Annotated in this window: 45 protein-coding genes and 1 pseudogene (1 of these 46 running past the window's edge); 18 read left to right on the top strand and 28 right to left on the bottom strand. The window is 50.1% G+C overall.

What is annotated here, in order from left to right:
• Positions 1-80: 80 nt before the first annotated feature.
• Positions 81-224, bottom strand: coding sequence for a hypothetical protein (locus LQ777_RS25035; protein ID WP_232562959.1), 144 nt, complete (start codon positions 222-224; stop codon positions 81-83).
• Between the two features lie 1140 nt (positions 225-1364).
• On the opposite strand from LQ777_RS25035, the gene LQ777_RS25030 reads away from it, so the two are divergent.
• Entirely contained in the window at positions 1365-1727 is a 363-nt protein-coding gene (locus LQ777_RS25030) for a LytTR family DNA-binding domain-containing protein (RefSeq protein ID WP_232562958.1), read from the top strand.
• Between the two features lie 22 nt (positions 1728-1749).
• Positions 1750-2007 carry a hypothetical protein gene (locus LQ777_RS25025; RefSeq protein ID WP_232562957.1) on the top strand — a complete coding sequence of 86 codons (258 nt, stop codon included), beginning with the start codon at positions 1750-1752 and terminating at the stop codon, positions 2005-2007.
• Positions 2008-3047: 1040 nt separating this feature from the next.
• Here LQ777_RS25025 and LQ777_RS25020 read toward each other — a convergent pair.
• Genes LQ777_RS25020 through LQ777_RS25010 form a run of 3 tightly spaced genes read right to left on the bottom strand, consistent with a single transcriptional unit; the run spans position 3048 to position 6078 of the window.
• Complete coding sequence (locus tag LQ777_RS25020) at positions 3048-4490, bottom strand: hypothetical protein (RefSeq protein WP_232562956.1); 1443 nt, start codon at positions 4488-4490, stop codon at positions 3048-3050.
• A complete protein-coding gene (locus LQ777_RS25015; protein WP_232562955.1) occupies positions 4474-5058 on the bottom strand; it encodes an RNA polymerase sigma factor in 585 nt (194 codons plus the stop codon). The genes LQ777_RS25020 and LQ777_RS25015 overlap by 17 nt, the downstream gene beginning before the upstream one ends.
• Before the next feature lie 51 nt (positions 5059-5109).
• Entirely contained in the window at positions 5110-6078 is a 969-nt protein-coding gene (locus LQ777_RS25010; protein ID WP_232562954.1) for a hypothetical protein, read from the bottom strand.
• A 279-nt stretch (positions 6079-6357) separates the two neighbouring features.
• Between LQ777_RS25010 and LQ777_RS25005 the strand changes: the two genes are divergently transcribed.
• Entirely contained in the window at positions 6358-7587 is a 1230-nt protein-coding gene (locus LQ777_RS25005; protein WP_232562953.1) for a hypothetical protein, read from the top strand.
• Positions 7588-7829: 242 nt separating this feature from the next.
• On the opposite strand, the gene LQ777_RS25000 is transcribed toward LQ777_RS25005, so the two are convergent.
• The 19 genes from LQ777_RS25000 to LQ777_RS24915 form a co-directional block, all read right to left on the bottom strand.
• On the bottom strand, positions 7830-8684 hold the full coding sequence (locus LQ777_RS25000; protein WP_232562952.1) for a DUF2306 domain-containing protein: 855 nt from the start codon (positions 8682-8684) through the stop codon (positions 7830-7832).
• 231 nt (positions 8685-8915) lie between these two features.
• Positions 8916-9065 (bottom strand): DUF1398 family protein, encoded by a 150-nt coding sequence (locus tag LQ777_RS30700; protein WP_425276962.1) that lies wholly within the window; start codon positions 9063-9065, stop codon positions 8916-8918.
• 214 nt (positions 9066-9279) lie between these two features.
• Positions 9280-10458: a tyrosine-type recombinase/integrase gene (locus LQ777_RS24995; protein WP_232562951.1), complete on the bottom strand. Its 1179-nt coding sequence runs from the start codon at positions 10456-10458 to the stop codon at positions 9280-9282.
• A 623-nt stretch (positions 10459-11081) separates the two neighbouring features.
• Positions 11082-15545, bottom strand: coding sequence for a beta strand repeat-containing protein (locus tag LQ777_RS24990; RefSeq protein WP_232562950.1), 4464 nt, complete (start codon positions 15543-15545; stop codon positions 11082-11084).
• A 154-nt stretch (positions 15546-15699) separates the two neighbouring features.
• Positions 15700-16653 (bottom strand): methionyl-tRNA formyltransferase, encoded by a 954-nt coding sequence (locus LQ777_RS24985; RefSeq protein WP_232562949.1) that lies wholly within the window; start codon positions 16651-16653, stop codon positions 15700-15702.
• Between the two features lie 19 nt (positions 16654-16672).
• A complete protein-coding gene (locus LQ777_RS24980) occupies positions 16673-17200 on the bottom strand; it encodes a phage tail protein (RefSeq protein ID WP_232562948.1) in 528 nt (175 codons plus the stop codon).
• Between the two features lie 46 nt (positions 17201-17246).
• Positions 17247-17783 (bottom strand): phage tail protein, encoded by a 537-nt coding sequence (locus LQ777_RS24975; RefSeq protein WP_232562947.1) that lies wholly within the window; start codon positions 17781-17783, stop codon positions 17247-17249.
• Between the two features lie 25 nt (positions 17784-17808).
• Positions 17809-18345 (bottom strand): phage tail protein, encoded by a 537-nt coding sequence (locus LQ777_RS24970; RefSeq protein ID WP_232562946.1) that lies wholly within the window; start codon positions 18343-18345, stop codon positions 17809-17811.
• A gap of 598 nt (positions 18346-18943) precedes the next feature.
• The gene (locus LQ777_RS24965; protein ID WP_232562945.1) at positions 18944-19618 is read right to left on the bottom strand and encodes a response regulator transcription factor; all 675 of its coding nucleotides are present in this window, start codon (positions 19616-19618) and stop codon (positions 18944-18946) included.
• Positions 19615-20274, bottom strand: a complete 660-nt coding sequence (locus LQ777_RS24960) for a sensor histidine kinase (protein ID WP_232562944.1) — start codon at positions 20272-20274, stop codon at positions 19615-19617. Before LQ777_RS24960 ends, LQ777_RS24965 begins: the two co-directional genes overlap by 4 nt.
• A 110-nt stretch (positions 20275-20384) precedes the next feature.
• Positions 20385-21038, bottom strand: a complete 654-nt coding sequence (locus LQ777_RS24955; protein WP_232562943.1) for a hypothetical protein — start codon at positions 21036-21038, stop codon at positions 20385-20387.
• Between the two features lie 30 nt (positions 21039-21068).
• Entirely contained in the window at positions 21069-21554 is a 486-nt protein-coding gene (locus tag LQ777_RS24950) for a hypothetical protein (protein ID WP_232562942.1), read from the bottom strand.
• Positions 21555-22490: 936 nt separating this feature from the next.
• On the bottom strand, positions 22491-23105 hold the full coding sequence (gene wrbA, locus LQ777_RS24945; protein WP_232562941.1) for an NAD(P)H:quinone oxidoreductase: 615 nt from the start codon (positions 23103-23105) through the stop codon (positions 22491-22493).
• A 288-nt stretch (positions 23106-23393) separates the two neighbouring features.
• On the bottom strand, positions 23394-24527 hold the full coding sequence (locus LQ777_RS24940) for an efflux RND transporter periplasmic adaptor subunit (protein WP_232562940.1): 1134 nt from the start codon (positions 24525-24527) through the stop codon (positions 23394-23396).
• 13 nt (positions 24528-24540) lie between these two features.
• Complete coding sequence (locus LQ777_RS24935) at positions 24541-27798, bottom strand: efflux RND transporter permease subunit (RefSeq protein ID WP_232562939.1); 3258 nt, start codon at positions 27796-27798, stop codon at positions 24541-24543.
• A gap of 5 nt (positions 27799-27803) precedes the next feature.
• Positions 27804-29243, bottom strand: coding sequence for a TolC family protein (locus LQ777_RS24930; RefSeq protein WP_232562938.1), 1440 nt, complete (start codon positions 29241-29243; stop codon positions 27804-27806).
• An 85-nt stretch (positions 29244-29328) separates the two neighbouring features.
• The gene (locus LQ777_RS24925; protein ID WP_232562937.1) at positions 29329-30717 is read right to left on the bottom strand and encodes a HAMP domain-containing sensor histidine kinase; all 1389 of its coding nucleotides are present in this window, start codon (positions 30715-30717) and stop codon (positions 29329-29331) included.
• Between the two features lie 2 nt (positions 30718-30719).
• Positions 30720-31394: a response regulator transcription factor gene (locus LQ777_RS24920; RefSeq protein WP_232562936.1), complete on the bottom strand. Its 675-nt coding sequence runs from the start codon at positions 31392-31394 to the stop codon at positions 30720-30722.
• 270 nt (positions 31395-31664) lie between these two features.
• Positions 31665-33377 carry a tetratricopeptide repeat protein gene (locus LQ777_RS24915; RefSeq protein ID WP_232562935.1) on the bottom strand — a complete coding sequence of 571 codons (1713 nt, stop codon included), beginning with the start codon at positions 33375-33377 and terminating at the stop codon, positions 31665-31667.
• A 936-nt stretch (positions 33378-34313) separates the two neighbouring features.
• On the opposite strand from LQ777_RS24915, the gene LQ777_RS24910 reads away from it, so the two are divergent.
• Entirely contained in the window at positions 34314-38459 is a 4146-nt protein-coding gene (locus LQ777_RS24910) for a hybrid sensor histidine kinase/response regulator transcription factor (RefSeq protein WP_232562934.1), read from the top strand.
• Positions 38460-38624: 165 nt separating this feature from the next.
• On the opposite strand, the gene LQ777_RS24905 is transcribed toward LQ777_RS24910, so the two are convergent.
• Positions 38625-39164 carry a hypothetical protein gene (locus LQ777_RS24905; RefSeq protein ID WP_232562933.1) on the bottom strand — a complete coding sequence of 180 codons (540 nt, stop codon included), beginning with the start codon at positions 39162-39164 and terminating at the stop codon, positions 38625-38627.
• 131 nt (positions 39165-39295) lie between these two features.
• Positions 39296-39733, bottom strand: coding sequence for a hypothetical protein (locus tag LQ777_RS24900; RefSeq protein WP_232562932.1), 438 nt, complete (start codon positions 39731-39733; stop codon positions 39296-39298).
• A gap of 383 nt (positions 39734-40116) precedes the next feature.
• On the opposite strand from LQ777_RS24900, the gene LQ777_RS24895 reads away from it, so the two are divergent.
• Both LQ777_RS24895 and LQ777_RS24890 read left to right on the top strand, forming a co-directional pair.
• Positions 40117-40875, top strand: coding sequence for an acetylxylan esterase (locus LQ777_RS24895; protein ID WP_232562931.1), 759 nt, complete (start codon positions 40117-40119; stop codon positions 40873-40875).
• Between the two features lie 40 nt (positions 40876-40915).
• Positions 40916-42358, top strand: coding sequence for a family 43 glycosylhydrolase (locus LQ777_RS24890; RefSeq protein WP_232562930.1), 1443 nt, complete (start codon positions 40916-40918; stop codon positions 42356-42358).
• A 184-nt stretch (positions 42359-42542) separates the two neighbouring features.
• Here the strand turns inward: LQ777_RS24890 and LQ777_RS24885 are convergent, their stop codons facing one another.
• Complete coding sequence (locus tag LQ777_RS24885; protein ID WP_232562929.1) at positions 42543-43286, bottom strand: SDR family oxidoreductase; 744 nt, start codon at positions 43284-43286, stop codon at positions 42543-42545.
• Between the two features lie 102 nt (positions 43287-43388).
• Between LQ777_RS24885 and LQ777_RS24880 the strand changes: the two genes are divergently transcribed.
• From LQ777_RS24880 to LQ777_RS24850, 7 genes are all read left to right on the top strand, one after another.
• Entirely contained in the window at positions 43389-43745 is a 357-nt protein-coding gene (locus LQ777_RS24880) for a winged helix-turn-helix transcriptional regulator (protein WP_232562928.1), read from the top strand.
• Positions 43746-44185: 440 nt separating this feature from the next.
• Positions 44186-44710, top strand: coding sequence for an RNA polymerase sigma-70 factor (locus tag LQ777_RS24875; RefSeq protein WP_232562927.1), 525 nt, complete (start codon positions 44186-44188; stop codon positions 44708-44710).
• A 100-nt stretch (positions 44711-44810) separates the two neighbouring features.
• On the top strand, positions 44811-45506 hold the full coding sequence (locus tag LQ777_RS24870; RefSeq protein WP_232562926.1) for a hypothetical protein: 696 nt from the start codon (positions 44811-44813) through the stop codon (positions 45504-45506).
• Positions 45507-45597: 91 nt separating this feature from the next.
• Positions 45598-48024 (top strand): TonB-dependent receptor, encoded by a 2427-nt coding sequence (locus LQ777_RS24865; RefSeq protein WP_232562925.1) that lies wholly within the window; start codon positions 45598-45600, stop codon positions 48022-48024.
• 19 nt (positions 48025-48043) lie between these two features.
• Positions 48044-49267, top strand: coding sequence for a DUF4374 domain-containing protein (locus tag LQ777_RS24860; RefSeq protein ID WP_232562924.1), 1224 nt, complete (start codon positions 48044-48046; stop codon positions 49265-49267).
• A 177-nt stretch (positions 49268-49444) separates the two neighbouring features.
• On the top strand, positions 49445-50647 hold the full coding sequence (locus LQ777_RS24855; protein WP_232562923.1) for a PepSY-associated TM helix domain-containing protein: 1203 nt from the start codon (positions 49445-49447) through the stop codon (positions 50645-50647).
• A gap of 201 nt (positions 50648-50848) precedes the next feature.
• On the top strand, positions 50849-51625 hold the full coding sequence (locus LQ777_RS24850) for an IS5 family transposase (RefSeq protein ID WP_232562922.1): 777 nt from the start codon (positions 50849-50851) through the stop codon (positions 51623-51625).
• A gap of 200 nt (positions 51626-51825) precedes the next feature.
• Here LQ777_RS24850 and LQ777_RS30695 read toward each other — a convergent pair whose 3' ends face one another.
• Together LQ777_RS30695 and LQ777_RS24845 are read right to left on the bottom strand one after the other, a co-directional pair.
• Positions 51826-52125: a DoxX family membrane protein gene (locus LQ777_RS30695; protein ID WP_425276960.1), complete on the bottom strand. Its 300-nt coding sequence runs from the start codon at positions 52123-52125 to the stop codon at positions 51826-51828.
• Positions 52126-52288: 163 nt separating this feature from the next.
• Positions 52289-54412, bottom strand: a pseudogene (locus tag LQ777_RS24845) (TonB-dependent receptor domain-containing protein); the annotation flags it as partial.
• A 309-nt stretch (positions 54413-54721) separates the two neighbouring features.
• On the opposite strand from LQ777_RS24845, the gene LQ777_RS24840 reads away from it, so the two are divergent.
• The 5 genes from LQ777_RS24840 to LQ777_RS24820 form a co-directional block, all read left to right on the top strand.
• On the top strand, positions 54722-55783 hold the full coding sequence (locus LQ777_RS24840; RefSeq protein WP_232562920.1) for a sensor histidine kinase: 1062 nt from the start codon (positions 54722-54724) through the stop codon (positions 55781-55783).
• The gene (locus LQ777_RS24835; RefSeq protein ID WP_232562919.1) at positions 55752-56453 is read left to right on the top strand and encodes a LytR/AlgR family response regulator transcription factor; all 702 of its coding nucleotides are present in this window, start codon (positions 55752-55754) and stop codon (positions 56451-56453) included. Before LQ777_RS24840 ends, LQ777_RS24835 begins: the two co-directional genes overlap by 32 nt.
• Positions 56454-56528: 75 nt before the next feature.
• Positions 56529-57125 (top strand): ATP-binding protein, encoded by a 597-nt coding sequence (locus LQ777_RS24830; protein ID WP_232562918.1) that lies wholly within the window; start codon positions 56529-56531, stop codon positions 57123-57125.
• 27 nt (positions 57126-57152) lie between these two features.
• Positions 57153-57323, top strand: coding sequence for a hypothetical protein (locus LQ777_RS24825; protein WP_232562917.1), 171 nt, complete (start codon positions 57153-57155; stop codon positions 57321-57323).
• Positions 57324-57492: 169 nt separating this feature from the next.
• Positions 57493-57671, top strand: partial view of a sensor histidine kinase gene (locus LQ777_RS24820; RefSeq protein WP_232562916.1) — the 5' portion only. It continues 124 nt past the right edge of the window; the window shows 179 of its 303 coding nt (coding positions 1-179); its start codon is at positions 57493-57495; its stop codon lies off the right edge, out of view.

Below are 57671 nucleotides of genomic sequence, written 5' to 3'. Positions count from 1 at the left end.
TTCTAAAGTACCCCTATTTTTAAATAAATCGTGGGAGACAAAATAGCCTTTAGTTTCTTTACCATTTACTTGGATAGTGGTCAAGGTTTGGCCCCGGCGGGGCTTCTTGATTGTGAGTAATTTCCCGTATAGGTTCCCTCGGTTACCTTATCGAGCAGGGGAGCCATAACAGTGTATTCGGCATCGGTAGCCGAGAAAGGATACAAACTAAGCGCACAAAGCATATACTAGGAAGACAGTTCATCAGCATCAACCATACTACACAGAGCCAGCTCCTCAGCAGAGATCCGATTTTTTATAGACGATATATTCATCAACAGCCCAGGTCTTTGTAACTATATATTTTTACACGTATATACATGATCGTTAAATAGTCTGATTATAAATAGATAAATAAATAGAGTGATTATAAATTGCCCCAAGTATGTAGATTTTATACCCCACTGTTAACTTTACTGCTTGACGCATATTTAACTCAGGGTGCATTAAAGACATATCTGAAGCTTCTTGCCTATTCGATTCTTACTTGTAAATCAGTGCTTTTATAAGTAAGTATATATTGTTGCTGGTAGTAGATACGGGCAAGTAAAAATACTGGCAGCGCTTTTGCCAACTTGTTCATTAAATCACTTAGTCTTCCCGACAACACAAAGCCTGTCCGCTTAAAGCAGCCAGTTTGTTTTACGCCTACGCTTCTTCACCTATGTTGAGCACGTCAATCGCTTCCACCACCAATAGGTCGACTCTACAGTCTGTAACGCTATGGCGGAAGTATTGTCTGACGGGTTGGAGCCGTCAAATACTCGTTCAATTGACGGTGCTCCTGGTAGGTTTGTTTTACTCCTGTGCTGCGTTAGAGGTCGATCTAGGCGAGACCGGTGACAGTTTTGGCGATGTGTATGACGCCTATGTAGCCAGCGCGCCGGTTCAAACGCCTAAACCATCAACGAGTGTTTACCGAAAGGTTTCAACTACCAAGTCGGTTATTTCCCCCTGCAAGCATCCGATACCTTTATCGATAAACGGCTCGTTTACTGGTATTTTATTTACAGTTACTTTGTATAAATATAGCCTCCTTAAACGTAGGCGGCTGCAAGCGATATATGCCATCTGGCGGCTATAAGCCGATCTTCTTTTCTTGTTCCTGCTGCTCTCTACTCCTGGGTCCAGTTAATTAATCGTACTATCCTGTCGGCCTAACGGAACGGAACCGCTCTGATCTAGAAGCTATTGGTTGTGGCGTTAAAATCGATTGGATCGGACTAGGACATCTCTTCTCATGACGCTGTTCCACTGAAAACTGTTGGACCCAGCGGTACTATCCGCTTATTTCTCACTAGCTATTACCGTAAACCTCTTTTCTTATGGCTACTACTGCTCATCCAATCGATGCTTCTATTAAAATTCCTGGCTTCAACAAGCCAGTCCAGTTAAACACTATTGTTCGTTTACAAGGGTTTGGCAACTACACTTGGCTTTACCGAGACGCGCTGAAACCGTTGCTGGTCGCTAAAAGCCTGAACTGGTTCGAGCAGCTTTTACCTGACTTTGTGCGGGTTCACAAATCTGATTTGATTAATCCCAGTTTTGTTCAGACAATTGATTCCCTCAATGCCCGGACCTTAGAGCTGAGTCTATACAACCGGCAAATTATTAAAGTGTCTCGTCGCCGGATTGAGCCGGTTACGACCAAACTGAAGCAGCATCGACATTTTTCGCCTAACTAAACTACCCTTATTGGATTCGATTATGAAAAATTACAGCCTAACTTTAAGTGTCATCCTGGCCAGTTTACTGATGACAGTTGGCTTCGGCTGGATCGTGTTTGACTATTTTCAGGATATGAAGGCAGGCCGCTATAAACAGGAGCCTTTGGTCTGGGTAGTTGAGCTAGGGGTTATGTTGGGTTATTGTTATCTCGTCTATCGTCTATTTCAGCATCGGTTCATTCAGGTCAAACAAGCCAAGATACAACCCGCTGTCAACACCAGGAGGTCAGTAAGATAGCAAGACTCGCTCTTAGAAGCATTCATATAGCCTTACTTGTCAACCAATATCCGCACTTTTAGTAGAAGTAGCAGTCTTTAGTCAACTAGATCGTTTATTTTTTATCTGTTGCGCGTGCAAACCACCATTCACGATAAGCTTGGCGCTAAGGAGGCATCCGGCGCCAAGCTAAACCTATAGTTTTTGCTTTGATGATCAAGGCTATAATGATAGTAAATACGTAAGCATTAGGACCATTTTTACTTAATTAAAACAACCAATGCAAACGAGCTCATCGCTAGACTTTCGCTACTACCGATACTGATTGTAGCGCAACCCAGTTTTGACCAGGCGGCTCAGGCATCCAAGGCAAAGAAAAAAGAATAGAAATCCCCGAATAAAAATCTGGTCGACCAGCCCGGTTGAAATCAACAGCCTCACACCCTTATATAGCTATTCATTGATTAATTACTAAATTGACTAAGTCACTTTCCAGAAATCGGTTCGTAAAATCCACTCCGGTTTGGGTAGGGGAGTGGCTCTGCGACTGGTTGCGGTTCGTCATAAGACAGAAAATCCTTATTTGGATTAGCTAGATCAATAGCGTACCGCAATAGGTTCTTACTTGCAACTATTACTCTTTCAAGCAATTGATTCATAGAAAATTGTATTTTTAAAACGAATCAAATTTTTGGCAGTAGGATCTAAAATGCAGCATAGATCGGTCCGATATCGGTACTTAACGGCTGATCGTATCCGCTCCGACTCTGCTTCTGGTTCGATACGTAGATTGTTGTATCGAGTAACGCCTTTTGTGAACAGAATGGGCAAAAACGTTGGAACAGAAAACAAACAGCAAGTATACAGGACTTGCTTATTCTTCCTCATGAAAGTAGAGCTTGGTCAATTCATCAAGTAAGCGCTGAGCGAGTCCAGAAAATTCTTGACCAGGTATTCGCTAGTTCTGGTTAGGTTAGTTTTAGTTGGCAAACCAGAGGATATGAATAAAGATCTGAGGAAATTAGCGGTCTGCTGACGTCAGAGTCTCCCTCAACGGATCTTTACTGCTCCTTAGAATACAGACGAGGTTGAATTCGTACACTGACGCCCACCACAATTGGGTGAATAACTAACTGTTGCTGTTCGTTCGTCAATCGGGTCAGGCCGTACTCAGTCGTCAAGCCAGCCTGTAGCTCATGCCGTCGGCTCACAGGTAGTCGTCGGCTGGCTCCTCCCCGCAGACTAGCCAAGGTCTGTCCGCCCATTGGTGAATACGCAACCTGGCTACCCAGTTCAACTACGTAACGGCCCTGTCCCAGTAAGCGGTACTGGCTTAGACCAACGCCAACCATCGGCAGCGCGACATTTTCGGCTACTACGTGCTTTTCCCGAACCAGTTGATACGAATTTGTTGGGCCGGATTCCATGCGGTACCGGTTTTCGTTGACTGTATAATAGGCCCAGCGCCGAAGCTGTCCTATGGATAGATAAGCCTGCCAGCGCTGCCAGCGTAATCCCCCGTTAATCTGGTAACCCCAGGTAGCTGGCGAAAAAGCCGCCGGGGCGTTGACTTGTGTGAGATAAGCGGTTGACGAAGATGAACTAGTCATCCATTGAAAACTACTCAGCGGTACCGCTTCGACAAACCACTGTTTGTGCCGGTTAACGCGGTTTTCGGCAGCATCAGCCGGGTGACCCACGAATTCATAGGCAGGAATTTGGCCGGGTAGCGCACGCAGCGAGGAGGGTAACGCAGAGAGTTTCGGGATTTCAAGCTGCGCAAACACGACGGGCCAAGCAGTGGTTGCTGACAGACTATTCAATACGTGATCCTCAGCAATGGGATCGCTAGCGCCCTTTCCTATCTTATCCAAATCTTCCGCAGAAACCTCTACCCACTCGCGTTTATTGACTTTGACCGAAGGGGACGACGTAATGGGAAAGCGGGTGTTTAAGAAATGGGGCGATTTGTCCAAGGGGCGACCGGGGTGATAAGATTCTACCAGCGGCATGTTCGATTCCTTGCGTAGACGAAGTCGAGTAGTTAGCTGCATGGAGCGTCTGGATGAACCTTCCACAATGCCAATCTTTGTATTGGATATAATTGCTTCACGATCTGTTTGCTGCGGTCTGGTTATGGACCCGTTAACCCGTAAACCGATTTCGGATTGCTCTGCTAATGTAGTAGGCTTGACCGGAATCGCAGGCTGACGAACGGTAACCCGTCCAGACTGTGTAGAAGGAGCAAGCTGAACATTGGTAATACGGCTCTGAGGTGACGCGGGGCGGTTACTTCGGTGAATCGTGTAAACCAGGATGGTGCTGATCAGCAACAAGAGTGCCCCCCCCGCCAGCAAAACCGGCAGTTTGAGGTGGTTACGAGCCGTTACCTGGCCGAGTACGCGCCGACGCAATGAAGTCCGGGACTGAACCTCAAAATCAGCGAACGTCTGCTGCCAGCGCTGGCGCAGCAGCTCGTCGGGATCTTCATCCCAAGAATTCATGTTGGAGGCCATGTTGATTAATGAGTGTCAAGAGTAGTTGGCGAGCCCGGCTGAAACGGGAACGGGCTGTAGCTTCGGGAACGTTGGTGAGCTGCGCAATTTCAGCGTGCGTATAGCCTTCGATCAGGTATAGATTGACGACTAGCCGGTACGCATCGGGCAGGCGGGCCAGCAACCCCAAGATGGCTTCCTGATCGTAACCGGCCAGAAGCCGCAGGTGATCATCACTGGAAGGCGACTCGCTGAGAGCCTCGTAGCTCGTTAAATTTTCCTGGGGGCGGGTGACGCGGTGGTAATAATTGATCGCCGTGCGTACCACGACCGCCTTTACCCAACTGTCAGCTGATTCGGGTTTGACTAGTTCGTCGATGTGGGCAAACACTTTAACGAACGCTTCCTGAAAGATGTCTTCGGCTTCTGCCACCGTACGGGCGTACCGCACGCAGACCCCCAGCATCCGCGCCTGGTAGCGTTCGTAAAACGCCCGCTGCGCCCGCGGTTGCCCTTGCTGACAGCCCACGACCAGTTCGGTAAGGGTTCGGTAAGACTTGTGGCCGAATAGCGGCATGTACGGAGACGGGTCAGAGGTGAGGGCTTCTGTCTATTGATGTGTTGATTGTCAGTAGCTGATTGTCATAAAGGATCGGCTGATAAGTTGACCATTTTCTGAAAATAATAATAGCCAGCCCTGTTTCTCTTTTACCAGACTCACTCGATACGTATTCAGCGAGCCGTAGGTATGACGGGTGGTATAACCGTACAATGCCCCAGCCCGACTCAGATCAAATCCGGCCAGTTCGGGTCGTCGCAGATAAGCCTGAATAGCCGATGGTAATTGATCGATCTGCTGAATAGGCGGCTCTGCCTGAGGGCTGATGGCGGCCATCAATTGCCCTGCGTCATTGTACGTGAGTTCCCAAATCTGGTTCTGCTGGTTGACCCACACCGTATACTGCTGTTTATTAAAGCCCTCAACGGAGATCGTTGCATACGTGAACGTTAGCTTCTGGTCGCGTAAGGATGATTGTATTGATTCCGGTAGGTCAGTCAGAGCATCCGTTTCGTAGCTGGCCTGCTGAAACGGTAGTAGTTCAGCATAATAGAATGGCACGCCGGAGTTTGACCGGACAATATACCAGCGTGCTGTGTAAGGCTGTTGCTGCCAGGTGTAATCAGCGTATACGTACGAGGGCGGTCCGCTCACGAAAGGAGTTGTGTACCACCCGGTATACTGGCGAAAACGCGGATTGCTGAACGTGCCTCCCCAGACCGCCGTTGACCTTAGAATACGCGTGAGTGAATCAGGAAGTGAGCCCTCAACCAACTGATCAACAGTCCTCAGTCGTGTGGGGCTGACCAGCGCCTGGTAGCGCTGTCGCTGCTGGGTAAAGGTAGCCTGCCAGAGCTGATTAGCAACGAGGGTTGTAAATAGGGTATTCTGAGCCTGAGGGTACTGCTGAATAAGCGCCTGGGCAGTGCCTGCCGTAGGGCCAGTGTCGGGGGTTGGCTGCTGATCAGTATAGCGATTACAGCTACTGATCCAACCGAGCAGCAAGCCAATCCAGACGTATCGTTTGACATGATCCATAGGTGAAAATCGTACCAGCGCATTCGGGTTTGACGGATACTGACCCTTGCACGGCTACAGACACAAAAAGTACACCCGACTGTTGCAGTACTCGTCGTTTTTTTTGCGGATAAAATTGCGTCCATTGACCGCGTAAAAATAAATCGGTGGCGTGCAACACTTTATCAAACCCGGCGTGTCTATGGCCTCGACAAACAGCCGACAGTGCCTACCGGTGGGCGTGGCTTTTAGTCGATATTTCTTTAGTTTCTCGGTTCAACATTTAACACGCTAAACGTTATGCGCCTAATCACTATTCCTGCCTGTCTAAGCACCGTGCTCGCTTTTACGCTCCTGGCTTGTCAATCGCCTGAGCAAGTTGATGAGCTGATTGAAACGGCCAAGATAGCTACTGTCAACCAGACGAGTTCCTATCTGTTTACCGGTGCACCGGGTGTCCGCAACACCACGCTCGATGACATCACCGGCACGATGGTTGGTTCAATTGATGGGCAACCCATTGCGTTCGGACCCGACAAAGCGTACCCGTTGGAGGCTTTTACCGCCTTTAGTCCGTATGGGAATAAAGCGTCTGTCATCAACCTCCAAGCCCGTAGTACGCAGTACAGCGTCAGTATGTACTTCAACGGCCCATTCGAGGCCGGTCGCGACTACAAGGTGTATGACCCTTCGGTCGATAATGGTGAACTCAGGTTCGACCCCTACATTGTTACGCCTTTTATCCGTGTTCCGGAAGGTCTGACTGGCCGGGACATTCTCAACGTAGGCGACCCCAATAACCGGGTTCGGATCACTGCTATTACGCCTGAGTATGTGGATATCGAATTCTTTTTTACACTTAAAAACGGTGGGTCGACTCAGGAACGACTGAACATACGGATAAAAAATTTGCTCAATGAAAACATGAACTTACGGACGCAATCGGCAGGAGAGCCGTTCTGGGACTATACCAATGCCGCCCGGAAGATTGAAGCCTGGGGCTTTACTCCCCGGCCGGCGGGCAGCCAGAGTAGCTATCCATCACCCCCAACGGTGACGCGGGTACAGATCAATCAATCCTCTCTTGCTACGCCCGGCAGCGACTTCACGTACGAGGGTAAAACCAAGTCTGTTGACTGGCAGGCAATTTCGCTGTACCGGACCCGGCCACCCCAGGAGCAGACCTACGTTGAATACGGCGCTGGCACTAACTATTCGGATGCGGGGTGGAATCAGACAACCATAGTCTGGCCGAACTTTACAGGGGTAGGCGTCTACACAGGCGATCAGGTCAAAATTACGTTTGCCAATGCGCTCAACAACCAGCCAAATGGCGATTACTGGAGCATTAAGCCTTACTTACTAGCCAGCACAACGACGAAATGGCAGGTTAATGTACAGCGCGTCACTCCCGACTTGATCGAAGGAACTTACACCATCGTTGACGCACCGTTGTATGAGAAAAGAGGGACGACCCTGCCGGCATCGGCGAGTGCGAGCGGCCGTTTCAAAGTGATTTATCCACGTTGATTACGAAGCCAGAACCGTTCAAGAGTAGCCTCGCGTGACGTGACGTTTGCTACCTATGTCGAGTGTTCGCTAAGCCTATGACTAGTGGAAGTTGATTGTACTTCTGCTTTTAGCGTTCTTCTGAAATGGCGACAGTTCTTTCAGTTGGCGATTGATGTTGAGGTATTTCACAAGCTACTAAGGGAGTGTTCAGAGTAGTCATCCTGCTCAAAAACTCGTTGATTGGCTCATTTTCTGAATGCCTAAGCAGCACCTAGCCAGGTAAGGATGGCTGGTCCCCAGTAGTAGCGGGTAAAATAATAAGTACCTACCCCCAGGAAAACTGTTGCCAATAATAGTAGACTGGAGGTCAATAATTTTAGGGTGGTCGAGGCCCGGTAGGCCCCAGCCCGGCTAACAGCCTCGACTACCAGCAGATTAGGAATGTAAAAGAAAAAGGCCATTACCTGGTCAAAAGGGCCACTAAAGGTGCGGGTATGCCCTAACCCGTCGGTTAGTAATAGCCAAAAACCGTAATCCATGCGATAAAGCCAAGAGCCGATAGCCAGCGCATACAGTCTGAGAGCCCAAATGCGGTGCTGCTCAAGTTGTCGTCGAATGGCATGTCGATAGGTTTCCAAAGCTGACCAGCCCATTAACAGACCGTACAGCCCAAACCCGATGCTCATTACCGGCCCGCCAATGGTGCCTTTAAGAGCAATAAACACCAATCCCCCCACAGCAGCCAGCAGGCAAGCTCCGATGTATAACCGACCAACCCATCGGTGTAGCGCCGGGAAACGAATTCGAACCGAGTCAAGTAGTTGGATGCTGCCCAAAATAAGGATAATGCCCCCGGCGGCAAAATGAAGACCAATGCCCGTAGTAGCCGTTGCTGTTTTCGATTCATACAAACGAGGTAACACGCCGTTCCAGCGCTGCATGTCTCCTTGGTATAGGGCTGCGGCATAGAAAGCCAGTATGTAGAAGCCGAATAGGAAAGCACTGACCCAAACGGTAATGACTAGAATGCGGCTTGACCAACGCAGCAGAGTTCTACTCAGTTTGGAAAGGTCTAACCCGCGGGTAGGCTGAGGAAGATCATTACTGCTGATCATATTCGTAGTCAAGTTGATTTGTTCGTAGTCAAAAGAAAGCAAAGGCGACTTTTTTACCTGAAAAAGAAAGCAATCAAAAATAAGTTGGACGGTAATTACTAAGTCTTATTATTAATCAAACGGCACGACCTTATCTGTTTGACATTCAGCGTAAGCGAATCACTATAGTTTCTACCAATACCTCAGTACTCGATGCCTCGAAATACGTGCACAGCCACAGATCCAGCTGAACTACCAATTTCGAACACCTGATCGATCGCAGTTAGTACAAAACGTTCGATAATCGGACTTACCTTTCTGATGCGCTTTCAGCTCAGCTTTGAACGGGTAAGTATTGAAGACGCTAGCCCCGTATAGTAGCGGATACTGAGGAGCCCTCAACCGATTCAGAATGGCGTTAAAGCGGAGAATAGAAGCAAACTTTTTGGGTGTAGTGCCGACCTGTTTCCGAAATCGTTTTTCCGGCGAACGCGCCAATCGTTAGTTAAGATCTTTGATCCGAATTATGTCCTTAGACTGGTGGATCAGTTTGCAAGCATTGCACCGAAAACAGTAGTTTCCTCCAAGGCTTGCACAACCGTGCAGAAAGAACGGACTACAAGATGCTGTTAAAATAGTCTTCGTCGGTTTTTTTGCGCACGTAAATTAACGTCGTTTCAAAGTTTTTGTGCCGCAGATGCCGCTGAACATGGACTGCGTCTACCCCTTCATCCAACAAACGCTGGGCCGCTGTATGCCGCAAACTATGCGCCGACAGACGAGCGCGTTTTAAACCGCTCACTTGCATATACTTCTGTACGCGGTACCGAATCGAGCGCGTCGTCAATTGATCGAACAGCGAGTCTGACGAGTTTTGTTTGCCGACCCCAAACTGCTTTAGGTAGTCCTGGAGCAAAGAAAAGCAGATCGCCGGTAACTGAACGTCCCGTTTTGTATGCATCCCCTTACCCAACACCCAGATCCGACGGCGTTCCACATCAATATCGTTGAACTGAAGCCGGACCACTTCAATAGTACGTAGTCCACCCCAGGCCATCAGCGCCACCATCAAGCGTTCATCCGGTTTTTCAATACTCATCAGCAACTGTTCCCGTTCGGTTCCCGTCAGGCTGTCTTTATGATAGTCCCGCTCGATCCGGTTCCCTTTCAAGCGGGTAATCGATTGCAGGTCTTTCAATTGGTTTGTAGTTAACTGATGACGCTCCTGTGTCTTGATGACCCACTCGGCCAGTTGTTTCAAGCACGATAGATATAAATTATACGTAAAAGCCGACAGGCGCTTGGTGTTCAAGTACTTATCGACAGTTTGTGCACTGAAGCTAGCCAGTTCGCCCATGGCCCGTTGAGAGACAATGTAATCGAAGAAGCCGTTCAAAACCCGCAGGTAGGTTACCCGCGAGCTTGGGGAAATGCGGACTTCGGGATCAGCCATAAATCCCAGTAATAAGCCATCGGCAGCGGGAATACTTTTTGGCTGTTTGGGTAGATCGGCAATGATGGATGGTTGCCCCTGCATCTGATACCAGAGGATAAATTTGCGAATAGGGGAGATGCGGTTGGATGCTTTTCCTCCTGCATACAGGCTAAGGCTAAACTTATCGAAGGTATAGTTGTGGGCGATGCAGTAGGTAAGGTAGGCTTTAACGATCCGGGGGTAGTTGCCGGGTTTGTCCAGACTAGCCGCAAAGTATTGAGTAGCCTGGGTGACGGTTAGAGTAGTCAATGATTGACCAAGGCTATTACTTTGATGAGTTGAGCGAGCTAGTGCTTTCATTAGGAACAGATTTTACAAAGGTTTGCCTATACCGGGCAGCCGTAAAGATAGAAGAACACTATAGAATTATTATCAAGTTGCAAAAGTTTACGGCGTTCGTTAAATTAAAGATAAATCATTGATATTCAATGATATGAAGGTGAATTTTTATGGGAATTATTACTATTTGTAAACACCGAATGTAGTTTTGACTCAATTAAAAATAAAGAAGGTTGAGCAAGAGAAGGAAGTTTTTGTAATCTCGAATTAGGTACTATTTTAACTGTAGGCCAAAATTAGAATACTTAAGCTATATTCATTAGGCCATTCTTTGAATCGCTCAATCGAGATCTTAACTCAACTCTAGTAACAGCGTATTGAGTTATTACTTGTGAACGGCAGGACAAAAGAGAGCCGATGAATAGCTAAAAGATTATGAATATATTATTACGCTCATCTATTAAATTGAAAAATTCAACATTGAGTGCCTTTGAGGTGATGAAAAAACTCTCTCTCTAAATAGCAAACTGATCTGCTTTCTGATGAGTGTTTTAATTAGTAGCTCCTTAACTATTCAATTAAAATAAACGCCCGAATCTATGATGATCCGGGCGTTTTCGGTTGGAGGGTGTGTATAGAAATAGTTAAGGACGTAGTAGTTTGATTTGCTGACGCTGGTTGGCGGTGCTCACATTCAGTAAAAGGATACCTTGGGCTGTACCTAGCGGCAGGATTACACGCTCCGTTGAGCTAACCTCTTTGATGCTATGCTCGAAAACTGACTTACCTTGTAAGTCGACTAGCCGGATTTGTACCGACTGACCAGACACTCCGCTAATCTCCACCTCAGCGGAATGGCCGATAACAGGGTTGCCTAGGACGTTGACCTGAAGTATAGACTCTGCCTCCTTGGCAGCTACCCGCGTGTTGCCGCTACCAGCAGGTTCTGTACCGTAGAAGATCACCCCGTTCTGGTAAGCGGTGATACGAGGATTTAGCGTGAATGTACTATTGTTGATATACGAGTAATCATCCAACTGGTTGAGCACCGCATAATTCTGCTGGTAAGCCTGTACTTCTAGTGGACCCGAATCACCCATCGGTGCCAGGCTACCTGCTGCCGAGTTGAAGCTGTATTCGATGTAGCCCGTTGCTCCCTGACGAGGACTCGCCAGCGGAACATAGCGCAAGTTGAGGTTGTTTTGGCCAATGGCTACATAGTTTTTCTGAAAGATCAGATTCATATTAGGTTCAGTCGTCAGCCAATAGCGCACGGTGATTGAGCCATACGAAATAGGCGTTGTACCTACGTTTTGCAAAAGCAGATAAGGCTTGATCGTATTGCTGTTCTGTTGACCGTTGTCAGGATCGCGAGACAAGACTCTAAGCGTTGGTAAAACCACGGTTACTGTTGCTGTAGCAGCAGGACTCGTACAACCATTTTGGGTACAGGTAGCGGTAAAGTTCTGTGTACCTGTGTTCGCTGTCGAGACGGCCAATGTAGCTGCATTCCCACCATTCCAGTTAATCGTACCATTTGCACAGCCAGACACAGTTAAAATTACATCACCTGTATTTTGCGAAATAGTCAAGCTGGACACCCCCGCCGGATAAGGGCCACCGGTCTGGGTTACCAGGCGCGGGGCTGTTGGCGTTTCGGTGACAGTAACGATTTGGGTCGCCGTATTCGAACAGCCACCAGCGTTCGTATAGCTGTAGACAACTGTGTGCTGACCGATTGTCAGGCTGGTAGGGTCGAAGCTAGTAGCCGGATTACCGTCAATCGTGAAAACGCCCCCCGATGGTTCTCCCTTCAAGGGTTGGCTACCCGCGTCCTGACAATAAGCCGTTGCTAAGCCCACAATCGAAGGCGTCGGCAAGGGCGTGACCGTCACGGGTGTAAACGTAGTCGTCAGGCTGGCACAGCTCGAGGTAACAACGATTTGGTAGTTGGCGCTTTGCGTAACGTTGCGAGGAAAGATAATGGTTGATCCATACGAGCCCGTCGTTTGCCCATCTTGGACATTATTGCGGAAGAGCGTCACCGTATAGAATTCTATTGGATCTGGTGTAACCTGGAAATTTACTTGACCCCCCGGTGCGCATAGGCTAGTTGCGGATTGACTGCCTCTGATGTTCGTAAGGGTGCTTTTAACGGTTACACTTACAAAAGCTGTGGTTACCTGACCATTGTTGGCGCTTACCGTAAGCGTGAAGTTCTGGGTACCTGAGTTGGTTGATACCACCGACTGATTAAACGCCGGATTGCTACTGGTGCCCGTTGTGGTGCTAACACCATTTGTCAGTGTATACGTATAAGCCCCCGTTACGTTGCCTACTGTGGCCGTAAATGTGACTGGACTACTCACACATACCGATGGGGTAGTAGCCGTAAAGCCGCTAATAGTAGGGAGTGGTGCGTAAATGATGGTATATGGATCGGACTCGACGTTACCATTACCCGCTACATCGCTTGCCACGCTACGCGCCAAACTCACGGAAACTGCTCCGCTGGTGGTAGGCGTTACGGTGAAACTGTACTGGCTGCTGCTAATGGCACTAAAGCCCGTTACGGAACCATTACCCACCGTTATATCGGAGGCTACAAAATTGGCTACGTTCTCTGAAAAGGTAGCGTTGTAGACAAAGGGCGAACTGTTGTAGGAACTGCCGTTGGGAGCCGTCGCGGAGGTTAAGCTGACCGTGGGGGCCGTCACATCAATGATAAAGGTGTTCGTGTTCGAGTTGGCGCTGGTTGGGCTGGTCGTTCCATTGATCGTTACCGTAGCCGTGGCGTATACAGTATGGCTTCCCTCGTTCAGTGATGAGGGCTGAACAACGGTGAAGTTGCCCGCATTATCGACCGTTGGGGTGGCATTAAGCAGGGTGCCATCTACATACACTTGTACCGTGCTGCCCACTTGAGTTGTACCCGTGTAAATGGGTGTGCCGGTGGCAACATAGGTACCGTTGGTGGGCGTGTTCAGTTGCGGGCTTCCAGGCGTAGTAACGAACGTAACTGTGCTGCCAAAACCAGTACCGACGCTGTTGATGGCGTAGGCCCGCGCTGTATACTGAGTCCCCGATGTCAACCCGGTCAGGGTAGCTGAAAAGCCCCCCACTCCTGTACCGCTGGCTACTTTGGAATCACTGGCGTTTGGCGCATTCGCGCCAGCTTTGTATATGATACCTCGCTCGGTAACACTGGCTCCTCCGTCGTTCGTCACGTTACCTCCCAGGCTGGCGCTAGAGGTGGTTACGTTACTAGCCGACGAATTGGTTGTCACGGTCGGTGCTGTCAGTTGCGTGCCCGTTAGCTGTATATTGTCGAAAGCCAGTTCTGCCGAGATGTCGTCCGACATCAGCACCACCAGGAAATCGACTACTTGTCCTGATACGGAAGCAGGCAGTTGAGCGGTAAAGGTGTTCAGGGCCGGCGTTAAAGTCGTACCGTTCGGTATGCCTGTCGTGGCGCTGGGGTCAGCATCCTGTTGCAAGTTACCCTGTGCAGATTGCGTCGCCGTGTTTCCCCGGAACGAAAGGATAGGCACTTGGGCACCGCCCGCTACCCGGTAGTAAACCTTAAAGTAATCGGTGTTCTGCCAGCGCGCATTCGCACCCGACGAGGCTCCAATGCGTATCGAGAAAGTTAAGTTCGTGTAACCTGCGGTGTTGATTTGCAGCGTCTGTAAGGTGCCCATGCGGGTAGCACTGTTCGCCAAGGAGTTGGTATTGTTGCCGTACCAGTAAGCGGAACCGCTGATGTTGCTGAATGTGGTGGGGTTTGGCGAAGGCGGGTTCGTCTGATAGGGATTCGCGGTTGTCCGTAACCAGGCCGCCCCAGTGCCATTTCGCGCAACAAACGTATTCGAACTGTAGCGCGTACCTTCCTTATCCACTTCAAAATCTTCCTGGTAAGGCAATGTCGTAGCCGCATCCAGGGAGGCCGTCACCGTCACATTACGCGACACTTGGTTGCTGCTGGTGGTGCCATTGTACACCACAAAATCCAGGGTGCGTGTGCCCATTGGTGCGTTGATTGCATCCGAATTCCGAAAGGCTACCGATCGTAAAGCCGCCTGATAATCCTCCGTCGGTGCAGTACCATTCAGTTCAAGTACTCCCGTCGATGAATTATATGATCCTGATATAAGGTTAGTGTTAGTAAATACCAGTTGATCGCCCGCACCCCGACCGCTGCTGATACTGACGGTAGCCCGACTCAGCGTCGATCCTCCCGGATTGACCACGGTTATAGTGTTGGTAACCTTTGTAGCGCCCTGGCCTTCGGCATACGGTAAGGGATCGTTTTCAAGATTACTGAGCGTCGGCGGAGACACGGTATTGGCCACGCCCGTTACCCGGATATTGTCGAAAGCTAACTCTTCGCTGCCCCCGCGCTGGTCGACCTGCACCCGTACGAGTAACGAGGACGGTGAGCCCGGAATATTGAACGAGAAATCACGCATATTAATGTCTAGCGTGTTGGTCGCTGTCTGCGCTCCATCGGCAGTGCCGTCCAGGTCTGCGTCAAGTTGCATAAAACCTTGTCCAGACGGATTATTACCTACAAACTGCGCCAGTGTATTATAGGTCGTTCCGCCATTAGTCGAATACTGTAGGCGAATAAAGTCGTTAGAATCGTATTGGGGGTTCAATTCGCCCCCATTTTTGGTGAGAGTAGGACTACTGGGGCCGCGAGCATCGGCAAGGGCTACCACTAGTTTTAATGAGCCATAGGTGCTGGCGTTAATGGCGTTGAGCGTGACAACCCCCGGAGCGCGGTCATCATCCGCTGGGCTGGTTGCCGTGCTCCGGACGGCCTCAGATGACCAGAAAACCGCGCCGTCTACCCCACCAATGGTAACGGGGTATTTATTAGTCCCAAAGCACACATTGGACGGATTGAACGGATTGAGCAGGGGATTGGTCAGCGCCCGCGTGAAGTAAGGCAGCGAAGAACTAGCCGAGCGCGAATCAAACTCGTTCGAGGTGTAGCGCGTATTCCGACCGTCGGTCTCGAAGCTTTCCTGCACCAGGGTTATAGTCTGCGCCTGGACAGAATAAACGGTTAGTAATGAACCGAGAAGTAAAAGTAAATTTTTCATGAAGTTGGATGAACGACAAATGGGTATGGGTAGTAGAATAAAGACTAAGTGTATGCGCTGGTTAGAGAGCCAACGCCCCCGCTGGTTGCGGTAGAAGAAATTAATGAGTAGTAGTCGCAGTATACAGTTGATTAGCTGATCGTACCCCTTATCGCTAACCCGATAGAACAGCGTCTGCCTGAAAAGATGTGAGTACCTCACCCACCTGCAAGCCGAGACCGGCTAGTTGAGTCCCCGAGAAGTAGCCTTCTGGCAACGAAACCATATCCAGTTGCACGATCTGCCCCTGACCGCAGGCAACGCCTAGGCCCTGCTGAGGAGTTGCCCAAACGATTGTGCCTGGTAAAGCTGGTGTTGTTTCAGGCCTAGGCGTCACACCCAGTAGTCGTAGGCATTGGCCACGAAACGTAGTTAATGCACCCCGGTTCCAGGGATTAACGGCCTTTACAAGTTGGTCGATTCGCACAGCTGTTTCCTCCCAGTCTACGCATACGTCGGCAAGACCAGCACGGGGCCAGTAGCGGGCAGACATATCATCTTGCGCGTCAAATTCCAGGGGTATTTCACTCCAAAGTCTGGTGAGCAGCTGGTGAGCAGCAACGACGGCATATTGAGCGAGTTTTGCCCGGTGTAGCCCATGCGTATCTTTGGGGTCAATGGGGACCGGCACGGTTAATAGGACAGGGCCTGTATCAAAATTGGCATCCATCCGGTGAATAGTTACAGCCCCGGCTGTTTCGCCATTACGCAAGAGCCAAAACAACGGCTCCGGGCCCCGATAGGCTGGTAAAGGCGCCAGATGAACGTTCAGAAACCCCTGGCGCGGGATGGACAACACCGTTGCCGGAATGCGCCAGGGTAACGTAAAAACAAGGACGGCGTCAAGCGGGTCAGGGCCTAACCACGCTAGTAGATCGGTGCGAAGCGTTTGACGGTGTAACCACGTCAGCGGTACGCCCAGCGTAGAAACAGCCTGAGCGATCTGAATGGATTCGTCCGGATGGGAGGGTGTATGGGGTACTGCTACGCGGGCTGTGACACCTTGCGCCACCAGTTCGTAAAGAAGCGGCAGGCCCAGCAAACTACTTATGATTACACCCAGTTTCATAGCGTACCCCTCAAACTTGTTAACTATGCGGAGGAAAAATACCTTGTATGGCAATGCAGTAATTCAGCGCCATAACTGGCTGGCGGTTTTCGTGCGGTAGCCCTGTGCCAGCGGTACTTGTCTGCCCTGTTATAGCAGCCATAGTGGTGTTGGCCCCCCCGGACGCATACTGGGTAACGTTAGTAGGAGCCGGATAAGCCCCACTAGGATCCTGTCCATCGGCTTCCGAAGCGGTCTGAATGGAGCCTGCTACCGAATGGTTATGAGCAGCCAGCTGCGCGGTAGTTAACGGTATACCCTCCGAACCTCCCCTCTCGCCTTGGCTGTATCCTTGTATACCCGAGCCCTGACCGAAGCTTAGAACTACCCGGCCGCGCAAATCGGGTAGAGCGAAATTAGTTACGCCATTCCCCCCGTACATGGTGCCTAACAGGGAGAATAAGGCTTGGTTTTGATTAATAGGTAACAGTTGACCCTGACAAGGTGCCCAATATTTGGGGTTGAAGCCAAAACTCATCAGGCGAATTTCGCCCATAAAAGGATCCATACAGATTAGTGATTAAGGGTAGTCGATAGGTGTAGAAGCGCTCAGGCTACTGCTGTGTGGGATAGATTCCATCCGTAGCAATGATGTAATTAATCACCAAATAAGGCTGAAGGTTGGTATGTGGTTGTCCCCCCCCGCTGCTGCTCGTCTGACCAATAACGGCGTCGGTAGCCAGCGTTGCTGAACCCGCCGTCGATTGATACGCAGCCTCCCCCTGATCGCCGAAATAGGCTCCGTTGGGAGATACCTGGGCGGGTGCGCCTACATGCGCTTGCGTGCTAACCTGTACTGCGTGCTGATGAACAGGCATCTGGTTGGCTGTTACCGTTACCGCTTCCTGGCCCGCCTGTTGTCCCAGCACGTACGTACTTAAACCTTGGCCAGCGCCCTGACCAACCACGGCACGGCCTTGCAGATTGGGTAGGGCAAACTTCGTTTGTCCATCACCCCCATAAGTCGTACCGATCAATTGAAAAAGTGCTTGGTAGTCGCTTATGTTGACGGATTGTCCATTACAATATAGCCAGCCAACCGGAGCAAAGTTGCCAGGGAAAATGCGAATCTCACCAATGTAGGGTTCCATAAATGCGAAGAATGAATGGGTTAGGTTAGGGGCGTTGAGGAAACACACCTTGTAACGCAATGATGTAATTCAGCGCTAGGTAAGGCATGTGATTGTCATGAGAGGCTCCTTCACCTATGAACGAGGCCGTTCCGCTCAGAGAACCAGCGGCCATCTGGCCGCTCGTGCTGCTCCCGTAGTGTGCTTTGTCGGTCTGGGCCAGAACATTTTTAGCTGGTGAGCTGGAGTTAGGGCTGTTCTCACTAACCGGGACCCGAATGGCATCCAGTGAGTGCGTATGCTGAGGATTCTGCTCTGGCGTGAGTGTTACGGTGTCCTGCCCACCGGTTTGCCCCTGATAGTATGGACTTGAGCCCGGTGCCTGACCCGAATTGACAATAACCCTGCCCCGCAGATCGGGCAGGGCAAAGTTAACTCGCCCATCGCCCCCATAAGTAATGCCTAAAATGGAGTACAACGCGGTATTTTGCGCAATAGATAACAATTGCCCTTGGCAAAAGGCCCAGCCATATGGGGCATAATTAAAGCCAACAGCACGAATTTCACCGAGAAAAGGGTCCATATAATTTCATCTAGCAAGCGTAAAAGAAATGAGTGATCCGGTTTTGTGGTCAATCAATAGTCAAGATGGTGTGAATAGAAGATGGTGCGGATAGTAGGTAATATCGGTTTGATTCGTTGTTCGACTTAATGAGTGCATAGCGTAACTGTTCTAACGGTTTGATCGATTCAGGCACATCTTATGATCACTTTGTTGATGAGTGCCCGCTATTCCATCATTAATCCCGCTCAGGCAACAGGTCATTGTCTACACGCTTGTTGCATTCAGATAATAGACATATGTCTAAAAATTTCTCCAAAGAAACACTGAATCGAACGGTTGAATACAGGCATAAATACCTGTATTCAAAATCAGGCAAAAATTGTTTTTGAGTTTGGCGGTATGAAAATTTGCTATTGTACCCTACCAATAGCTGATGACTCTAGTAATAGTCTGATAATCAGTTGATAAGAGGGGGGCTGGTTACTGCGTGTAGGGACAATCAAGTTCTGGGTACCCGTTATTATTGGCTTCTACTCTGTACATGCCGCACTAAACCAGACTCTTTCTGGTAGGGTTTAGACTGCTCCTAGAGGAAAACTAATGGAGTAGCGCCGGGTCAAAGGAGTGAAGCAGGGTCCAGTAAGTGGTTCTTGACGGCGAAGATAACCAGGCCAGCCGTGTTGCGAGCGCCGGTTTTCTCCAGCAAATTGTTTCGGTGACCATCGACAGTACGGGTGCTGATGCTGAGCCGATCCGCAATTTCCTGAGCGGTTAGTTGCCGACATATGAGTCCAAGTACTTCCAATTCTCTGGGGGTTAAACTAGAGGCAAGATCAACGGTTAATAATTGACGAGGTTTTTTGATAGACATCCGGTTTTTCATGGCCGTCAAAAAGATGTCGTTCACGTAAAAATCTTTCTCAACCACAGTACGAATCGCTCGTTCTACCTCCAGTGGCTCGACATTTTTAAATAAAAACCCATTGACACCCAGATCGATCATGTGGATGACAAACCGGTCTTCGCCATAAACTGATAAGATTATTATTTTAAGGGCAGGATACGCACTATTCAGTCGCTTCGTGACCTCGACTCCATTCAGTTCCGGCATTGATAGATCCAACAGGACCACATCCGGAAAAGAGGTAGCTGTTTCAAGTCCTTCCAGCAAAGCTCGACCATTCTCGGCTTCCAGGGTAACTTGTATACCCTCAAAACCATTGATAATAGACAACAAGCCTTTCCGAAACAGCACTTGGTCATCAGCGATAGCAACGTTGATAGTCTTCATAGGTTATTTAGCAAAGGAACCCCAATAGTAACTTGTAATCCTTGGCCCGATTGGGTTTTGAAGTCAACAGAGCCGCCTAGCATTTGTGTGCGCGTTTCGATGTTCTTCAGCCCCAAACTCTTTTTATGGTACGCTTCCTCCAGATTAAACCCGATGCCATTGTCGCTATATAGCAACAGAAACTGGTCGGTAGAAACTGTAATTTGCAGTTCAATACTGGTCGCATGGGCGTATTTGCTGGCATTGATTAGTAGTTCCTGAACGAGTCGGTATACGGTCAAGTTGAAGCGGGCGTTAAAATTGACCGTGCCCTGAACCAGTAACTGGATATCATTTTCGGTTACTGCCATAATATCTTCACATAGTCCTTCCAGTGCGTACACCAAACCGAGTTCGGTAAGCCCTTGCGGTAAGAGATCGTTAGAGATCCGTCGGATTGTATCCAGCGTATGATCAATCTGCGCCTTGAGCTTAGTTCCTGCGGGGTCAACAACAGGATTGGATTGCACCAGTTGGCTAACCAACAAGCGCATGACGGATAGGGAAGCTCCTACTTCGTCATGAAGATCCCGTGCTACCCGATGACGCTCGTCTTCGACCGCATCCAGCGTACGATAAATTACATCGCGTTGGTAGTTGAGCTCGATTTGTTTCATCGCTAACTCTTGCCGGGCCAGCCGCTTCTGGTATAACAAAAGAAATGTTATCAGGCCAGCTACTAGCAATAAGATAGCGATCGAACCACCAAATAGTAAAACGTACAGATCTATCGAAGATTGGGGCTGAGCCATAAACCGAGACCAAAAGCAAGATGCATTAAGACAAACAGACAGGAATGTAAGCCCCAGGACATCAAACTTAATGACTGATTGGGTTGCGCTATGGCAACATTGGCTAATATAAACAAGATGAGGCTTCCTGCGAAATAAATCAAAAATCCCGTATTTATCCAAAATACGGGATTCGTTTCAGGACGCTTGATATCGAGTTCGGTAAGCATCTTGTAAAAGCACAAGATTGAAAGCCCAATAACCATCAGGCTTTCCAAGCCCCGTGCATACGTGTTGAAAACGGTCAGCGGCTGAAGGAAAAGAGTATTGAAGACGGCGAAACTATTGAACACCGTCAACAATACAATTATTAACCACTTAGGATAGAAGTTCGAAAAAAAGCGTCGATAAAATAAAGCAATAATATTAAATTCAATCAGCGTGTAGATATGCAAAAGGAAAAGGTTGGGTATGTGCAACTTAGAGAGAATGAGCGATACGACCTCACCCACTAGACTAAGTAGCAAAAAATCAACGATATACCTTAGCTCAGCCTGTAAAAACCTACGGCGTACAACAGCGACGCCCAGGGAAATGATCATCACATAAGACCCATTCAAAAGCATCCAATGCAAAAAACGACCGATCATATAATCAAGACTGGCTAACGTATCATATAACTAACAATCACACGGCTGATCGCTAGCAATAAATAATGGACTTTCTTCGTCGCACTGCGGGGGACAGACATGGGTGAAATCGAATACATTGTAATTCGGTTTCGATAGATCAGCCGGGTTGGTATCATTGATGTCCATGTGTCCAATCAGATCAATAACGGTATCCGGGTCCTTTCCGCTATCTGGGTCGATATCTCGACGATAAGCTGCCGATACCAGCAACAAGCAGGGGCGAGTACGCTTACCACCCGTTGTCGGTTCTTCAATGGGCTTTTTGCCAATATACATACGGATAAATTCGGTATCCAGTTGATTCAGGAGTTCAACAATTTCGGCTCGTCTGACCAAAAAAGCGCGCATTGCAGTAGGGGGAGTCGAGTCTGATTGATCTTCCCCTTTAGGATCAATCCAGTTTGTAACCCAATCCTGAGCGGTTAAAAGTGGAACAGCGTAGGGCACTAAATCTAAGTTGTCTTGATTCTCCATTGATTTGTATAGCGCTTTTTTGTTGTGCTTGGCAAAGAAAGAGTTTAGTACGCGCGCTTATACCCGTAAAAATACCTGTTCTGATAATTTGATATAAATATCCTCGGTTTGATACCGCATACTATTAACCAAATTTGACATATATTATGCCCTCTATTCAGGACAGCCAAAGAGAAGTAAGAAGCTACCAGTTCATTGTAAAAAGTGATAATAGTTGCTTTTATCGCTGGCTGATTCGCTCCAGCAGCAATAGTCGTTCGGTAGTTGCCAAACTTAACCGTATCGAATTCAGACCATTTACTACTTTAAACGGACGAGCACCGTTGAGAACAAGCGATGGCTGTTCTAATTGCCTTACCAGAAGGGGTTAATTCCCAAGGTAGGAGCGCGTATCTATCGTTTGATGCTGGTGCATGGAAATTCAGATCATAACGATGACTACATCTACACATCACACCTGAAGGCCGAACTGTTGGGTAGGCTATATGGATGCTTTGCTAATGGGACACAGGCTTTTGTCCTACATCAAAAATTAAGCACGCTGCTCATCGATTGCGGGTCGCAGCAAGGAAGTAGGTTGAAAAGCTAGTAATTGCTTGTTGATCTTGAGTAAGGCACCTATTTGGGTTGAAATTATCAAACTGAACTATCCTGTTGAGTTTGTTGCCTCAGCTATTTATCGAAGTAAAGTACCAGACTTTTAGGCCGATTTCCTTTTAAAGAAGTAAAGTTAGAACGTGATAAACAGTTCCTTCCGTAACATGTTAGTTAATAGCAACTAACTTATATAAGGCCATTTGATAGGTCAGTTACCTTAATGGCTAAATGCTTATGAAGGCTACTAACAATGGTCTACGTCCGATTGACAGTGGCTATGGTCACAATGAAGCCTATCTGGGAGGCAGATAGGCTTCATTGTGACCATAGCTCAGCGGGCTACTTAAGAGCCAGCTTACGGGCAATCTCGGCTGTGTGTCGACCCTGGAAACGAGCCCCTTCCAACTCGTTGGCGCTGGGCTGGCGTTCGCCCTGGCCGCCCGCTACCGTGCTTGCTCCATATGGCGTGCCACCGGTTACCTCTGTGTGTCCCATCTGGCCCTGCCAAGCGTAGGGCAAACCCACAATCACAAAGCCGTGGTGCAGCAACTCGGTATGGAAGGCGCGAATAGTTTCCTCTTGGCCCCCGTGCTGGGTAGCCGTGCTTACAAACGCCCCGCCTACCTTGCCCACAAGCGCTCCTGTGGCCCACAGACTACCCGTACTGTCCATAAAGGCTTGCATTTGGCCGCAGAGGTTACCATAACGCGTTGGTGTGCCAAACAGGATGGCGTCATATTCAACTAGTTCGGCGGGTGTGACGATGGGTACATGAGCGAAAGCCTTTTGAGCATCCGTAGCCCCTATTTTATCAAGTATTTCGGTAGGTAGTGTTTCGGGTACGCGTTTGACAACTACCTCATTGTTCTCAATTTGGCTAGCCCCTTCGGCAACAGCCTCGGCCAATGTCCATACATGACCATAGGTAGAATAAAATACGACGAGCGTTTTCATAATGCAAAGTAATGTGTCGAATATAAGATAACGAGAAATGTCAACGTATCACTGAACGGCTTTGTTTAAGAAAAAGCCCAAAGAGGTCACTAACCCATGTAGCTACATGGGTTAGTGACCTCTTTGGGCACAGTCTGTTTGGTGGACTTTTCTTATTGGCATGTTGACCAAAACAAGCTCGGATTAATGACTACTAACTCTAATAGCACATGAGTATTGATTAGAGAAAAAACCTATGTAACCCGTAAGCAAAGAATGTAGCACTGGAAAAGCTCAGATCCATTTACCTTACTGACTCACTAATTGTGTTTTCACCGCTGCCTGGTCGCTAATGTCATCGCTGGCGGTTTTCAGCAGAATGTCGCCTGGCTTCAGGTCGCCAAAAACCTGCGTCTGGCCAGCAGTGTCGTCTCCTTTTTGTACCGTTACTCGAACGGCTTTGCCATCCTCTATCTTCTGTACGAATGTACGGTCCAGCGTACTGATAATGGCTGATTTAGGTACGTATAAGCTGCCTTCGCCTGACGAACTGACCGGTAGCCGGACCGAGGCAAACATACCCGGTTTTAGCATGCCCCCTTTGTTGGGAAAATCAATTTCGATCATTTCCGAGCGCGTTTCGGGGCGCACACTGTTGGAAACACGGTTGATCCGTCCCGTAAATGTTTGATTGCGAAAGCTACGCACCGAAAACTGAACCGGATTGCCCCGGCGAATATCGCCTAAGTAGGCTTCTGGAACGGCGATGCGTAACCGGAGCCGGTCGAGCTGTTTGATTTTTAGCATAGGTACACCGTTCTGCCCACCCGGTCCTACGAACGCACCGGGCGACAGTCGACGGTCGGTGATAACGCCGGTAAAGGGCGCCGTTATTTTGAGGTAGCTCACGAGCTGCTGTACGGAATTATAGTGAGCGTTAGCCGCGACCACAGCTAAACTATCCGAAATAGCTTTCGTACGCGAGGTTTCCAGGTCAACGGGCGAGATAGCGCCCAACGTGCGGCTGGTTCGTAGCACACGCAGAAACGTACCTTTGCTAGCCCCGTAAACCGCTTCTGCGGCCTTTACTTTCGAATAAGCTTCGGTCAGATTCGCCGTCAGCTCGGGGGCTTCCAGTTCCGCCAGCACCTGGCCTTTACGTACCTGATCGCCAATATCGACGTGTAGCGCCTTCACGTAGCTGCTCACGCGGGGATACAGGTCGGTCTCGTAATAGCTTTCCAACTCGCCCGGCAGGCTCAGTTCTGAAGTGGGGCGGGAAGCCGTAACCCGGATGGTTTCGTACCGAATTTCTTCATCGACCGGCGTTTCGGCCATCGCGTTTTTTTCGGCAGATGAGTTGCCGCACTGGCTCAGCAGAAATCCCGTACCGGTGATGAGCGCTACGTGCAAACAAGGGCGCAGAACAGAATATATATTCATGGTCGGTCGATGATTAATAGGTGATAGTCGATTCGGACGGTTCGGCGACAGCATGCCCGTCGTAGACCGTACTGGTTGGGTCGTCGGGGTCGAGCGAGGGCGAATCGAACTCGGTTTTACGCTGGATGGCCGCAAAAACGACGGGTAGAATCAGCAGGGCCGCTACGGTCGAAAAAAGCAATCCGCCAATCACAGCCCGGCCCAGTGGCGCGGTTTGTTCACCCGATTCACCCAGCCCGCTCGCCATCGGAATCATCCCGGCAATCATAGCCAGCGCCGTCATCAGGATCGGTCGTAGTCGAGCCGCACCCGCCACCCGCGCGGCCGCCCGGGCATCACGGTAGCGGAGTCGCAACGATTCGGCGTTGGTCACCAGCAGCAGCGCATTCGCCACCGATACACCCACCGACATGATAATGCCCATGTACGATTGTAGATTTAGGGTTTGCCCCGTGATGAGCAGCAGCGTGAGCGATCCCGCCAGTACGGCCGGGATGCTGACTAGCACCACACTGGCCACCTTGAACGATTGATAATTGGCCGCTAGCAACAGAAAGACCACCACAATCGCCAGACCCAGGCCAAATTGCAGACTGCTGAGCGTCTCCTGAAGCAGTTGTGCCAGTCCGCGTAGTTCAACCACGGAGCCTTTCGGTGGGTCACCAGCCGCTGCGATAGCCGCCTGTACATCCCGCGTTGCTGTTCCCAAATCTTTGTTATTAATGTTGGCCGATACAGTAATGATCCGTCGGGGACCGATGCGGTCGTATTCACCTGGTACGGTCGTGGGGGTAATAGTCGCTATGTCGCCAAGCGTGGGTCGCAGCTGCCCTTTCACCAGCGGAATCGCCTGAATGTCGGCCACGGACTTCATCTGATCCTGCTCCAGCTGAATCTGCACCTGATACGCAAATCCTTTCGACTGGTCGAGCCACAGGTTTTTGGCCGTGAACCGACTCGATGCGGTAGCGGCTACCAGCGATTTAGAAATCTCGTCGGTGCTCAGGCCCAGTTGAGCCGCCCGTTCGCGGTCTATTTCAATCGATACCGTCGGGTAACTCAGCGGTTGATTGATGCGTAAATCGCGCAGGTACGGAATCTCGCGCAGGCGGGTCAACAGGCGTTTGGCGTAGTGCTGTCCTTCAGTGAGGTCTTTACCCCCCACCAGAATTTCGATGGGTGTTTGCGCGCCCTGGCTCATGATTTTATCGGTCAGGTCGATGGGTTCGAATGACAGCCGGACGTTTGGCATTTTTTGCCGGACCCGTTGCCGAATCTGCTCTTTCAGCGCATCCAGCGACTCAACCGGGTATTCGTTGGATAGATTGATCTGGAGAACGGCTTCATGCGGTCCGACGTTGAATACATACAGAGCGCTGGTGCCGTAACTGGACGGTGTCATCCCCACGAAAGCCGACGAAATGGCTACGTTTTTGGGACCAACCAAATCGTTAATCTGCTTGATAACTCGTTTGGTTAATTCCTCAGTGCGTTCAATGCGTAATCCCTGTGGCCCGACAATACGCAGTTGGAACTGGTGCGCGTGATTTTGGCGGGGCATCATATCCTGACCAATTTGAGTAAAGCCAACGCCAATCAACAGCGCACAAACCAGTCCATAAACACTAATAACGAGTACCCGGCGGGCCATCAGACTGTCCAGCAGCCGGAGGTAACCTAATTTGAATCGCTCAAAACCAGTTACGTTTTCAGGATGCTTTTCTTCGAGTAGTTCTTGCTGAGCCTCTGACTGTTTGGCCAGATCAGGTAATACGCTTAATTGGTGCGGACGGGCATGGTCATGCTGTTTCAACCACCAGTTGGCCACAACCGGCACAAACACCTGCGAGAGGATGTAGGACGCGATAATTGAAAATCCAACCGACAGCGAAAGGGGTAGGAACATTCCACGCGGTACGCCATTCATGAGAAAAGCCGGGGCAAAAACTGCCAGAATGCACAACGTGATGAGCAGCAACGGAAATGACATTTCCTGACAAGCATCCAGAATAGCACGAGCCTTGGCTTTTCCCATTTCCAGATGCTGGTGAATGTTCTCGATGACCACTGTTGCCTGATCGACCAGAATCCCGATTGCCAGCGCCAGCCCCGACAGGGTCATGATGTTGATGGTTTGTCCCGTCAGGTTTAAGAGCAAAATTGCACTCAGTATTGAAACCGGAATGGTCAGAATTACAATCAGCGAACTGCGCCAGTCGCCAAGGAAGAGCAGTACCATCAGACCCGTCAGAATTGCGCCTAATCCGCCTTCCACGGCCAGACTATGCACCGCCTGCGTGACGTAGACCGACTGGTCAAATTCGTACGTAAGCTGTACATCATCCGGCAGCAGTGCCTTCATTTCGGGCAATCTGGCTTTCAGCGCATTCACGACGCTCATCGTTGATGCATCTGCACTTTTCGTCACAGGAATGTAGACCGATCGTTTACCATTGACCAGCGCATACCCCACGGTGATGTCGGTCGCATCTTCCACCGTGGCAACATCACGCAGAAATACGGTAGGGCCAACCCCTTTTCGTAGGGGGATATTCATGAACTCACCTACCTTCTCGAGCACTGTATTGCTGGGTGTCATCACCGTATAATCACCCATTTGTACACTGCCGGCGGGAGAAATCTGGTTATTTTTTACGACCGCCTGCACAATCTCGTCGGGCGTCAGCTCGTAGCTGCGCATTCGCTCAGGATTCACTTTTACGACGACAGTACGTTCATTTCCCCCGAATGGAGGAGGAGCGGAAGCCCCCGGAATTTGAGAAAATAAGGGTCTGATGCGGGTAGAAGCCAAATCCTGCATCTCGCCCAGCGATGCCCGGCGACTGCTAAACACCAACTGACCAACGGGTAAGCTCGACGCATCAAATCGGACAACGGTGGGTGGCACGGTACCGGGTGGCAGATAGTTCATCACCCGGCTAACCTGATTGGCCACTTCGCCCGATACCTGCGCCATGTTGACATCTTCGTAGAAGGTACACTTGACCAGACAGAGCCCCTGAATATTCTTTACTTCAACATTTTTAATCCCCGATACGTACAGCAACTGGTTCTGGTAGCGGGTCGCAATAAAGCCTTCCATCTGGGCTGGCGTCATGCCGCCGTAGGGCTGGGCAATATAAATCGTGGGAAGGTTCAGCCGGGGGAAAATGTCGACCGGGATCTGGAGTAGCGCCAACACCGCAAACAGAACGATGCCCGCCAGCGCGACAATAACAGTAATGGGTTTGGCTAAGGCGGCTTTGATCATGTTAGTTAGCGGGGAAGTTGTTGGAGAAAGGAATCTAAATCACCAGCGGTAGCAGCCCGTAAGAGCAGAGCACGCCAGACACTATTCGTGACCAAAGCTTGATCGACCTCAGCCCGATTGAGTAGTGCACTCGTTTGGGTTAGAGCCTGGATGTTGTCCAGTCCGGATTCGTACCGAGCCTGCGACTGAATGTAGGCCTGGTTGGCGGCATCCAGTTGAAGCGGAGCCTGTTGCGCACGAGCCTGGGCCAGTTGTAACTGCAAAACTGCATTCTGACTAGCCGCCTGAATGCCTAGCGCCTGTTGCTCATACGCCTGTTGACTGGCATTGACCCGTTCCCGCTGGCCCGATACGACATATTTTGTTCGCCATAAATCGGTTGGTCGCCAGATGGCCGTCACACCCACGATATAATTGTAGGACCGTAGCGGCAGACCTGCTCCCAACGACGGGTCGATGCGGAACGTACCGTCAGCCTGGGTTGCTTCGCTAATTCCCGAACCGCGTCCTTGGAGCGAACCCAGTACCGAAATGGATGGTAAGGCTGATGCTTTTAAGAGGGCTTCGTTCGCCCGCCCCAGGTCAATCGTCTTTTGATAAACCCGTAATTGTGGATGCAGTGCCGGATTGCTACCGGGCGTTAGCGGCAATTGTGGAAGCTGGTTGTAAAAGACCATCGAATCCAACTGGACAGTAGGATTCGGCTGACCAATCAACTCGGTGAGTCGAAGTACCTGCTGCTGAGCTAACTGCTGACTTTCCAGTACCTGTAACTGTGCGCGGGCCACTTCGGTATTGGCTACGGCGCTGTCGATACCGGGTCTGAGGCCCCCTTCCGTACTGGCGCGAATAATTCGTTGTAATTCCTGCGACCGCCGAAGGTTAGTGGTTTGTAAGGCTACCGATTTTTGCGCATTGAGCGCCAACAGATAGGCATCGCAGACCCGTACTTGATGCGTAAATAATTCACCCTCATAGTCGGCCTGGGCTTGCTCAACTGCCAGCTGAGCCTGAGTCCTCCGGGCCTGCCGACGGCCAAACGTGATGGCTTCCCAGTCGATCACCATCGAAAGCCCACTTGTCCATGCCGCTTGGTTTCTGAACCCATCGGTTCGCACGCCTGAAATGGGTAAGAGGAGTCCACCATTGGATACATAGGCACCCCGAACTTGATTCGATGTAGCGTTCAGCGTCTGTGCCTGAACCCCCGCCTGTGGCAACAAAGATAGATTTAACGCTTGCGCATCGGATTCAGCCGCCCGGATGTTGGCCAGTTTTCCCCGCAAACTAGGGTAATTGGTGCGAGCCAGTTCCAGCGCCTTAGATAAGGTAAGTGGGTTGGCGGCTGTCGATAACGGAGCACCTAGTTGCGCTAAACTCTGTCCGCCCCAGCCACTGACCAGTGCGATAAAAAGCCCGATATATCGTTTTTTCAGCCTGTGCATGTTGATTAACCTAATGGATAATCCCAAAGCTACGGGCCGGATATTAGAGCCAAATTAGAGCCAAATTAGTTTGTATTAGAACGGGTCAAGCATTCTGTAAAGGCAGAGTAACCTCCGTGATGGTCCCGACTTCGGGCCTGGGGCGTAGCTGGAGCCGCCCCTGATGCAAGCTTATAATGCGGTGTGCCAACGTCAATCCGATGCCAAAGCCACCGATGGATTGCACGTTCGAACCCCGTACTAGAGGCAGTAAAACCTGCTCTTCTTCACCCGGAGCAAGGCCAATACCCTGGTCTTCAATTCGGATACGCGCACGTTCTTCGGTATCCATTTCCAGACACATTGTAACAGGTTGACCATTTGAATACTTCACTGCGTTGTCCAGCAGATTTAATAAAGCCGTTCTAAGGAGGTGCGCATTGCCCAGAACCATAACAGGCGTGGGTTGTTCAAGAACACCATCACTAAGCTGAACAGACAGCGATTGCCCCGCCCGTTGCTGACCGAGCGTATCGGCGGCATCGAGGACAATCTCAACCAGTTCGAGAGGCTGACGATCAAGCTGAGCATCAACGCCATCAATGCGAGCTAGTTGTAACAGCCCATTGGCCAAAGCCGTCAGCTTATCCAGTTCGATAACGGCCTGGGTCATGCCCCGCTTAAGGTTTTCGGCATCGGTATCGTAGAGCAGCGACGTTTCCAGCCAGCCTTTGATGGTCGTCAGGGGGGTCCGAAGCTCGTGGGATGCTTGAGCGATAAATGAGCGTTGGTTCTCAACTAGCCGTTCCTGTCGGGTAAGTAAGTCGTTGAACGCCTGCGCCAGTACGCCTACCTCGTCGTGGACGTTGTCAGGCCGCAGTCGGAAGGGCAACGTACTGGCCGCCGGGGTGTTGATCTGATCAATCAGCTTGTTGAGGGGTTTGAGTGCCTGTCGGGAAAAAAAGTAACCCAGTAAACTAACCAGACTGATGGCCACGACATTGCCGACAACAAACAGGTCGCGCAGATTCTTTTGCCGTTGGTAGCCATCCTGATCGTAGGCGGTTGCAATAGCTACATACTCTCGTCCATCTGGCGAAGGCGAAACACCCGCATAGGTCAGCGCAACACCATCTTTGGGGTACATATGGTCGGAACTTTCGTACTGAAACCGAACAAGTCGCTCCCGCCGTACCTGTTGCCGAAAAGCGGAATCAGCGACGAAATCGTTGGTGGCTTGACTGGCGTAAATTAGACTGTCGGCGGGTGAATACACAAACTCAACCTGTTCGGGCATCGACGTAATAACGCTACCCGCTACCGATCCTCTGAGCGTTAGTAGCTGCTCCGTTACGCGTGCTTTCCGTTCCAGCCGATCTTCAATAGACCGCTGCCGGAAGCTGGCATAGGTGCTGTAGACATAGATCGAGAAAAGGAGCAGAATACTCGCTACCAGCGACGAAAACCACAGGATCAGCTTGTGTTTTATCTGCATCGTTAATTTCGTAACACGTAGCCCATGCCTATAACCGTATGCAAGAGTTTAGGGCTAAAATCCTTATCTATCTTTTTGCGTAGGTAATTAATGTAGACATCAATCACATTGGTATTTGTGTCAAAGTGCAGATCCCACACTTTCTCGGCAATATCGACCCGGCTGACGGTCCGCCCCTGATTGATCATCAGGTATTCCAGAAGCGCATATTCACGGGCGGTCAATTCTATTCGTTGTCCAGCGCGCTTAACCGAGTGGGCTTCGGTATCCAATTCGAGATCGGCTACGCGTAGCACCGTTTTTAGTCCTGAAAAAGCGTGGTTTCGCCGAGCCAACGCTTTAATCCGTAGCATCAATTCGCGAAACTCGAAGGGCTTAACTAAATAATCGTCGGCTCCCGCGCCAAAGCCACTTTCTTTATCAGGTAAACTATCCAGCGCGGTCAATAACAGCACGGGTAGCCGGGGGGAGTTCTGCTTGATGTGCCGACAAAGCGTGAAGCCATTTACGTGAGGCAGGTTAACGTCCAGAACGATAACGTCGTAACTGTTATTGTCAGCCAAGTGCTGGCCCACCAAGCCATCGTAAGCCACATCAATTTCGTAACCTTCACTCTCAATACCTTTGCGAATGAACGAAGCCAGACTTACTTCGTCTTCAACCAGCAATACTTTCATACTTAAATAAAGAAGTGAGATACACCCGTATACTCCGTATAGATTGAACCAAGAAAGCTTCCAAACAACAATTCAAACGGATTGACAAACCACTTCTTTTCTCAAGTGAGAGCCGGCGAAGGAATACCGTGTTTTGCACGATAAAAACCGCTTTCTGCGGTAGCAGCTTCTCATCGTTTGCGTCGTTTTTCTAAGACACAAAATCGCTACCAGGAATCGGCGCCCCGGTAGCGATTGTACATAAGATATAGTCAACTATGAAAAAAGGCTTTACTGATCAACCGTATCAGTTTCCGGAGCGGCAATCTTTGCCAGGTCCTTATTCTCCGGGAAGAACACCAGCCCTTTTTGAAGCCATTCATTTCGGGCATTAGCATCTTTAGTAACCAGTTCGTTATAGGAAATCAGGTACTTAAACGCCAGAATCAGATCTTTCTTGTAGCGATTTCTCTCCTCTTGTTTGTCGGCTACCATGTTGATAAATTCTTCAAAATATGGTTTCGCCTTACCATTCCGAACGGCTTCTTCCGGTGCATAAGCATAGTAGTTGGCTTTAGCCCGGTACAACACAGTAGGTGCATACTCAGGTGAGGCTTTCTGCGCCAAAGCTAGCGCCGAGTCGGCCAGCGCAAAGCGGGCCGTATCCCGAACGAGTTTGCCCAGACTATCCCGCTGAAATCCAAGTGTATAATTGCTCATGCCGTAGCGGAACAAATCCTGTACGTCGGCTTTGAACCCGTGCTTAGCGGCTGAATCGAGTGCTGCAACGGCCTGCGGATGCTTCTTAGCCCGGTAATAATACTTGGCAATGTCGCTGTACAGATTCTCCGTTGTATCGAAGGGAGCGGCTTTGGCCAAGTTCATTATGCCCAGCGAATCATTGATTACTTTGAGCGAATCACTACCCGGATTTTCAATGCCTAAGTAAGCGTTGCCCAAATATTTGTAATCGTCAGGCATGGCTTTATCCGGTGCTTTTTCCAGAAACGTATTTATGTTCTGGATTGCTTTCTGTGGTTGCTTAAGCGACGAATACGCCCAACCTTCAATGCGATACACGATTGGGTTCTGCGCCAGTGCCGTGCGGTTGCTGTCAATCAGGTTGACAGTACGTTGGTAATCTTTGGCCAGAAAGTGAAACTGCGCCTGTCGCAGGAGCGTTTCCTGCCGCTTGTCTTTCGATACGTTTACATATTGATCGATGTAGCTGGCTGCTTCTTTATAGCGGTTTACCAGGAAGTACAATTCCGCTAGTTGGTTGTAGGCGGGGGAATAGCTCGGATTAGCGTCGATGGCTTTTCGGTAGTTTTCGACGGCTAAATTCAGGTTTCTACCCTGCCAGTAGATGTCACCGATTCGTTGGTATACGCGCGACGCATTCATGCCCAATTCAAGAGCACTTTCGTAACGCGACACAGCGGTTCCCGCATCCCGATTCAGATAATACGCATCGCCCAGCGCTAGTTGAATAGATGCATTTTTTTTGTCGCGATCAGCAGCCCGGTTCAGGAAATCGATGGCTTTGGCAGCATCCACGACTTTTGGATAAACAGGCTTGATTGAGCCGTTACCCGCAGACAGATAACCGGTATAGGCTTCACCGATTCGGAAAAGAATCTCGGCGTTTTTGCCTTTGCTCTTACTGACAACTTCCTCAAGCTTAGGGCCTGCATTTGCCAGATCATTTTTGACCAGGTACGTAATTGCCGTCCCCGTCTGATTCAACGGAACACGCTTTTCGTCCAGCGAGAGTCCTTTCTCAAACCAAACGCGGGCCGAGTCAGGCTGGCCCGCGCGCAGGTATCCATAACCAGCATCGAAGTAGGTTTGCATGGAAGGATTTTGCTGAGCATTCCGGCTGAGAAGCGTTTTCGCTTCGTCGAACTGGCCTAGATTCATCAGCGTATTAGCATCGGGCGTTGGCGTCTGCGCTAACGTAGTAACAGCCAATCCCGAAAGGAATAAAGTTATGTACGTCTTCATGGTAAGTTGGGTTTATGCTCCTCTCTACCGCACCAGGCTGTGTGAGGAGTTTCTGCAAACTACCGCTTAGACTTAAGAGAAAGCTTAAAGACTACTTAGAATTGGCTTAGAAGTAAACTATATGTTTGACAGGATTAACAGGATTTTAAAAATTTATTTTGTAAAACATCTAATTCAGCGAATCCTGGAAATCCTGTTAATCCTGTCAAAAAAGAATCTATCCTAGACTTGTCCGGCGTGTGTCAAACAAGCTTCCTAAACGTGTAAAATTTCACTGTAGCGGCCTCCTTATTTCTCGGTCGTAAGAATGGTTTGACCGGCTGGATACAGGATCTCCGCGTTGTCTTCGGCAGTAATAAAAACGGCCTCGGGTTTTACTACTGCCGTCGCGTTTAAGGTTGCCGAGAGGTCTTTGCCGGACGGACTTATCTGACCTAGTTTTTTTGATCAGCCAGATAAGTCAGCTACGATTAGATGTTTAGGTCTGCACGAAACGAGCGGGTAAGCAAAGGCGCAATAGGCTTGAGATTGGTTAGAGTAAAAAGGGAACCCTTATACATTGGATGATTGTTCAAAACTATCCTTCCGTTAACAGAAATATGATCATGTTTTAGCCGGAAATGTGCATATTTCGCTCAACGAGTTAAATCTTTGCTGTTCTATATCAAAGAAAAACAAAAAATTATTTGTTTCTTACTATAAATTAGAGCAAACAAGTGGGTGATTCCATGATATGCTTATGGACGGTCTTGTCCTTGGCAGACAATAGAAAGAATAGCTATCAAAACCTGATTAGTTTGGTTTGACTCGATCACCGTGCTGTCCTATCTGGCTTAGCCATTTGCTATCAGCGGAGAAAAGCCCGATTCATTTATGCAGGCAAAAGGGAGGGTAGGAAAACAGCATAATCTCATACTTGAAGTACATAGTAAACGAATGGCCTACCTTACGTTGCCAACCTATCAACAGCATCAAATAGTAAAGCATATCTATTGGCAATCAATCAGCCTGATCGTTATGTTGCTGCTTGGCTGCTGCTCATTGGCCGGAGGGCAGCATTTCGGAGCGTTTGTTCAACGCTATGGCCCCGAGCAGGGTCTGGCTCATCGTGAAGTGAACGCTATCCTTCAGGATCGCCAAGATTTTATGTGGTTTGGTACCCGGTTTGGGCTTAACCGCTTCGACGGGACAACGTTTACGACTTATACCCGAGGAAAAAACGGGCTTGGTTTTGACGATATTCAATCCATCGCTCAGGACGCCGACGGACTGCTATGGCTCTTAGGTCCTGAGGGTAAATCGGCCATTACCATTTTTAATCCCCTGACAGGCGTAGCGACCTCCTTCGAGAAACGCTTCAACCAGACCCGACGCAATCATCCCCCGGTATTGCCGCAGATACGGCTCCTGAATAGCCCTGACGGAACAATCTTTTTCATCGATTATCAGCCCGCCAAATTAAATGTCTACCATCCAAAGTCGGGTTTAAAGACTGTGCCGTTACCACAGTACACAACCCTGATGCTGGCGGCTGTTACCACCCGAAATACCGTTTGGGCGATTGCCAACAGGAGCCAATTAGTGGAACTAACACCGGACGGACGCGTGCTGCATGCATACGTACACTCCGGACCAATTCATACCTGTTTAGGTCAGCGCCATGCTGGTACCGAATTCTTTTACTGGGTTGAAGAAGACGAAAAGTATCCGTACAAAGGACAACTGTACAAAATCGATGAATCGGGGCGTCGGCAGGAGCAATCCCGTACTATTCTCCAACCGAATAAACTGCAACAACGGGTTGCTTACGCCTTTGATCAAAGCGGACGGATTTGGAATGGGTACCAGTTGCATGATTCGGCCGACCGGATTGCCCTCGATGTCAGTGATCAACTAGCCAGTGGTCTTCTTGATGACCGAAGTTTTTTTCGCGACCGAAACGGAAGTTTTTGGTTAGGAACCAGCTTTGGTCTCTACCAGATGCGGCTCAACCAGCACTATTTCGAGCGTTTGTTCTATCAGTCTGGTACCGGAAAACAACCCGCCGTTCGGGGCATTACCGCCGTGGGCGACACGCTCTACACGAATCTGGAGAACGGCATAGGTTTATTCGCCAGCAACCGTTCGGGGGCATCGGCCCACCTACTGCTGGATAGGCCCCGGTCGCTGGTTAGTTTGAGCGGAAACCTGGATGGTAAACTTTATTTGTGCGAGGGTTACACGCTGATCGCCTACGATTACCGAACCACGAAACGCACTGTGACCCCAATACCCGGTCCGGGAACCATCTGGACCATTCACCCCTTTTCGAACAATCCCCGCCGGTTGCTGGCCGGTGGCGAACCCGGTTTGTGGGTAGTTGACCCGACCACAAACCAGGTTACTGCCTTCCGGGATTACAATCAGTTTCCTGAATTAGCGCAGGCCTATGTACTCCACATCAATACCGATCGGCAAGGCACCCTTTGGCTGTGTGCTAGCACAGGGCTCTACACGGTCGATCCCCGAAAGGGCGTTACGGCCCGCTACTGGAGTGGGGGCAAAGGCTCTTTTAAACTACCCGCCGACAGCTATCAGCACTTTTACCAGGACCCACTCGGGCTATTCTGGCTGGCAACGGCCAATGCCGGATTGATTCGCTGGGATCGCTCCCAAAGCCGCTATCGCCAGTTCAGACGGGCCGATGGGCTGAACAACGATAATATCTACGCCGTGTATGCCGACAGGCGAGGCCATCTTTGGCTTAGTAGCGACAACGGTATCATGCAGTTCGATCCGGTTCGGCTCACTACCCGGACTTACACAGAGCAGGAAGGCATCACTCACAACGAATTTAACCGCATTGCCCATTATCAGGATGCGCAGGGACGGCTTTACTTCGGGGGACTCAACGGGGTGACTGCCTTCAATCCCCGTGATTTTGACGCCGAGCCCGCCCTACCCGCCTTACCCTTGCGTATGGTCTCCTTTCGTCAGTTCGATGCCAGTCGCAACACGCTGGTCGACAAAACCGAAGAACTCCTCAAAACCAGGCAAATCACGCTGCAACCCAATGACCGGAGCAGTATTCTTCACTTTGCACTACTTAATTACACCGACGCTCAGAAAAACAAGTATGCCTACCAGTTTAGCGGGTTAGCTGATACCTGGCACTACCAGGCCGAACCCTACCTGCGGCTGGGTAATCTTCCCTACGGCGACTACAAATTGCTGATAAAGGGGCAGGCCGCCGACGGTCGGATGTCGGTGGTCCCGCTGTCTTTCAAGGTACGCGTACTGCGGCCGTTTTACTTGCGCGGCTGGTTTCTCTTTTCGATGGTGTTTCTAATGCTGGGTGGTGTTTGGGGATGGGGACGGTGGCGGAACAGGCAATACCACAAAGCACAGATTAGGCTTCAAACCCGAATCGATGAGGCTACCCGAACTATTGCCCGGCAGGCTCAGGATCTAAAGCAGCTCGACGAAGCCAAATCCCATTTTTTCGCCAACATTTCTCACGAGTTCCGTACCCCCCTAACCATCATCTTGGGCATGGCCGACAGACTTCACCAGCAGGCAGATCCTCAGTTGAAGCAATCGGCCAGCATGATTGAGCGTAATGGCCAGAGTCTGTTGAGGCTGGTCAACCAAATTCTGGATCTGACAAAATTGGAAGCCGGGGCCATGTCGTTGCAACCCGTCCGGGCCGATCTGGTTGGCTTCATCCAGTACGTCGCCGAGTCGTTCCAGACCATGGCCACTACCAAAGGCATTCAACTGCATTTTCAGGCCGACCAGTCCGAACTTGATACCGACTTTGATAAGGGTAAACTAGGCGATATCCTGTCCAATTTATTCACCAACGCCCTTAAATTTACTCCCGCCGGTGGACTCGTTTCCTGTACATTGGCCATCTATCCGATATATCCTTCCCTGACAAACGATTACTACGAAGCCGTCGTACCGACACAGCCCGGCGAAGGGCCCTGGATTTCAATTCATGTTCGCAATACTGGTCCCGGTATCAGCGCGCAGGACCTCCCGCACATTTTCGACCGGTTCTACCAGCGATCCGCACCGATGAATCCGACGCAGCCAGTTTCCGGAACGGGTATTGGACTCTCGCTGGTGCGGGAATTATTGGTACTCATGAACGGCGGACTAGCCGTGCGAAGCCAGCCTGGCGAGGGAGCTGAGTTTGCTATCCGGTTACGCCAGATCCGACAGAATACAGTGCCCCTGACGCTTAGTGCTGAGCCGATTGTCCCGTATCCGACCACGCCGGACAAAGTCGAACTTATGGCCAATGCTGGCGCGGACAAGCCGGTGTTACTGCTGGTGGAAGATAATGACGATGTGGCCCGCTACATTGTTTCCTGTATCCAGACTGATTACCAAGTCCTTTGTGCCCCAAACGGGCAGGCAGGTATTGATCTGGCTCTTGAGAAAATACCTGACCTGATTATCAGCGATGTGATGATGCCGCTCAAGGACGGCTTCGAACTCTGCGGTACGCTGAAGAGTGACGAACGCACCAGCCACATTCCTATTGTACTGCTCACGGCCCGGGCTGCTACAGACGATCGACTTACAGGCTTACGGCGGGGGGGCGATGCGTATCTGGTTAAGCCATTCCAACGGGAAGAGTTACTCTTGGTGCTGAGTAATTTGCTACAGACCCAACGGCGGTTACAGCGCTATTACAGTCAGCGGGCGCTGGGTGATTTGCAGCCCGGTCCAGTTTCGCTTGGAGAAACCGATGCGAAGGAAGACCAGTTCTTGGCGAAACTGCGAAGAACTCTGGAAGATCATTTGGATAACGTAGCGCTTGATAACGACATGATCTGTCAGTTAATGGGCATGAGCCGGAACTCGTTGTATCGCAAGCTGATGGCGCTGACGGGTATGTCAACAACGCCTTACCTGAGGACCCTTCGTGTGCAAAAAGCCGAAGAATTATTGAAGTATTCCACGTTGAGCATTACCGAAGTAGCCTGTGTGGTGGGCTTTGGCAGCACCCGGCACTTTAGGCGAGTTTTTATGGAAGAAAATGGGGTTTCTCCTACTGCTTTTAGAACTATGAAACAACCGATGGATAGCTAACCTATTTTGAATAAATTGGTCACAGCTCAAACTAGAATGGAACAAAGGGGGAGACCTACAACTGTAGATATGGGCAATAGGCTGCTTCACGAGTTCCCGAAATTTTGGGAAGGAATGAACGGAGAACATTTCCTATAATGCCGGAAAAGTAGTCAATGAAAAAGCCTAATTAAGTGCCCTGCGAACTGAAGGCAGCAATAGAAAGCTTAAAATGACTAGGCTCATCAACGCATCAACCACTTGATAAAGAGTACAAAATCCAACCACCATCACCAATGCCATTGTCCATAGGAACAGTAGCGTTGCTAAACCCATTGCAGCAGCCCAGGCCCAATGATCGCCACTATCACTCAAGAAGGATTCGGCCAAAGGCCACTTCAACCGTACTTGAATGGCATAGGCTAAAAAGAGAGGAGTAAAGCCAAAAAAGACAAACACAAAGAGGCCAGGCAGGAAAAAATCGGTGATTAACCAGGCGAACCGATTAGGCGAAACAGCCAGCCACTGCCCCGAAGGATCATTCATAAGATGCCATCCCCCCTGCATCCCACCCACTGAAAGAACCCCTAGTAGAGCAAGTAGCCCATATAATGATTGAGATCTTGTTGCCTTCCCTGACTCGTTGGTTCCGTCCATTACTGGTAAAAAGCTTGTTTGACCTAGTGAGTGGTATGAGTCAACTGACCAGCCGTCCTGATTGTTCACTAAATTTAGTGTTAAGCGAATAATGCCCAATTAATTCAGCGAATCAGCGTAACCATACCAGACGCCATCCGTTTCGGGTTAGTACGGCGATATTTACCTGATCATCGCATTAAGCTAATTTGCGAAATCATCTAGTGCCCAGACTGCACGTGATGGTTGCTTTCTTCGCTTTCCTGTTGCTGCTTGTAGTGCAATAGCGCCTTGAGCTTGAGCAGTAAATCCCAATCGTTCAATCGGGTGGCTTGGTTGCTCACGATTTGAATTAGCTGCTCTAATTCCTGAACTGTCGGCAAGTAGCTGGCCTGAATCGTTCGTTGTTGACGGTACTCCTCCAGACACATTCGTTCGATATGCTGACGCTCAAACGTCAAACTGACCGAAGGACTTTCGTTTTCTTTTATGGTATCGGTTGCCCGAAAGAGGTTGATGCGAACGATAGTTGTTGTTGGTTGAATAAGTCCCAGGCGGAACAACTCATCATAAAAGCCATTCCAACTTGTGAATTGCGCGGGCAATTTCACTTGGTAGGTAAAGTTCTGACTTCCGTAATCAGGCTCTCGTTTATTCATTCAATGAAATGCTGCACTACCTGTTTATACCGCACAGGATTAAGCTTATCTCGTAAAACTTTTTGATTTATACCGGAAAACGCTACCAGACTGAATTTTTAGTAGGCGTATTCTACTGAGTATCTATGCTATAGACATCATTATGGATTGGGGGTTTAATGCACTAGCTCAGAATGTTGTCATTTACTCCTTGATGCGGCTCCTTCCTCGTAGTGATGAGGGTTAGACTAAACCTTCTGTCTTAAGTTGGGCATTTTAAAATTCCCGCCCGAAACGGCTTACCCGTCTGTGGTAGTACCCGACACATTTAGCGGATTCGTTGAGTAGGTTTGCCTAAACTACGCTTACTGTAGAAACACTGATTCTTACCGAGGCAATCTGCTATGAACGGAAGACGCAAACCCTTGTTGCCAGTTGTAACGTTTGTCATTTTATCAGGATTACAAACAGGTGGCCTTACCGCCTTTGCCCAAGGCCCAGGTCCGGGACAACGACTACCACTCCCTCCCATACCCATAAAAGAGGATACGACACATACCTTATCCAAACACTTCACAAGGGCCTCTGCCGCAAAAAAGTCACCTGATGCAAAAGGATTTATTCAACGTTGGCTCGTGCTGGAACCGGTAAAAAAAGATATCGTCAGGAATAATATTTTCACCGACAACTACCTGCGAACCACTTTTGCGACCGACAATTTTTCTGGCGATTACAACACGATTCCCCAGGATGGCGAAACGGTAAAAGTAGGAAACCAGAAGTTGAAGTGGTATGCACTGGACAGCAAGACTTTCAACGTCAATTTATACCATTTTACCTACGCCATCAACAAGCCAAAATACGGCATACTTGTCTGGCTTGTGACGATCATCGATTGCCCCGAAGAAATTCAAAACGTCAGGATGGCTGCCGGATGCAATTCTGGCAGTATGTGGTGGTTGAATGGACAGGAAGCCTTAATGCTTTCCGGCGACCGGGATATGATTGCCGATAATGGTACCTCTGCTCGTTTAACGCTTAAAAAGGGGAAGAACATCGTCCGTGGGGCCGTCATAAATGGACCGGGTATGGCTAATTTCTGCGTTCGTTTTTTAGATGAAAAAGGATCGCCTGTCAAAAACCTCCGTATTGGTTACGAATAAGCGTTGGCCGTCTGTTTACGCTAATTAAGACAAATAATCTATGAAACGAATGAACGTATCCAGCCTGACAACTTTACTTATTTTATTGATAACACAGACTGTAATAGCCCAGATCGGTAGACCCTTCATTCATGACCCTTCGACCATCGCTGAATGCGACGGCAAGTACTACACATTTGGCACAGGCGGTGGCGGATTGATTTCTGAAGATGGCTGGACATGGCACGGAGGTGGAGTGAGGCCCGGTGGCGGAGCGGCTCCCGACGTTATTAAAATCGGAGATCGGTATCTTGTCATCTATGGCGCAACTGGTGGTTCTCCCAGCCATAAGGGTGCAATTCTGACCATGTGGAATAAGACATTAGATCCAAAATCGCCCGATTTCAAGTATTCTGAACCAGTTGTCGTAGCTACCTCGGATGGCTACGAGGAAAACGACGCTATTGACCCCGGTGTCATGCTGGACCCTACCACCGGACGGCTTTGGTTAACCTACGGAACCTACTTTGGCTTCACCCGCCTGATCGAATTAGACCCTAAAACAGGAAAGCTCAAAGCTGGTAATAAACCTGTTAATGTAGCCATCGTCTGTGAAGCCAGCACGTTGGTCTATCGCGACGGCTGGTATTACCTGCTGGCTACGCATGGAAGTTGTTGCGATGGTGCCAACTCAACCTATAATGTGGTGGTAGGTCGATCCAAAAAAATAACAGGCCCTTACCTCGATAATGTAGGCAGAAGCATGCTAGAAGGGGGCGGCAAAATGGTGGTTGCTACCCGCGGAGGATTAATTGGTCCTGGGCATTTTGGGCACATCAGACTTGAGGACGGCGTTGAAAAAATGTCTATCCATTACGAAGCCGATTTAGAGCAAAGTGGTCGAAGCGTTTTGGGCATACTGCCGGTAGTTTGGAAAGATGGATGGCCAGTTGCCGGAGAAAAGTTTAAAGAAGGGACGTATGAAATTGAATCTGTACGAAGAGGCTATGCGTTAGAGCTGGCCGTTGATTTTACAAGAATGGCTGTTGGACCACGAGGGTTTGGCCAGCCCAGCAATGACCCCATCAAGCCCGTTCCGGCTCAGCAATTAGCCGATGTCGTAAAAACCTGGCCAACCGGTACTGTTCCGCTACGAATAGGCGACTACATGTCCCGCCCCCATCAAAATTGGACAATTACGGATGCTCCTGATACCACCGGCTATTTGGGTGGCCCCTATTACAAAATTGTCTTGGCCGGAACAGATCGAGCCCTGGCTGCCACTACCGAAGCAGAGGTTGTAACCGTACCCGCGTTTACCGGCGCACCCGAACAGTTATGGCGCATCGATCAGTTGACGGATGGTAGTTACAGAATAATGCCCAAGGAAGTACCGAACTCAGCAAAGAAATTAGCACTGGTATCTTCGGGAGATAGCACACCAACACTGGCAGAATTTGATTTCAGCAGCGATAACTCCAAATGGAATTTCAGGACTCCTTAGGCGTACTCTTTACACCTGTTGATGCTGTGAGAATCATTTTTCTTTGTTAATGCGTCTATAGTAACGCTTAAAGAGAGTTTGATTGAACAAAAAACCTGCTCATTTGTGAGCAGGTTTTTTGTTCAATCAAACACGTTCGTCAAAAAGGCAGAATCCCTGATTTGAACCGATTAAATGGTGCGCTCTATTTGGTAGCATAGGTCAGATAACCACCATCGGCAAGCAGTTCGGTGCCGGTAATGAAGCTGGCATCATCACTGGCTAGAAACAGTACCGTTTTGGCAATTTCCTCTGGTCTGCCCATACGTTGCAGGGCCGTAACCGATGAAAAAGCTTCTTTGGGCATGCCAAGGGTAGCTTTGTCAAAACCGGGGGTTTCTACCGGACCGGGGCTAAGCAGATTCACCCGTATCTTTCGGTCAGCCAGTTCGTTGGCAGCTATCTGGGCTATTTTGTTCACCGCACCTTTGGTCGCCGAGTATATGCTAGCTCCCGAATTGGCAGCGGTAGCAACCGTCGAAGAAGTGAAAATAACCGACGCTCCTTCTTTCAGGTGTGGAATCATCTTCTGCAAGGTAAAGTAATACCCTTTTACATTCGTATTGAATTGGGCATCAAAGTCAGTCTCTGTAGCGGATGCTATGGGAGCAAACACAGCGATACCAGCGTTCAAAAAAAGAACATCTACCTTATCCCCACTTTCGGCAACGGCCTTTTCCAAAACCGCAATCCCTGCTACAATAGCCGTATCCGAAACGATTGTATGTAGATTGGGATTATCAATGGTTGCTGCTGCTGTTTCTAGATTTTCGGCACTTCGGCTAGTGATCCAAACTTTAGCCCCTGCGTCGATAAATGCTTTGGCGGTGGCAAAGCCAATTCCCGTACTTCCACCGGTGATCACTACATTTTTGTTTGTGAAATCCATTTTTGCGTTCATTTTTCTTCGGGACAAATGTAGTTTAGCAAAGTTGCTTTTTGTAACTTTGTAACTAAAAGTAACAGTAACTTTTGCGTAACCAGGTAACTTATGACAGACAGTCACTGTGCAGTTAGCACGACGAAGAAAAAGCAAATCATGGCCGTTCACGATGCGATGGATGTACTGAACGGGAAATGGAAAATTTCAATTATCTCGTCCATCTGTTACAACAATCAGCGACGATTTTCCGACATCTTGCATGATATACAGGGTATTTCAAACAAAATGTTGAGCAAAGAACTGAAGGAGTTGGAAACTAACAAACTGGTGAAACGCACCGTATTAGATACGCAGCCAGTAACGGTTCTGTATCAACTTACGGCCTACGGAAAAACACTACAAACCGTCATTGACAAGCTGGCCGAGTGGGGTACTGAGCATCGAAAAGTAATAATTGGGAAATAGTCGTTTTGCTTTATTGAATCCTCTCTACACATCCCCATATGTGTTAGCTAAGAGGGTAAAAATGAGCGGTTGTGAACTAGCAGTAAAAACGTTGACAAACAGCGCTGTAATTACTTTTAACAAGAAGGATCGTACCCACTCTATAAACTATTTCACCGTCCGTTTTGCCAGCACAGTGTGAACCAGTAATTTATTTTTGATCTATCCGTCGGTACGCTGGAACGATTGTTCGACCGTAAGCAAATAGTGTTGAAAGACTTTTTATCAACTACATAAGCCTTGTCGATCTTATGAAATCTACTCGTAAAACCCCCAAGCCGTTTGTGAAAATGCAATAGGCTGGAGCTTATGGTAGGTCAGTTGAGTATATCTCGTGTAAACTATTATTTGGACTACTTCTAAATAATGACGTACCTTTGCGTCGACCAGCCGTACCTTCTTTGTCTGTTTCTTCGTCATATACACCCAACTCGGCCGTTTTCGCCCAGATCTACGACCGCTATTGGAAGCGGATGTACAATCTGGCGTTTCACTATACGCAGGATAATGAGCTGGCGAAGGAAATAGTACAGACGGTGTTCGAATCGCTCTGGAAACGTTGGGAAACGTTCACTGTTGAAGAATGGCTCGAAGCCTATTTGCTCAAAGCGATCCGGCTTCAAGTGGCGGCTCATTATCGAAAACAGGCCGCCCGTCAACAGCACCTTGAACAAATAAGACTAACTGGTACACCGTCTGACCACACGACCGACAATCAAATTGTTTTTAGTGAATTAACGCAGCGCGTGACTCAGTTGGTCGAACAATTGCCGGGACAGCGTCGACGTGTGTTTGAACTAAGCCGGTGGCAGGGGCTGACTAACCGCGAAATTGCTGCTGAACTGACACTTGCCGAAAAAACGGTGGAAAATCACCTGACCCACGCCTTGCAATACCTTCGTAAGCGGCTTACCGACTATCTCTAATCCCGCCTTGTACAACACTTTTGCTGACAAGCAAAAAAAGTAGCCAATTGATTGGGGGTAAGGGACGACTTACGCAATTAACGGGTAGATCCAGCGACAAATGACAATCACGCCTGACTTACTGATGCGCTACTTCCAGGACACGGTCACGCCCGCTGAACGGCAGGCCGTAGTCGATTGGCTGGCGCAGTCCGGTTCGGAAGAAGGTATCCCCTATGCCTGGGCTAACCAGGTCCACTGCCCACCTCAATCCGAGCAGGCGGTGCGTGACGAGATTTGGCGGGCCATTGACCGGTCACAATCGAATACGCTGGAAAGATTTCTAGCGGGTCGGGTAAACTGGCCTGCTACGTCAGGCCGTTTGGCGACCACATTGACGGCTGCCTGTCTGACGCTCTGGTTGGGCTGCGGCTGGCTGGGCGGACTAGTCCAGACTAGCGTAATCGATACGAGTCATCGGGCCACGGCGCAGACCCTACGAGTAAATCACCTGCGGCTGATCGTGCAGCCTGGCAGCCGCTGTACGGTAACGACCTCGCCATTCGATTTCAAAACGAACGTGCAGTTTCAGGGCGCAGTCGCCATAACGCCGGAACGGGACGACTATGACCCGGAGACGCTGACGGTCGAATGCACCGATTCACATAAAAAAGACGGATTGCGGCTATTGCCGGGGCAGACGTTCCTGGCAATGACTGATGATGTATACCAACTGATTACGGCGACCACCGACGAATTAAACGATGATATACCGCGCCCGTTCAGTGCCCGGCTGGTTGACCGGTTTCGCTTATAATAAAGAAGGGCCGCGTAGTTGACGCTACACGACCCCGGATTACCCCTGCTGGAAACAGGGCGCTTTTACCGTTTGGCAACAAGTAAACGCAATGCAAGTTAGACAATTCTTGCTGGTGGGGATGCTCTGTGCCCTATCTTATTTCGGATGGGCACAATCAGCGCCGACCGGCACCATCACCGGCACCGTCCGGGCGGCCGCTGGTGGGGCTCTTCCCGGCATTCACATCCGGCTGGACTCACTGACCAAAGCAACCGTCACGGACGCCGATGGCCGGTTCCGGTTTTCGAATCTGACGCCGGGTACGTACGTGCTGACTGGATCGGGCGTAAGCTTCATAACGAATCGGCAGACGGTGTCGGTGCGGGCGGGCGAAACCAGTACCTGCGTGTTGGTGCTGAACGAAGCCGTGCAGACGGTGGACGAAGTCGCCGTGACAGGGCAGGCCACGACACAGGACATTCGCAAGCGGGCGTTCGCTGTCGAAGCCATCGATGCGCTGCCGCTTCAAAACCGCAACGTCGACATGAACCGGCTACTCGACCGGACGATGGGCGTGCAGGTGCGCGAAACGGGCGGGATGGGGTCCGATTTTACCTATTCCATTCAGGGACTGTCGGGGAAAGCCGTCAAATTTTTCATCGACGGCGTGCCGATGGAAAGTTTTGGTAGTTCGTACCGTATCAATAACGTTCCCATCAATCTGGTCGATCGGATCGAGGTCTACAAAGGAGTTGTGCCGGTCGAACTGGCGGGTGACGCGCTGGGCGGAGCCGTTAATCTGATCACCCGGCGCGACGTGGCTAGCTACCTCGACGCTTCCTACAGCATCGGCTCGTTTGGCACACACCGGGCGGCTTTCAGCGGACGCTGGCGGCAGGCCAAAACGGGCTTTACCACCAACGCACACCTATTCTACAACGCGTCAAAAAACAACTATCCGGTCTGGGGTCGAACCATCGAAATTGCCGGGCCCGACGGACGACCTCTACCCGACGTGGGGCGGCTCCGGCGCTTCAACGACGATTATCAATCAGCCAACGCCCGCCTGGAGGTGGGATTCACCAATGTGCGCTGGGCCGACCGCCTGTTGCTGGCCCTAACAGTGACCGACCTGGAACGGGGTATTCAGACGGGCCGAACAATGGCCTTTGTCTACGGTGAAGTACGGTACCGCGAGCGGCTGCTGATGCCGAGCCTGACGTTTGCCAAGAAAGATCTGTTTATCCGTGGGCTGAACGTTGATGCGTTTGCATCATTGAACAGCCTGCAAGGTACGACCGTCGATACCAGTTCGCGCAAGTACAACTGGCGGGGCGAGGTGATTGCCAGTAACGTGCGGGGGGAACTGGGCGGTATCCGGGCGCAGCGCTCGCTGTACACCTTCGACGACCGAACAGCGTTGGCCGGGGTTAACCTCGCTTATCAGCCAGCCGATGGTCACCGTTTTATCCTTAACGCACTCCACAACCAGACCCGCCGGACCGGTAGTGACGCGCTGGCCATCGCTGACTGGACGATACCGTTTCGGTTACCGCAGCAGCTTAGCAAGCAGATCATGGGATTGTCGTACGAACAGAATTTGCTCGACGCCCGCCTGACCAATACCGTTTTCGTCAAATACTACCGCTATGCCGCGCAGGCCAACGCGTATGACTACAACGGGGGCGCACAGCGTGAATTGCTGATAAACCGGCAGCAGCAGGGCGTTTGGGGATTTGGTCTGGCATCGACGTATCAACTGCATCCCCGCACGCGGCTCAAACTGTCGGCTGAATCGGCTACGCGCCTACCCGATGCTTTGGAACTGCTGGGTGACGGCAACACAATTCTGAACGCACCCGGTCTACAACCTGAACAGAGTATGAACGCCAATGCCAGCGTGCAGTACCGCCTGAGCCGGACTAATAGTAGCTGGAACATAGCCTCCGGTTTGTTTTTTCGCCATACCAACAACCTGATCTGGCTGGGCGAAGCGGACCTTTTTGGCACCGCCCGCTATGAAAACCTGAACCGCATTCAGACGCTGGGCGTAGAAACTGAAGTGCAGTACCGCTACCGAAACTGGCTGCGCCTAACCGCCAACGCGACCTACCAGGACATCCGCAATAAACTGCGCTACACCACTGCCGGAGCTCCCAACCACGTCTTCAACGACCGACTGCGGAACACACCTTACCTGCTGGCCAATGCCGAGATCAGCCTGACCAAAGCCGACCTGTTCTGGAAAGGGGCTCTTGCATCATGCTACGTCGGTACTCACTATGTTCCCGAGTATTTTTTGGGCTGGCCGAGTTTGGGGGCAAAGGCTACCAAGCGGGTCATTCCGACCCAGTTCTTGCAGGACATCGGGGCGGAGTTTACAGCACCCAACCGGCGCTACGTGGTTGGCGTCGACTGCCGCAACCTGCTCGATCAGCAAGTATACGATAACTACCTGCTCCAGAAACCGGGGCGGTTCATCAGTCTTAAAGTGCGTTATTTTTTATCTCAATCCAGTTCGTCAAATGTCAAGTAGCCTATTTCCCGTATCCCGAATGAAGTCGCTCACCGCCCTTGCTTTGCTATCGGCAGGGCTGCTAAGCGGTATCACATCCTGTAAAAATGATTCCGAGAATACTGTACCGGCCGGTCCACAGCATTTTACCGTTGCCAGCTGGACTCAGGACCTGCAATACGTAGCGGCCACGTCCTCGCTGACAGAAGGTTCACTGACTTTTAAAGGCAAAGGGCTGGAAGCCAATGGGTCACGTTACATCTGGCATAAAGAATACGTGTACCTGATGAACCTACCCGAAAAGCGGTTTGTGCAGTACAAAATGGGGGTCGACGGGTCGTTGGTACAGAACGCCTACATCCTGACTGACGGTGTCGTGCCTAACTATTTCCAGTCGATCAACGTCGTCGATGACAATACATTGCTGGTGCTGGGGGCTAACGATTCGGGCAATAACGGTTCTATTGGCTGGGCGCGGCTGAGCGTGCCTGATCTGAAAGTAGTTGCGAAAGGAACGTTGACGGTGCCTTATAATGCCGCAAAACCTGGCCTGGAGTTTTACCCCGGCAAAGGATATGTCGACAACGGTAAGTTTATCCTGGGCGGCTATTTCTACAACACCGCCACCCGCGCTTACGAAGTCGATGGCGTGAAAGCGCTGGTATACGATTACCCGGCCATGACGAACCTGAACGTAGCGCAGAGCAACGCGACGGCGGGCGGTATTGGCTACGATTACCTGTCGAGCCTGACCACCGACGAAGAGGGCAATCATTATTTCGTTGCCAGTGCGGGTAAATACTGGACCGGTTTAGGTGGTAAGTCGGGGGTATTGCGCATCAAAAAAGGTGCGACCGAGTTCGACAAAGACTATTTCTTCGACGTAACAAGCCAGGTGGGTCGGCAGGGTTGCCTGATGGGTATGAACTATGTGAGTAACGGCATCGCGTTTGGCACGGTACAGTACGAAGAGCTAATGACCTCTGTACGCGACCGACTGAAAAACGTGGGTCAAGTGGTGAAACTAGACCTACGCAATCAGAAAGCGACACTGATGAATGTCCCCCTAAGCCCGGTGTCGATGGTGCGCTCTCCACTGGTATTCAACGGTAAATACTATACGGGTATCGCTCCGGTCGATCAGCCTGCGTTCATCTACGAGTTCGATCCGGCGGGTGATGCGAACGGGTTCAAAAAAGGCCTCAGCCTCGATGGGGGTGGTTCGGTGCAGGTGCAGCTCATTGCCCCGCACCCGACTAAATAATTAACGCGATTAATGGATTAATAATCAGTTAATTATTAATGGATTTGACGCCATTTTTTGTCATGCTGACGAAGGAAGCATCTTTGGCCGTAGTCTTTCGAAGATACTTCCTTCGTCAGCATGACAAAAACGCCAGTTTGAAATATTCTAGACTATTTGTGATTGAGTACTTACCCCATGAATACTAGCATTGAATCTCTCGAAGAAGTATCGACTCGGCGTCGAAAAAAGTCGTCCTTTCAAAAGGTGAATAACTGGCTTCATTTGTGGCTGGGACTTGCTTCGGGTATCATCGTATTTATTGTATGCATCACAGCGGCTGTCTGGGTGTTCAGTGAAGAAATTATTTACCTGACCGAGCCGTCGATTCGCGCCCAGATCCGCCAGGAGCCGGTGGTTGTTCCGTCCAAAGTGCTTGCCATCACGCAGCAGCATTATCCCGGAAAGTCCGCTTCTTATGCTTATTATCAACAGGGAACGGCTATCCGAGTAGGCGTAGGCACGGAACGCGACCCCGAACGGCACCTACTGTTTCTAAATCCTTATACCGGGCAAATTCAAGGCAGTAAAACCTACGAGCAAAACGAAAAAGAGTTCTTCGAATGGGTCCTGCTGGGGCATCAACATCTGTGGCTTCCGAAAGAAATTGGTCAGCCATTGGTCAACTATGGAACGCTGGTATTTACCATCCTGCTGATTACTGGTCTGTTTTGGTGGTATCCCGCCAAATGGACACGCGCTTCCCGCCAAAAGAGCTTTACGATAAAGAGAAAGGCTGGCTGGAAGCGAATCAACCTCGATCTGCACAATGTGCTGGGCTTCTATGCGTTGCTGGTGCTGTTGGCACTGGCCTTGTCGGGCATGGTCTTCGGGCTTCCGTTGTACAGTAAAGGATTGTACTGGATAACTTCCGGCGGGGAGTCGGAACCCGAATGGAAGCGTGTTAGTTCGGACCCTTCTCAGCAGCACAAACAGTATACATACAACCAGGCCATCGATGGGGCGTGGGTACGCATGATAACCGACTATCCTTCGGCAGGTGGTTTTTTTTACGCGTTCCCCAATTCCTCCCAGGCGAAGTCGACCATCAGCATACGAACCTACCCCGCCCCCGGCCGATTCTACGATGTAGCCCGACACACCTTCGATCGGCACACCTTACAGCGATTAGACTTTTATGCCGTCTTCGACAAAAGCTTTGACGAGTCATCAACCGGCGCGAAAGTACGCCGGATGAATTATGATATTCACATTGGCACGATACTGGGCATGCCCGGCAAGATTCTGGCGTTTTTAGGTTCACTTATTGGTGCTTCGCTACCCGTAACCGGATTTATGGTTTGGTGGAACCGGAAAGGATTTGGTAAAAAGAGACGGTAGCCAGACCGTTTCAGATGGTCAGCCGCAGTCGTAAGTCTGCCACAGAAAATTTTCATAATCTTCAAGTCATTTGAATCAGCCGCATATAAGAATTGAGGATTGACCAAGCCGCTTAATTTTGTAATCTTCTTCTAAGAGTATGTTTTGGATAGTCTAAAAATGAGAGTCCGTCTTATCTTGTAGTTACCAAGCTTCAAGATCATGAATCAATCGTTTCAAGCACTAACGGACTCTCCGTGGCAAGTTATTCAACAAATTCTGGATGACAAACGCCAACGCTGGCATTCACTGCGTGAGATCATCGACGCTATTTTATGGCTTAACTATACCGGAGTGCAGTGGCGGGAACTAGCTAAAAAGACGGGTGATGAACTGCCTTGGCAGACAGTCTATTACCATTTTCGGCGATTCAAACTACGGGGCGTCTGGGAGCAATTGTTAGATAGTTTAGTCATCAAGGAACGAAAACGACAAAGGCGAGCGGAAACGCCAAGTTTATTAGCCATTGATAGTCAGTCGGTTCAAGTTATGCAGTTCATCAATGAAGAGACTGGGTTAGATGCCAACAAAAAAATCAACGGCCGCAAGCGTAGTATTGCCGTTGCTCGCCTGGGTCTGCCCTGGTCATTGGCCGTGACAGGCGCCAACGTATCGGATAACGAAGCGGGGCGCCTAGTAGTAGATCGGCTCAAAGGCAAAGTGGCTCGCTTAGAAGTGATTGCGGCTGATCATGGCTACAAGGTCAGTTTTATGGAGTACGTAAAAACGGGTTGCGGCTGGCAGGTGGACGTTGCACAAAAACCAGAAAGTGCTCGCGGTTTTGTGCCTGAGAAGAACCGTTGGCCCGTCGAGCGCAGCTTTGGTTGGCTCAATTTTAGACGTCGTTTGTTTGGCGATGTAGACAAAACCATAGAAAGTTCGGAGGCTATGCTCCGAATTGGCTTCATTTCTATTTTGATCAACCGACTGTCCAAATAATCATCCAAAACATACTCTTAGATAGATCAGACATTTCAAAGAAGAGCTGATTTGGCATAGGTAACTGCGTTTTGGGGAATATTACACTGGAATAATCATCGTAGCATAAAAGTCTTCGACGCGTGAGCAATTGCTGTTTGCAGCTGTAATAAAAGCACCTATACCAGCTCTATCCCCAGGCAATTTCCCGAAGAGCCTATTTATGGTTTGAAGATGTATGCGTCCAGGCTATAGTCACCGGCTCCCAACAACAGGCTGGTGATGTAACCGACTAGCAACAGAAAGCCCGCCGAGCCGTCGCCCACAATATCTCCTCCATGGGCTATAAACACAATGACTAAGGCTGTGATAATTAGTGGGATTAGTACCAGGCGGGTCAGCAGACCCAGCATCAGCAACATCGAACAAAAAAACTCGGCCCCGATGGCTAGTGCCAGCGAAATGGTGCTTCCCAGACCGAACAGGTTGAGAAAATCGGCCTGCTGCTCGTTGAAGTGCATCAGTTTTTCGTAGCCGTGGGGAATCATCGCGACGCCCAGTCCCAAACGTAACCACAGACAGACACTGTTCATCGTCCATAAGGTGTATCCCGGTTTCAAAATGCGCCCGGAAGGTGTCCGACTGCGAGCCGTTTTGCTGACGGAAGGGGTATGTAAACGGATTGTTGACCCCTAGAATAAGGCTTGCTTTTTTATCCCAGAACTCCTTCCGTACGGCCAGACTGTAATCGTGCCAAGCGGAATTTTTACCTTGCAAAAGTATCCATCCCGTGCTGTAGAGACCGTTCGCCTGCACCGAATAGTTACGTGGTAGCTGGTAGGCCATGTTGAGCGTTGCCTGCCAGAGCCAGCCCGCGTTTTGCACTCTTAGCGACGGGCTGTTAAAGTGGGCGTAGTAGAACTCGCCCCCGCCATTCAGCTTCCAGTTGCGCCCTAGTTGTCCAGAGGCATTGAAGTTCAATCCGGTCCGTTCGTTGCGGGCTACATTTTGCCGGATAGTTAGCGAGACACCCGACGTATCGACGGTGCGCACGTCTTCGATGGAATTGGCGGTTTGTCGCCGGTAGAGGTTCAGGTTGAGATAGGCCCCGTTTTTGGTCGTCAGGCTGGACGCCAGTTCGGCTAGATGGGCTATTTCCGGCCGCAGTTGCGGATTACCCGCCATCAGGTTCTTGGGATCGCTGGCGTTGACGTAAGGGTTCAGATCCCAGATCATGGGTCGCGAAATCCGCTGGGTGTACGACGCCTTAATCGAGTGCTGCTCGCTCAGTTGTTTAGACAAAACAATACTGGGTACCAGGTTAATGAAGTGCACGTCAAACGGCGAAATCGTGCTTTTGAATTGCCCGGCCATCGTCGTATTTTCCAGCCGGGTGCCCAGTTGCAGCGTCCACAACGTTTTGCTGGTCAGCTTAAGGGAGGCATATCCCGCCATGACCTGCTGGTTGTAGGTGAACGTGTTGGATCGGTCGTCGCTCAGGACGAGCCGGTTCACATCATCCGGCTGGCTGACGTAAACGCCGTACACACTACGTACATTCCGCTGCACCATTTTCGCCCCCACTTCGAATAAATGCCGACCACTCTTCGAAAAGGGATGGATGTAGTCAATCTGCCAAGTCCACTGTGGATTATGACTTAGGTTGGTGCTCGTTTCCCGGTAAATGAGCTGGTTGGCCAGATCGAACTGGTTGCTGGCGTAACGGTTGTTATCGAAGGTATAGCTATACTGGCCGAGGACGCTGAGTTCTTGCTTGGGCTTGTGAAACGTTCGGGTATAGCCCAGGTTCCACTCAATATTGCCGAAAGGGTTTTTCTGATCGACGATCTGGTTGTACTCCTGGGTCGCCCGGTTGTCGGCGTTGCGGAAGCGGTTGTAGAGCGTGCTGGAATTGGGCCAGATGCCCCCCCAGCTACTGACCGATAGATTTACCCGGTTCAGCGTATCAAAGGCGTATTCCATGCTCAGGTCCCCAAACCAGCCGCGACTGACGTTATTTGCGTAGTTCCGCTGAAACAGCTCCCCGGCAGGCCGCCCATCAACCAGCGAGGTTCTGGTCATCTCAGCAAGGCTTTTTTCCCGTTCAGCGTTCGCGTTGCCCGAGAAGGTCAGGCCGAATTTTTCCCGCCGGAATCCGTAGCTACCTCCCAGCGACTGAACGTAGTTACCCGCCGTTGCGTCCAGGTTGCCATTCGAGCCTTTCAGTTGTTTTTTGGTGATGATGTTGATTACTCCACCGGCCCCTTCGGCATCGTAGCGGGCCGCCGGGCTGGTCATCACCTCAACAGCCAGAATGGTGTTGGCCGGAATCATCTTCAGGGCTTCGCTCAAGTTGCGGGCCAGCAGACCCGACGGGCGGCCATTGAGCAGCACCTTGATGCTTGCACTGCCCCGAATCTGGACATTCCCCGACACATCGACGGTGAGCATGGGCGCTTTACGGAGTACATCGACCGCCGTACCTCCTTTGTTGGTTATATCGCTGCCCGCGTTGTAGACCAGCCTGTCGGGTTTTTCTTCGATCAACGCTTTTTGCGCCGTTACCTGCACTTCGTTGAGCTGACGGCTTTCCGAACGGAATGGAATCGATCCCAGGTTCTGAATCGGCTGACTAGCGGTGAGCCTAACGCCAGTCAACGTTCGGAGCCGGTAGCCAACGTAAGTGATTTGCAGACCGTAGTTTCCCAGTGCGAGTTTGGTGAACGTAAAATGACCCGATTCAATTGTGGTCTGCCCCGTCAAGATTAAACCGTCTCCCGACAGCAGAGCAACCGTAGCAAAGGGCACCGGTTGGCGCGTGATAGAGTCGACAAGTATCCCTGTTATTTGTCCTGAAGTCGTTTGGCTGGTCAGCAGTTGTTGCCCGTTGGTCAGGATTGTCAGAAACAGCAAAGGAATGAGACAAAAACTTTTGGTGATTTCATGCGGATTAGTCAGCGATCCAGTAGGTGATCTAGCCACAAAATAGGCTTCGATCTTCGAGAAATATGACCTAAAAATGATAATCCCCGTTTTTTTGATGATCAATTCGGTTGGTCGTTTTCAATTGGAAATAGTGACTGCTTTCCGTTGCTTTGTTTGAAAATAAGTCGCGTTATGAGATGGCCCAACGGCAGAACCAAACCAAAAATCTGGATACAGGAAGTTCTGATTTTTGTGTTTCTTTTTATTTTTATTTTGATGTCGCTCAATGCCTGGAATCGGCTTACATCCTGGGATGAATTTGGGCGGGCGTTGCTGTTCTTTCTGATCTTGTACGGCCAGGCGCAGTTTCATCGGTTTGTGCTGTTCCCACTGTTGTTCAGGCAGCAGATAAGGCGGTATATTTTATGGACTGTTCCCGCTTTGATCCTGGGTAGCTGTCTGGTTTGGTGGGCTAATTACTGGCTTTATCCGGAACTATGTCCCGTGCAGGAGTGGCACGAAACAGGCCTTTTTTTGCTGGCAACCAATTTTGTAAGCCTGCTGGTGCTGGTGGCCATTTTTTTAATCCAGCGGTTTTACCAGCAGCAACAACGACGCCATGCTGACCAGTTACTCCAGCAGGACGAACAAATCCGGTTTTTGCATGCGCAACTAAATCCCCACTTCTTTTTTAATACCCTCAACAACTTGTACGGAATTAGTCTGCACGAGCCAGCCCGAATGCCCAATCTGCTGATGCAATTATCGAAACTAATGCGGTATCAGGTCGAAAGCAGTCGCCAGTCGTGGGTGTCACTGCAACAAGAGGTTGAATTCATTACCAGCTGCGTTACCTTGGAGCAGGAACGGTTGGGCAAACGCTGCCAGATCAGCTACCACTCCCCCCCGGACAATCGTCAATTGCAAGCCTATCAGCTGGCTCTGCTGATGCCTTTGGTCGAAAATGCCTTTAAACATGGTACGGGCGACCTTAAAGGCTGTTTTGTGCGTATCATGGTGCAATTAAGTAAGAACCAACTGCTGCTTCAGATTGAAAACTCTCTTTCGGTTCACAAACCAATAGGCGAATCGACGGGTGTTGGCCTACAAAATACCCGCAAACGCCTGGAACTCATCTATCCGCACCAACACGAGTTGGTCTTAACCCAACAGGAAGACCGATTTATTACCCAGTTAACCATTCAATTAGCCGCCCAACCCAATGCCAAGTCGATTGCAGCGTTTGATTATTGACGATGAGCAAGCTGCTCATTATGTGTTGCAGCATTACATCGGGCAGGTTGATCAGTTGGAACTGGTGGGCAACTGTTACGATGCTCTGGAAGCGATCAATTTCTTGCACCGACAACCAGTTGATTTGTTGTTTCTGGACATCAACATGCCCCAGATTACGGGCTTACAACTCCTGCAAACCCTGGCCCATCCTCCCCGCGTAATTCTCACCACCGCCTATTCGGAGTTCGCCCTTGAAAGTTATGAGTATGGCGTGGTCGATTATCTACTAAAACCCATTGAATTCGCTCGATTTCTAAAAGCGGTTGATAAAGTCGTTGCCACAAAACCGGAGGAAGAAACCCCACGAGCTAACTTGCCGACACCGGGCTCTTTGGTCATCAAAGTTGACGGTGACTGGGTGCGACTGGCCTACGGGAAACTTTTGTATGGCCAAAGCTGGGGAAATTATATCAAGCTATTTACGCCAGAACAGGTATACGTAACAGCGCTGACGATGAGCGAGTTGGAACAGCGCCTGCCCGTCGATAGGTTCATACGCATTCATAAATCCTACCTTGTTTCCCTGGACAAAGTCAGGCGTCTGAGTGGCAACGAAGTATTCATCGGTGAGACCGCCCTACCCGTGGGGCTTACTTACCGCCGGGAATTAGTGGATAGACTAAGGTAGAGAGAAACGCATCCTGGTGAAGATGTCCATTTGAACGAGATGGCTACCCTGCACTTGAGCCATACCCAAAATTTTGTGAGCTTTGAGTTCGCTGGCTTACAGTACAATCATCCCACCCAGCTACAGTACCGCTACCAACTTCAGGGGGTGGACGCGGGGTGGGTGTATGCCGGGGGGCAGCCGGTGGCCAACTATACTCAACTGGCCCCGGGTCACTATACATTCCTGGTCAACACCGCCAACGCAGCGGGACAGTGGAGTCCGCTAACGAAGCGTATTCAGGTTATCATTGATCCTCCCTGGTGGCGTACCCTCTGGGCGTACGGCTTGTATGTTCTACTGGCGATAGGGCTGATCCACACCTATGTTCGTTTTCGGCTTCAGCGTGAGCGGCTGCGCCTGGCGGTGGCCCTCAACCAGCAGGAAGCGCAGCAAATGCAGGCGCTCAATGAATTGCGAACCCGTTTTTTTGCGAACCTCACCCATGAGCTGCGAACACCCCTTACCCTGATCGTAGGACCCCTGGAGCGACTCAAAGGAACCGTGAGTGGACCCGAGAGGAGCTGGCTGACGTTGATCGAACAAAATGCGCGGACTTTATTGGGCTTGATCAACCAACTTCTGGATCTGATTAAATTAGACGCCGACCAGTTAGCCGTCCAGCCGGTTTGAGCTTCGCTGACGCTAACGGTTAGTCAGTTGCTGGAAACATTCGCCGAGTCAGCAGCTCAGCAAGGTATTCAGCTAAAGTGGCAGGATAAGCTGGGGCCACACCTGTACTCGTTCGACGTGGCTAAATTGGTTCAGATTAGCACCAACTTAGTAGCCAACGCCCTGAAATGGACCCCTCCGGGGGCGTTGTTAAGGTGACGGTCGGAAATCAGCGGCCTGAGACAGATGTAGCGTTCCATGGCGGGGTAGGTGAGCCGACCCCGCCATCCGGCATCTATTTGACCGTCAGCGATACCGGTATGGGCATACCTGCTGCTGCGCTTCCGTTTATTTTAATCGGTTCTATCAGGTAGCGCCCGAATCCGACGTGTCCCAGCTGAAGGGCGGGGCGGCCCATTCCGGTACAGGGATCGGTCTGGCCCTGGTTAAGGAATTAGTTGAACTACAGGGTGGCTGGGTGGCGGTGCGTAGCCGCCAACCCGAGCTAGCACCCTGGACTACCCAGTTTACGGTCTGGCTGCCTTATCAGCCGGACCCGATGTTCCC

The organism is Spirosoma oryzicola (assembly GCF_021233055.1).
Classification (GTDB): Bacteria; Bacteroidota; Bacteroidia; order Cytophagales; family Spirosomataceae; genus Spirosoma; species Spirosoma oryzicola.
This window is presented reverse-complemented; position numbering and strand designations above follow the sequence as displayed.

Bases quoted from the DNA above. Each gene is read 5' to 3' on its own strand.
- LQ777_RS25020 (WP_232562956.1), bottom strand. From the start codon at position 4,490: ATGAATTCTTGGGATGAAGATCCCGACGAGCTGCTGCGCCAGCGCTGG.
- LQ777_RS24990 (WP_232562950.1), bottom strand. From the start codon at position 15,545: ATGAAAAATTTACTTTTACTTCTCGGTTCATTACTAACCGTTTATTCT.
- LQ777_RS24960 (WP_232562944.1), bottom strand. From the start codon at position 20,274: ATGAAACAAATCGAGCTCAACTACCAACGCGATGTAATTTATCGTACG.
- LQ777_RS24970 (WP_232562946.1), bottom strand. From the start codon at position 18,345: ATGGACCCTTTTCTCGGTGAAATTCGTGCTGTTGGCTTTAATTATGCC.
- LQ777_RS24985 (WP_232562949.1), bottom strand. From the start codon at position 16,653: ATGAAACTGGGTGTAATCATAAGTAGTTTGCTGGGCCTGCCGCTTCTT.
- LQ777_RS24910 (WP_232562934.1), top strand. From the start codon at position 34,314: ATGGCCTACCTTACGTTGCCAACCTATCAACAGCATCAAATAGTAAAG.
- LQ777_RS25010 (WP_232562954.1), bottom strand. From the start codon at position 6,078: ATGGATCATGTCAAACGATACGTCTGGATTGGCTTGCTGCTCGGTTGG.
- LQ777_RS24895 (WP_232562931.1), top strand. From the start codon at position 40,117: ATGAACGGAAGACGCAAACCCTTGTTGCCAGTTGTAACGTTTGTCATT.
- LQ777_RS24940 (WP_232562940.1), bottom strand. From the start codon at position 24,527: ATGAATATATATTCTGTTCTGCGCCCTTGTTTGCACGTAGCGCTCATC.
- LQ777_RS30695 (WP_425276960.1), bottom strand. From the start codon at position 52,125: ATGCACTTCAACGAGCAGCAGGCCGATTTTCTCAACCTGTTCGGTCTG.
- LQ777_RS24865 (WP_232562925.1), top strand. From the start codon at position 45,598: ATGCAAGTTAGACAATTCTTGCTGGTGGGGATGCTCTGTGCCCTATCT.
- LQ777_RS24920 (WP_232562936.1), bottom strand. From the start codon at position 31,394: ATGAAAGTATTGCTGGTTGAAGACGAAGTAAGTCTGGCTTCGTTCATT.
- LQ777_RS24980 (WP_232562948.1), bottom strand. From the start codon at position 17,200: ATGGATCCTTTTATGGGCGAAATTCGCCTGATGAGTTTTGGCTTCAAC.
- LQ777_RS25005 (WP_232562953.1), top strand. From the start codon at position 6,358: ATGCGCCTAATCACTATTCCTGCCTGTCTAAGCACCGTGCTCGCTTTT.
- LQ777_RS24995 (WP_232562951.1), bottom strand. From the start codon at position 10,458: ATGAAAGCACTAGCTCGCTCAACTCATCAAAGTAATAGCCTTGGTCAA.
- LQ777_RS24925 (WP_232562937.1), bottom strand. From the start codon at position 30,717: ATGCAGATAAAACACAAGCTGATCCTGTGGTTTTCGTCGCTGGTAGCG.
- LQ777_RS24975 (WP_232562947.1), bottom strand. From the start codon at position 17,783: ATGGAACCCTACATTGGTGAGATTCGCATTTTCCCTGGCAACTTTGCT.
- LQ777_RS24880 (WP_232562928.1), top strand. From the start codon at position 43,389: ATGACAGACAGTCACTGTGCAGTTAGCACGACGAAGAAAAAGCAAATC.
- LQ777_RS25025 (WP_232562957.1), top strand. From the start codon at position 1,750: ATGAAAAATTACAGCCTAACTTTAAGTGTCATCCTGGCCAGTTTACTG.
- LQ777_RS24955 (WP_232562943.1), bottom strand. From the start codon at position 21,038: ATGATCGGTCGTTTTTTGCATTGGATGCTTTTGAATGGGTCTTATGTG.
- LQ777_RS24885 (WP_232562929.1), bottom strand. From the start codon at position 43,286: ATGGATTTCACAAACAAAAATGTAGTGATCACCGGTGGAAGTACGGGA.
- LQ777_RS25000 (WP_232562952.1), bottom strand. From the start codon at position 8,684: ATGATCAGCAGTAATGATCTTCCTCAGCCTACCCGCGGGTTAGACCTT.
- LQ777_RS24900 (WP_232562932.1), bottom strand. From the start codon at position 39,733: ATGAATAAACGAGAGCCTGATTACGGAAGTCAGAACTTTACCTACCAA.
- LQ777_RS25015 (WP_232562955.1), bottom strand. From the start codon at position 5,058: ATGCCGCTATTCGGCCACAAGTCTTACCGAACCCTTACCGAACTGGTC.
- LQ777_RS24870 (WP_232562926.1), top strand. From the start codon at position 44,811: ATGACAATCACGCCTGACTTACTGATGCGCTACTTCCAGGACACGGTC.
- LQ777_RS24930 (WP_232562938.1), bottom strand. From the start codon at position 29,243: ATGCACAGGCTGAAAAAACGATATATCGGGCTTTTTATCGCACTGGTC.
- LQ777_RS24860 (WP_232562924.1), top strand. From the start codon at position 48,044: ATGAAGTCGCTCACCGCCCTTGCTTTGCTATCGGCAGGGCTGCTAAGC.
- LQ777_RS25030 (WP_232562958.1), top strand. From the start codon at position 1,365: ATGGCTACTACTGCTCATCCAATCGATGCTTCTATTAAAATTCCTGGC.
- LQ777_RS24950 (WP_232562942.1), bottom strand. From the start codon at position 21,554: ATGGAGAATCAAGACAACTTAGATTTAGTGCCCTACGCTGTTCCACTT.
- LQ777_RS24965 (WP_232562945.1), bottom strand. From the start codon at position 19,618: ATGAAGACTATCAACGTTGCTATCGCTGATGACCAAGTGCTGTTTCGG.
- LQ777_RS24890 (WP_232562930.1), top strand. From the start codon at position 40,916: ATGAAACGAATGAACGTATCCAGCCTGACAACTTTACTTATTTTATTG.
- LQ777_RS24835 (WP_232562919.1), top strand. From the start codon at position 55,752: ATGCCAAGTCGATTGCAGCGTTTGATTATTGACGATGAGCAAGCTGCT.
- LQ777_RS24915 (WP_232562935.1), bottom strand. From the start codon at position 33,377: ATGAAGACGTACATAACTTTATTCCTTTCGGGATTGGCTGTTACTACG.
- LQ777_RS24935 (WP_232562939.1), bottom strand. From the start codon at position 27,798: ATGATCAAAGCCGCCTTAGCCAAACCCATTACTGTTATTGTCGCGCTG.
- LQ777_RS24850 (WP_232562922.1), top strand. From the start codon at position 50,849: ATGAATCAATCGTTTCAAGCACTAACGGACTCTCCGTGGCAAGTTATT.
- wrbA (WP_232562941.1), bottom strand. From the start codon at position 23,105: ATGAAAACGCTCGTCGTATTTTATTCTACCTATGGTCATGTATGGACA.
- LQ777_RS24840 (WP_232562920.1), top strand. From the start codon at position 54,722: ATGAGATGGCCCAACGGCAGAACCAAACCAAAAATCTGGATACAGGAA.
- LQ777_RS24855 (WP_232562923.1), top strand. From the start codon at position 49,445: ATGAATACTAGCATTGAATCTCTCGAAGAAGTATCGACTCGGCGTCGA.
- LQ777_RS25035 (WP_232562959.1), bottom strand. From the start codon at position 224: ATGCTTTGTGCGCTTAGTTTGTATCCTTTCTCGGCTACCGATGCCGAA.